A 57,028-nucleotide genomic window follows, 5' to 3' on the forward strand; every position below is an offset into this window, starting at 1 on the left:
CACCACACCCGCACCCGACCCGGCCGGAGCCGGACCCGGTGGCGCAGACGGAGAAACCACCGGAACAGACGACGACGGCGCCGCTGGAGTATTCGCCCCCGACGGTACTCCCGGGAGCGACGGCGTCACGGCCTTGTCGGGCTTCGACCGTTGTTCCATGGGGCGCAGCGTCCACGGCGTGGTCCCGTCGGACGACTGCTCCTCGTTCGGCTCACCGGTGACTCCGGGCTGCACTTCGGCGGGTGATGTCATGCCCCGGCCCCCAATACCCGTTTGACCTGTACGCCCCGGCTCATCGGAATCGTCTGCTGCACAAGGCTTCCCGTCGTTGCATCGGCGGTGATCATGGTCCCGTCGCCGAGTGCCACACCGGCGCGAGCCGGCCCGCGCGAACCGTAGTCCCAGAACACCACATCGCCCGCCGATGCGGCGGAAAGCTGCACGCGCTGACCGCAGATCGCCTGGCCCGCGAGGGTCGTCGGAAGGATCACCGCGCCCGAATTGCTGCCGCGAATGGCGTCCGTCGAAGTCTGGCAACCGTTTCCGGTGGGCGCGGGTGTTCCGTCGAGCGACGTCTTCTCACATCGCTGTGTGGTCGCGGCCACCGACGCCTGGTAGATCACTCCTCGCACCAGTTCGGCCATATCGGCCGCCTGGGAGCGGTACCCCGCGGCGAGCGCAGCCGCGCAACTGCCGGCGAAGCCGGTATTGCCGTAGGCCAACTCCGGCATTTGATAGGGCGCCGACTGCATCGGTCCACTCAGACACGACCGGATCCAATCGGAGACGTCGTTGTCGCTCGGGTCGACGGTTACGCTCGCGTACGGATTGGTCGACGGGATGTCCGATGCCGCGACCGTGCCGCCGCCTCCGCACTTCGAGACGGTGGTGGCCGTGGGTGTCTCGCTGGGGTCGTCCCCGATCGCACTCGCGCATTGGCACTGCAGGTCCGAGGCCGACGAACCCGACTGTGCCGCAGTAGGAAACACCGCTCCCATGAGTACTACACCGCACAGCGCGACAACGACCACGAGACCCCAAGCCCACCACGGTACGAATGCCAATGCTGTCCGCAGTCCATCCGGCCGATTGCTCATCGACAGCCTCCTCACAAGCCTCTCGGTTTATCCGCTGCCTAGCGAATGCGGCGACCGACGCGTCCCATTTCGCGTCGCCAGTTCGGGTTGGGAGGGTTGGTGCCGGGCGGTTGAGGAGCGTTCCACGGTGTCCGGTGAACCCGCGACGCCCAGAGATCCGTGTCGGCCGCATGGGAGATGACCCGGCGGACCTCTCGGATATGGCGCGGGTTCCCCGGATCGTCGACCAACCGGTCGACGGCGGTGGAGACAACCCGCGCGTGCTCGTTACCGATCCACATGAGCATCCGGTCGGCACTATTTTCGTCGATTCCTGCCAGAGACGCCATCCTTGAGCGACCACCACTTGCCACCAGTTGCAGTTGCTCGATCTGTTCCTGGCTCGGGGCCGCCATGTATTGCTCGACGAATCGTCGCTCTCGGCCATGGCGAGCCCCGCCGTCCAAGGTGACGCCACCCGGATTCGCGCGCCGAAAGCGGAAGGTCGCCGCTTGCAGCGTCGCCAGATCGGCTGCCGCCTCCTCCGCCGTGCCCTCCCCCCGGAGCACACGATTTGCCGAATGTTGGGCGCGCGAAATGGCCGAGACCACATGGCCGAGGTGCTTGTCGGTGAGCGTCTCGTCCTCGGCGTTCTGTGCGACGATGCCCCACGAGCGGATGGCGTTCGACATGATTTGCTCATCGGTGAAGCCGGCGCCGAGCATTGCGCCCCAGGCACTGTCGAGGCCCCCGCCGTAGTCGAATACACCTTGGATCGCCGCGGAGGCACCCATAACCGTGTCGACGCCGCCGGCGGCCTCGGCCGCTTGCCGCGCCGCGAAGGCGAACTGATGCCGATTCATATAGGACTGGGTGTACAGGCCGTCCGCACCACCGAAGTTTTCCCGGCCCCACACCCCCCACTGCGCGAGCTGCGCCTCACGCTCGGTACGCGAGAACGGCCGCAGCGGGCTGCGGGTCCGCCCCCACATCCATTCGGTGAGCGGCGAATTGCTCACGGTGCTGACCCCGGCCAGGGTCGCCAGCATCGCGGCGCCGCCCAGCTTGTGCTTTGCTCCGGCCTGTCCCATACCCAATGCCGTACCGGAACCTCCGCCGCCGCCGCTTCCGCGAGATACGCCCTGCATCGCCAGTGCGAAGCGGTTGGCGACCCATTCGTTCCCGCTGGTCAGCCCCGCGCTCAAACGCTGCAACTGGAAGATCGCGATGATTTCCACGATGGCGCCGATGACGAAGATCGCCATGACGTCGTTCTCCGCTTCCTTGAACAAGTTGCCCAGGAAAAGCACATAGACGCCCAGGAAGATCGTGTAGCAGGCCATCCGCGCGCCCGCGATGAAACCGTCGACGATATTGCGCACCAGAAAGGTTTGGGTGGGCCCGTAGACGAAACCGCCCGCCGCGAATCCGAAGATCGACATGAACCCGTGATAGATCGTGTCCAGCGCGGCTTTGATGATCTTGAGGGACAGATAGACCGCGAACAGCAGTAAGATCGTGCCGGCGACCAACAGGATCAATCCCGCCCCGATCTGGGGGACGGTCGGATTCTGGGTCGCTTTGTAGGCAGTCCTGTCGCAGTTCTTCATACCCTCCTTGACGGCATTCTCACTGCCGTTCATCACCGCCGAGGTCCACGCCGCCTTGCACGCCGAATCGGTGTCGACGACGCGGCCGAAATTCCATACCTGTAGCGGGCGACGGGCGAAGTTGTCGGCGAGATCGGCCTGCATCTGTGGCACCAGTGCCGATGCGTTCGGGTTGCTGTTGCCGTTCAAGCCGGCAGCCACCGACACCCCGATATTGCGGCCTTGGGCCAGTAAGCCGTCCGACGACAGCACATCCGCGAGCGGCTCCGCGAGGAATATCGGCCCTGCCACCGCGATCAACAACATGGAGACCACCTGCATGGTGGCCTTGGCGTGGAAACCGCGGACCACGAACCACGCTACGAAGAACGCTCCGATCGTGACCGCAGCCGCCAACATCATCGGCGTGGCGATCTGGCCGCTGAGACTGTGCGCGACACCTTCCAGAGCACGACTGAACAAATTGAGCCATGCGAAGCTGAGAGCGTATCCGATCAACCAGATGGCCGTGGTCACGATCACCATCCAGCCCGCGAATTCGAGGCTGAGCACCAGCGACAGCGCGGTATTCGCCGGGTGAAGCAGTCCGCCGTGGTTGGTCGCGAAGATGTAGCTCGACAACTCCGCGCCGGACGAATCGCGCACATGCATCCAGCTCAGTCCACTGTTGACCGAGGACCCCTCCGCATCCCCCTCCCCCGTCTGTGCCGTGGCCACCGCACCGAGCACCACCGGCAGCACGACCATCACGACGAACACGGCCAGCGCCGAGACACTCCAACGCCGCCGCCGAGTGGCCGACATCAAATTCCAGCATCGGCGGGCCACCGCGCGCGGCTGCCACCGAGCCGGGTCGAAGAATTCGAATTCCCAGTCCGGACCGAACCGGCCGTGCACGGTGCCCGTATCGCCGATCATGGCACCGCCTGTCTCTCCAGTATCGCGCGCTTGGGTGCGGCATTCGGCGTACTGCTGATGGCCTCGGCGCGATCGGGGCGGGCGGGCCCGAGCACCTTGCCGCGACCGATGCGGTTCAACGCGTCTCGCATGAACATCTCGCCGCGCCGCTCCTCGGGCACCTGCCGTCCGGGGCCGATCGGCGGGGAGGTCTCCTCGCGCAGAATCTGGAGCAGGAAGGGCGCCTCGTCGAGGTCCACGCCCAGCCATTCCAGGCTGTTGCGGGCCAGCGTCTCGTCGCGCTGCCGGAAGACGAACCGGTTCGGGATCAGATTGTGCGCCGCGCCCTGGAAGTCGGTGGCCGGATCGTGTGAGGCCAAACCGATCGCGGCCAGATGCTTTCGGCCGTCGCGACTGAAGTCGCTGGTCACCGCGGATCCCACCTGAGTCTGGGTGAAGTGGTGCGCCTCGTCGCCGACGAGCAGCCCGAACCGGCCGTTGTCGGAGAGGAACGCCTCTCGCGCGGTGACGCCCACCAGTTCGTACAGCGCGGTGCCCAGGCGCTTGGTCAGCGGCAACCGGTTGTACAGGTGGGGGGTGACCAGTTCTTCCGCCGTCGGCAGCGCCAGGTTGTGGCTTCGGATGACCGTGGCCGCGGCGTCGAGTCGCAGCGGTCGCAGGCCGGGATCGAACAGGACCGGCACCCGCTCCACGATGGCTCCCAGCCGGGCGGCGAGATCGGCGTACTCCTCGGCACTGCCGTGCTCGTCGCGCAACCGGCACACCACGCGATAGAGATCGAGCAGACTCCGAATGCCGTGCTCGGCAATACCTTTCGGAGTGAGCATGCTGCCGATGAGCGCACCGGCACCGCTGGTGGGCGACAGGTCCAGCAGAGGCAGGATCGAGTCCAGCGCACGCTCACCGGCGACACGCGGATCGAACAATCGCAGCGGATCCAGCGACACGGTCGGATTGCTGAGGTCGATGACGACCGCGTTGTCGATCGAGGAGGCGAAATGTTCCCACTCCCCGACCTGACTGCGGTCGATGGCGAGGAACTGCCCGCCCATATCGTGGACCAGCACCGCCATAAGTTTCAGGAAATACGATTTACCCGAACCCAGTTCGCCGGTCACCGCGAACGAGGCCGACAGGTCGTGCAGCGCCGCTTCCATGATGCCGAAGTGAATCGGCTCGAATTGGCCGGAGAGCAAATTGACGCCGATCACCGGACCGCTGTCGTCACCGATCTGACTGGTCGTGAAGGGAACGAAACCCGACCACATATCCGACGGCACGATATGGGCGAAGTCGTCGTAGGCGCGCCGGGGCGGACTGCCCGGAATCATCATGGACCACAGGTCGACCTGAGCGCCGACAGGTGCCGTCATCTCCACCTGAAAGCGTTTGTATCGGCGTTTGAGGGTATTGACCGCATCCATGGTGGTGTCGTGCGAGGAGCTGCCGACCGCGATCACGGTCGTGAACGACACCTCCGATTCGCCACCGTTGACCTCGAAGTGATTGTTGTATTCACCGAGCATCTGCACCTTCGACATCAACGTGTTCTGCGCGAACGACACCTCCTGATCGCGCTGATCCATCTGCTCACCGAGACGGCGCAGATTCTGCTCGTTGTTCTTCAGCACCGCGTCCGCGGGGCGCGTCGAAATTCGCATCGCCCAGTCGATGGTGACGTTCTCCATACCGTCGAGGACGCTGAGGAATTCGCTGCCGCCGGGAAAATTCATCCCGGAGTACGGGAACGAATGGGGGGTCAGGATCGCCTGATAGGACGGCCGGAATTCGAAGTCGGGCTGAACCACCTTGATCACCGGCACGAACGACGGACGCAGGCGGCGGTTGCTGTCGGCCTGGGCGCCTTCGTCCAGGGCCGCGGACCGGAAGACGGCGGCGGTGGCATCGTCGAGAACGCCCGCGCGGGTCGGCGCGACCGGATCGCCGACCGCACCCCGGGACAGATAGTGCTCCCACAGCCACTGGAACAACGCCGCCGGCACCGGCACCGGTTCGAAATCGCCACCGATTCGCGAGAGGATCTCGTTCGCGGTGTCGTCGTAGGCCTCCAGATCGGCGCGTGACAGCGCTGTGGCATCGATCGTGGTGGTGCTGCCGCGCCAGATCCGCGACAGTCCCGACAGTGCCGGGCCGCTGGATCCGACGGGTATGGACAGCAGGAAGATCCGGGTCTGCGGCACGATGGCACGCACCCGTTCGTAGGCGGCGACCACCTCGAGCGCGTAATCCTCGCATTCGTCGAGATCGACGCCCTCGACCATCTTGCCCAGCACGTCGATGGTGTTGAGCCGCGCCTGAATTCCCAGCAGGAGCGAGCCGTTGGGCAGGTTGTTGATCAGCGCGTGGTGGGCCGCCTTCACGTCGAACTTGTCACCGGCCTTGCGCAATCCGTAACCGAGCGGATTGATGAAATAGGTCGCGGTGACCAATCCGGCGTGCGTGAATTGCAGGTTGCCCCGAATGGCCGCGGTGGGCTGGATATCTCGCTCGAACGCCATTCAGTGCACTCCTCCTGCCACTGCGCGGCTACCCTCGGCACGAAGCGAAGTGGACTGGGTAGCAAGCAACTCGGCGACATTTCCCGATCCCGGCCGGCCGACCGGCGCGGCCTCGGGCGCCGACCCGTCCGGGAAGATGATGACCACGGATTCCTCGATGAACAGGGTGTGCCGGGCGGATTCGGCGGTGACCGGAAAACCCGAGGCCGACACAGGTTTACGGACGAAGACCAAACGGCCGAACCACATGGCCCGCGAGATCATCCGTACCCCGGTATAGGGCAGCAACCCCAGGCCGAACACCGCCACAATCGTCAGGATCAGCCCCACCACGAAAGTGATCGCCGGATTCACCGGCAGGATCATGGCGAGGACCGAGGTAACGAGAATGACCGCGATACCGCCGGCCACCTGTGGAAGTGTGTACGGCCCGAATGGCAGTTTCTGCCCGTTCTGCGCTTTGCCGATCATGGTGGGCACCCGTTTGATCGGCGTGTACACCTTGATCAGCTGAGTCATCGGTATCGCCCGACCGGTTGATCGGGCACGACGCTGGTGGCATCGGATCGTGCGTAGTTGACCAGTGTCGGCAGCATCCAGAACAGCACCGCCGCGAGGATCGCCGAGCCGACCACGCCGAGCACCTTCGTCGGCGACAACTTCGACTTGGCCGCCTCGGAGATGAGGATGCCCATGGCGAGGATCGTGATGACGATGATGCCGAGCGCGCGGACCACCAGCAGGATGTAATAAAGCAGCGCGTTGAGATTGTGCATGAGCGTCCCTTCTCGGATCAGTTCTGCGTCGCCGGCGGGATCTGCACGGTCGTCGTCGGTGCGGCGGGTTGGCTACTGCTCGGCGCCGGTGCGCCGGCGCCGCCGGGACCTGTGCCGTTCACGACCGTGAGCGGATTCGTCAGCGCCGGAACACGATCGATGGCTTGTATCTGCCACTGTCCGGAGGGGCGCACCATGGTGAGCGGATAGGACAGCGAGACCGAGGCGCCACCACTTCCCTTCGGCGCCACCGTGGCGAGCACTTTCGCGGCGTTTCCGCTACTGCCGCAACTGGATTCGTCCGCCGTGACCGAGACGCTCTCGAGGCCGGTGAACGGAGCCGGGCGCAATGCCGTGATCCCGGCGCCGACGGCCGTATAGCGGGCGACATCCCCCGATCCGGTCAGATAGGCAGTCAGAAAGCCGGTGGCGACATCGGCCAGCGGCGTATCCGAGGGGCAGGGCGTGCCGTAGGCGAGGGTGATATCCGGGCCACGCCCCGGCGGCTCCACCGCGGCCGGCAGCGACAGCGCGCGCCTGTGGCCGTCCGGTGTCACCGATACCGCGACCTGGTAGTACTGGCGGGCGTCGGTCACGCTGCCGGTCCGACCCGGGTGCACCGATATCGTGACCGCCCAGATCTCGACGCTCGCAGTCGATTCGGTGCGGCTGACGTGGACGACCATCGGGTCGCTCACCGGATGCGCGGTGGCCGGCAAGCGCATCTGCTGGCCCGGATCGACATAGTCGGCGATCCGATCCTGCTGCCCCGCGCTCGAACCGAGGTAGCTCACCACGAAGTCCTCGGCGAACGATGCCGCCAGCTGAGCATGGCCGATCAGGGTCGTCGTGTTCGCGTCGGACGGCCCCTGCGGCGGCTCCGAGAACCAGGACAGGACGGCATGTCCACCGCCGACGACGGCTAGTACGGCCAGTACCGCGACGAGGATGTTGTCGCGGCGGCGTCGCGCGGCCATCCGGCGAAGCAGTGCTTCGCCCGAATCCGCCGATCTACCAGCAATTGCCCGCACTCTCGGAATGGTAGAGAGGACAAGGGCATTCACCCTTCGGACTGTTCCCTGCCGTGGGAAGGCGATCAGTACACGGGGCTGCGCTTCATCCGGCCGGCCAGACGATGCCGCAGCTGGTCGTCGTAGCCGATCGGGGTGTGCAGATGCGGAAGCCCCGAGGACTGCCGTTGCGGCTCCATCACCGGGAGATCGTCGGCGACGCGAACCATCTGGGCGATCGCCAATTGCCGCGCCGAATATCCCGGGTAGGGGTACAGCAGCAGGGAGGTCGGGGTGTACCCGCCACCGTAATTCAAAGCCCGGACGGTCACCCCGGCGGTGTCGCCCGCGCGCAACCGCTCGTCGAGGGCGAGCAGGCGATGGCGATCGTCGGGATGGAAGACGTCGATCGGCCGGAACAGATAGTCCCACCTGATCCAGGGCGCCGGATCGGTCAGCCAGTGCGAAATGCTCGTGTATTCGAGTTGCACCACAGCCAGATGAGTGCCGGCACGGCGATGCGCTTCCCGCAGACCGACCTGCTCCAGCGTCGACCACGACATCGACGCCCGCTCGGCGCCGATCTCCTCGATCAACAGCCATGCGCCCCTGGATCGTTCGTCGTTCCGTGCGCGCATCGTGATGCGCCAGCGGCCGGGACGTTCACCGTCGGCGCGGACGGTCACGTCGAACTGCATCTTGGCGCCGGCCGTCGGCTCGTACAGCAGATCGAGCACCTCGGTGTGCCGGTCGAATCCCGACATTCGGTGGAACAGTTCGGCGATCGATATCCGCGGCACGTACTCCTCGGCGGACATTCCCGACAATCGCGCGATACCGCCCGGCAGCTGGATGGTCTGTGTCGACAGATCCCAGATCGCTCCGACCGCCGGACGCAGCGCCGGCACCTCCGCGGTCGCCGGACCCAGCCACAGCCGGATGGCATGGACGTCACCGGCGGGACCGAAGACGGGTTTGATCAGCAGCCGATGCGGACCCGAGCGGGTCGCGATCCGCAGATCGACCTCCTGCGCGTGATCGCGGGCCGAGATCATGGCCTCGGCGATCCGCGCGGTCGTCAGGCCGTCGTAGATCGCGGGCATCTTCGCCAGCTGCCGTTGCAGCACACGCTGCCACGCCGCGAACTCGCGGGGCGTTTCCCCGACCGAGGCGACCGACATCGTCTCCGGCGTCAATGTTTCGATCGTCGTCCATCCGATCACCGCGTCACTCATCGCACTTGCCCTGCACCAGCCGTTCCTCCGCACTCATGACCGACGGGTTCAGACGATCATCGTGACCTAGACAATGTACCGTTATCCAGCGGTGCGATCAATAGGAGAAGAACAACTGCACTGGTCAGCAGTCCGACCACTGCAAGTGAACCATGTTGAACGAACGCCCATTTCGTAAACAGACGTTGAACATGCGAAATCACGGCCGACGCCCGCATCCTGCGCGCCTTCGGCCGTGATCGACGACGGTGCCGCTAGTCCTGGGCCGCGATCAGGGCGAGAACCCCCGCCCCGGCCAGGACGCCGAGATCCTCCAATTCCGAAGGGACCACTCGCAGTGCGGCCAGGAAGCCGGCCCGGGCATGGGTGGCCACGGCCGTGTTCAGCGGCTTCCACAGCGCTGGGCCGGCCGTGGCCATCGAACCGCCCACGACGACGAGACCGACATCGAGCAGCGGCGCGATCGAAGCGATGGCCCGTCCCAACGCGGTACCCACCCGTTCGAACGCCGCGACCGCAACCTCATCGCCGGACTGCGCCGCCGAAACCAGTTCCGCCACCGTGGCTCCCGGCCAGCCCCGGCCCCGAGCCCACTGCACCGCGGAGAGGCCACCCGCGACGGCTTCGAGACAGCCTCGACCACCGCATTCACACGGTTCGTCGTAACCGGGAACGAGCAGATGGCCCAGATGACCGGCATTGCCGGTACGCCCCACGACCACCAGGCCGCCGACCATCACCCCGGCACTGATCCGATCCGATACGGCGATCGACACCGCGTCCATCACCTGACCCGTCGCGCCGAAATTCTGTTCGGCCAGCGCGAGGCACACACCGTCCAGCCCCAGTTGCACACTGGCGCCCGGGAACGCCTTCTTCACGGAATCGACCAGCTCGAAACCGGTCTGCCACTCCTTGACCGCGGTCGGCGCGACGACGCCGGCGGTCATGTCGATCGGCCCTGACGATCCGATCCCGATCGCCGCCACATCCTCGCCGCCGGCGGTCTCGTGCAGCAGTGTCCGGCAGGCTTCCCAGGCGCCGGCGGCGGGGATCGGAGCCCGGCGAATATCGTCCGTACCGACATCGTCTGCCACGCGAGTCGCCGCGAAGCCCGCCGGGCCGATTTCCAACGCCAGCACAGTCATGAATTACCCACCGTCACAGTAGTTTTCGCCTGTCGATGGTGACGGCTCTCAGCAGCCACCGGTCGCTGCCGGTCGCAACCGGCGCCCCAGCACGATACGACGACGCGGCGTCGCGGGCGCGGGTTCCACACAGACCGGCCGGGCGCCGGTCCGGATGATCCGCAGCGGCCGTTTGTGATCCAGCGGGGCCGTCCGATGCCGATCGAGGTTCTCCACGATCTTGCCGGCGCTGTCGTAGGCGACTCCGGCCCAGATCATGGCCCGGGGACCGTCGCCACGAGCGATCAAAGCCTCTGCGAGCTGGGAACATTCGGTCAGCAGCGGGCAGCTCGCGCAGATCCGGACCGCGGCGCGCCAGGAGTCGGGGGTGCCGACGTCGAGGTCCCAGTCGTCGGGTCCGTCGGCGCACGGCGGGCGGTGCGCGGCCGCGACGGTCGCGACGGCGGGCGTGGGAACAGTCGAAAGCGGCGGCGCCACAGGGGATCCGAGGGGTAGCCGACGCGAGTGAATTGTGCTCATTTCCGTCTCCGGGGATGCCGAGGACACACGTGTGCAGTCACCGTGTGGTTCGCAGACGTGGCCCATGGGTCGGGCGGGCATCGGGGCTGCTCAACAGTCCCCGGCAACCAGCAGCGAACTGCTGTACTCGGCACGTTAACCCACGATTTGGCTGTCAGCAACCACTTTCGCCGCTATTTAACGGCACATTGACCAAGTCGTTGCACGGATGTATCGTCACTTAACGGGACGTTTTTGTACGGTCCGTTTTTCTACGGGGTAAGTTGTGATTTCCTAAGAGGTATGGCTGTGCACTCGGAGTACACGATCGACGAGCTGGCGCGGGCAGCAGACACCACCGTGCGCAGTGTCCGCGTGTACCACGAACGAGGGCTGTTGCCGTCACCGGAAGTCCGGGGGCGCATCGGCTACTACGGATCCGATCATCTGGAGCGGCTGCACACGATCAGCCGGCTGCTCAGCCGAGGTATGAAGCTCAACGGGATCCGCGAACTGCTCGAGGCATGGGATCGTGGCGACGGGCTCGCCGACGTCCTCGGGGTCAGCGACAGTCCGGGCGAGCGCGAACCCGTTGCGGCACAGGAGAAACCGGTCGGCGACGATCCGCTCGCCGATCTGCCCGACTACGTCAAACAGGCGCTGGCCGGCAGTTCCGACCCGCTGGAGGCCTACCGGGTCGCCAATCCGCGCTGCGGCGATCTCGCCGCGCGCCTCATCGACAGCGGGGTGCCGGACGCCACCGCCTTCCAGCTCGTGGAGCGGCTGCGCGCGGACTGCAATCAGATCGCCGATCGCTACGCCACCGAATTGTTCTACTGCTTGGCCGGGCAGGCCTACGAGCGCTCGCAGCGCGACAGCAAGGACCGCGCACGGCTGGAAACCGAGGTGGCCATCGCCCGCCTGATCGTCACCCGGGCGGCCTCCGAGCTCATCGACCAGGCCTTCGCCCGGCATGCCGAACTGCCCGCTCCCAACGAGGCTGCCCGATAAGTCCGGTTGTTCGATGTGCCCGGCGCGCCGTGCCGGTACGCTCGGGTGAATGCGCAGGCCTCTCGTCCCGCGGCGGGTTCGCGGAATCAATACTCTGGATCGGCGACTGGTCGACCGGAGCGCACGGTTGCGCCCGAGTACCGCCGACACCGTGCTGCGTTCGCTGAGCCACGCCGCCAACGCCAATCGGCTGTGGATCGCGGCCGGTGTCGGTGCGATCGCCGTCGGGACCACGACTCACCGCCGTGCCGCGGCGCGCGGACTCGTCGCCGTCGGCATCGCGAGCGGGCTGGCCAACGGTGTCGGCAAACCACTGTTCCCGCGGCGCCGGCCACCCGCCGAGGCGGTGCCGCAGATGCGGCGCCTGATCTCGCCGCCGATCTCGTCGTCGTTTCCCTCCGGCCACGCCGCCTCGGCGGCGGCCTTCGTCACCGGCGTGGCGCTGGAATCACCGGCACTGGCGGTTGCGGTGGCGCCCGTGGCAGCCGCGGTCGCGTACTCGCGGGTTCACGTGGGCGTGCACTGGCCCACCGACGTGCTCGCCGGCGCGGCACTCGGCGGCGCCGTCGCGGTCGGCACCAGGCGGTGGTGGGCGGTGCGTCGCGACGAACCCGCGACGGTCGGCCCGGCACAGCGGATCGAACCCCTGATCGGCGGCGACGGCCTGCTGTTGGTCGCCAATCCGAACTCCGGCAGCGGCGACGGCGGCGGACTGCTGGCCGATCTGATCCGCAAGCTTCCGGCCGCGACGCTGCTCGAACTCGGCGACGACATCGACCTGGACGCCGAGATAGACACCCGGGTGAGATCCGGATCGATCCGCGCGCTCGGCGTCCTGGGCGGGGACGGCACGGTTTCGGCGGTCGCGGAAGCGGCGGTGCGGCACGGACTTCCGCTGGCCGTCTTCCCGGGCGGCACCCTGAACCACTTCGCCCGGGACATAGGTGTCGAGGATATCGCGGCCACCCTCGCCGCACTGTCCTCCGGACAGGTCGCGCTAGCCGACACCGCGCGGGTGCGCCTGGACGACGGCAGCGAACGCACCCTGGTGAACACCGCGAGCCTCGGCGGTTATCCCGATTTCGTCCGGTTGCGTGAACGCTGGGAACATCGCATCGGCAAATGGCCGGCCGCGGCGGTGGCGATGGTGTGCGTGCTCGTGCGCGCCCAGCCGCTGCGCACCACCATCGACGGCGTTCCGGCCTCGGTGTGGATGTTGTTCGTGGGCAACGGAGCCTACCGCCCCCGCGATCAGGTGCCCACTGCCCGAACCGATCTGCACGGCGCCGGTCTGGACATCCGGTATCTGCGCGCGGACCGGCGGTTCTCCCGATTGCGGCTGATCTGGGCGTCGCTCACCGGCACCCTCGGCGATTCGCCCACCTACGTCCACCGGCATGCGGACAAGTTGCGGGTACGCGTGGACGGGCCGCCGATCTCACTGGCCACCGACGGCGAAGTCGACACGCGCGGTGCGGAATTCGAGTTCATCGGCGATCCTTCGACACTGCCGGTGTTCCTGGTTGCCGACGGTGATGCGGAGCCCCGCCGCTAGCCGGCACCGGAGACTGCGCCGAGAAGAAGTACACACCTCATGGTATGAAATTCCTAGTTTTCACATGACGGAGGTGTCGGATCGTGACGCAGGCCAACCCCATGACGGTCGAATCGGCCGAGGCCGCTTTGGCGCGGCTGACCGCCCACGATCGCGGCGTGCTCACCGATCTGGTGTGCCGAGTCGACAAAGCGGCCTCCGGCTCGGCCTGGTCGCGGAAGGCGCCGCTCGTCGACGAGGTGGTGCGCTTCCTGGTCGATAGGCATCTGCTGCTGACCCACTTCAATTGGGGCGCTTGGGAAGAGGGACAGCAGGCGATCCAGCGCCGTGACCGCGCGGCGCTGGCGACCTGCACCGCACAGCAGTGCCTGCAATACCTGACCCTGCTGGTGCGCGCGGACCGCTTCACCGAGGGGACACTGGCGTCGGCCTTCGAGTCGGGGCTGATGCAGGCGCTCCTGCACCGCCTGCATCAGCACACCTACCCGCACGCGGCGCGTTAACCCTCGGCCAGCGCCCGCACTCGGGCCAGGACGTCGGGATAGCGCTTCAGATGTGCGCCGCCGTTGAGATCGATGGCCGCACCCGTCATCCACGCCGCCCGGTCGGAGGCCAGGAAGGCCGCCATCTCGGCGATTTCCTCGGGTCGGCCGCTGCGTCCGAGCGGGGTGTTCTCGAGGTACTCCTCGGTCAGCCCCGGAACGAAGGCGATACCGGCGACCAGCGGAGTGTCGACCAGGCCCGGACTGATCGCGTTCACCCGGATGCCGCGCTCGGCCAACTCCAGCGCCGCGACCTCCACCAGCATCAGCACACCCGCCTTGGCCGAACAGTAACCGGCCATCCCGGTTCCGGGCTGGCGGCCGTTGAGGGAGGCGATGCAGGTGATGGATCCGCCGTCGGCCAGGTGGCGGCCCGCGTATTTGATCGCCAGGAACGATCCGGTGAGGCAGACGTCGACCGTCGTTTTCCAGTGTGCCAGTTCGAGTTCGGTGATCGGGCCGGGTAGCGACAGCCCCGCGCAGTTCACCACCGCGTGGAGGTCGCCGCTCGCTTCGAAGCCGGCTGCCACCGACGCCTCGTCGGTGACGTCGAGCGCCACCGCGCTCGCCGAATCGCCGATCTCCGCCGCCACCGTCCGCGCCGCCTCGAGATTCACATCGGCGACCACGACGCGAAAACCGTCGCGCGCCAGCGCATGTCCGGTGGCGCGGCCGATGCCCGAGCCACCGCCGATCACCATCGCGCCCCGCGTTGTCGGCGCTGCCTCCGGGGCGTTCGCCGCTTCACCGGCTGTACTCATCGCTGTGCCCCCTCGGCGATCGCGCGGTCGGCGGCGAGATGGCGGGTCAGGAAGTGCACCTGATGGTCGACGGCGGGCTCGAACCAGTCGTTGCCGGCGAAGATGTCGAAGTGGTCGCACGGGTAGTGGCGAACCTCGGCACGTGCGGCGAACGCGGCCTTGGCCGCGGCGTGAGCGGGCGCGGCGCGGTCGAAGTCGGCGATCTGCATCAGCACCGGCGCGGTGATGCGCGCAGCCCGCCGGTCGGCGCGATAGCTGCCCAGTTCCAGACCGATCGCCGCGTCCACCTCGTTGCGCCAGGTGGGGCCCGCGAGTGCGGTATAGCTCTCGTAGTAGCCGTCGGCGGTCAGGGCGGCATGTTCGCCGGGCTTGCCGACCAGCGGCATCATCACCCGATTACCGCCGAACCGTCCGGCCAGGGCGCTGCGCACACTCGACATCGTGGATTTCGCGATCGCCGCGGCGCCGACCTGCCCGAAAGCGACTCGGCCCGCGGCCAATCCGTTCACCAGCGGCACGAGCGCGACGACCGCGCAGATGTCGGTCCGGTCCGCGGCGACGGTGAGGGCGTGGCCGCCGGACAGTGAGATGCCCCAGGCGACCAGTCGATTCGGATCCACGCCGGGCTGCCGTGCGGCCGCGGACAGCGCGGCACGGTAGTCCTCGGCCTGTGCGGCCATCGAGACCCGCTGCCGGGGTTCACCGGCGGAGGCGCCGAAACCCCGGTAGTCGAAGGCGAATACGGCCAGTCCGGCCGCGGCGAGGCGCTGTGCGAACGGTTCCAGCCCGGAATCCTTCGTCCCGCCGAATCCGTGCGCCATCACCACGACCGGACGGCCGCCGGGGCCGTCGAACGGCCCGTCCGGCGTGCCCTCGAAAAACCATGCGTCACAGGTGGTTCCGGACGAGGTGAACTCGACCTGCCGATACGTCGTCACTGTGCCACTCCCACCGGTCGATCCGTCTCCGCCACGCGCGCCCACGGGGGCGGCCCCGACAGCCGCGCCCGCTCGGCGCCGGCCGGAATCTCACGCACCCGCATATCGTGTTCGTAGAGGAAGTAGTCCACCTGCTGGGTGTGCCGGGCGCTGGGCACCATATGCCCGGTGTAGTGCTGCTGTTCGGCGACGATCACCCGCCGCATCTCGTCCGCCGACGGCAGCCGGTAGCGGCCCACCGCATAGGCCCCGATCAGTCGCGCCTGGCATTCGACGAACGGGAACAAGGTCGGGGTGGACTGGGCGAATCCGGCGAAGGCCAGATCCTCGAAACCGGGCAGGAACATCCGCTTGTACAGATCGATCTTGTTGTCCGGAGCGCTGATGAAGTCCGGATCGAAGAACGGGAAGGTGATGTTGTAGCCGGTGGCGTAGATGATGATGTCGAAATCGTCGGCGGTGCCGTCGGCGAAATGCACGGTGGCGCCGTCGAATCGGTCGATATTCGGTTTCGGGATCACATCGCCGGAACCCAGCCGCAGCGGCAGTTCCACCGATTGGGTCGGGTGCGCTTCGAAGAATTTGTGATTCGGCGTGGGCAGGCCGTAATTCTCCGGACGGCCCGCGGTCAGCGGTTGTCCCCACTGCGCGATCTTGCGCTGCCAGGAGAACGGGATGTAGGGGCTCGTGCGGTAGTACTTGTCGGCCGGCTTACCGGCGATGTACTTCGGCACGATCCAGGCGCCGGAGCGAGTGGACAGCGTCAGCTTGTTGCCCAGCGCCTTCGACGACAGCTCGACCGCGATATCGGCGGCGCTGTTGCCCAGTCCGACCACCAGAATGCGCTGATCGGAGAAGTCCATCGGGGTGCGCGGGTCGATGTAGTGGTGGGCGTGCATGGTGCGGCCGGTGAATTCGCCCGGGAATTCCGGATAGCGCGGGTCCCAGTGGTGCCCGTTGGCGACGACCAGGAAATCGAAGTGGCGCACCTCGTTTCGCTGCGTGCGCAGTTCCCAGCCGCCGCCCGGCAGACGCCGCGCGTGTTCGACACCGTTGCCGAATTCGATGGAACGGTAGAGGTCGAAGGCGGCACAGTAATCGTCGAGATACTGCTTGATCTGGGTGTGGTGCGGGAAGTCGGGGAATTCCTCCGGCATCGGGAAGTCGCGGAACGACAGCTGATGTTTGGAGGTGTCGATGTGCAGGGAGCGATACGCGCTGCTGTGCCCGTTCGGGTTGCCGAAGGCCCAGTTGCCGCCGACACGGTCCGAGGATTCGAAGCACACATACGGCACCCCGTAGTCGCCGAGCATCTTGCCGGCGGTCAGACCGCTGATTCCGGCGCCGATGACCGCGGTACGCGGTTGATACATCACCACTCCTTTCACGCCATGGGCGTGTAGACAGATTCTCGATAGTGTCTACTAGTAGACACATTCTCAGATCTGTCCACACATTGCTAGGGTTTTCCCGAAACCGGTCGACAGCGAACCGGTGCGGGTGTGCGGCGAAAGGGGCGGCGGATGAGCGACACGACGACCACGACGGTGGTCGACCGGCTGTTGGAAGCGACACAGAAATTGCTGGCCGCCAAGGGAATTCGCGCCACCACGATGATGGAGGTGGCAGAGGAGGCGGGGGTTTCGCGCGCCTGGCTGTACCGGCACTTCCCGGACAAGCCCGCGCTGATCGGCGCCGCGATCGTGCGGCTCACCGACACCTGGTGGAACGACGCCCGCGCCGAACTCGACCGCATCGACACCTTCGCCGAACAGCTCACCATCGGCGTGCGCATCGGTCGCGGCGCCTACGACGATCCGGGCGCGCTGCTCATGCGCCTGCGCTCGTCCGAACCCGAGGAGTTCGCGGCCTGCGCCGGCGCCGGCGTCACCGCCCTGGTCCCCGCGCTCGCGGCGTTCTGGCGGCCCTATATCGACCGCGCCGCCGAACGCGGAGAAGTGCACCCCGGCCACGATCTGGCCGAGGTCGCCGAGTGGGTGGCCCGGGTCCTCATCAGCCTCGGCACCGTCCCCGGCGACACCTTCGACCCGGACGATCCCGCCGCGGTGTCCCATCATCTGCGCACCTACCTCCTGCCCGCGCTGACGCACGCGCCCGCCGGCGCTTCCGAACGGAGCCGCCGTTCCAGCTGATTACGAGCTCACCCACTTCACACCACTCGGCTCGCCCGCCGAATGGAAAATGGAAATCATTTCCGTTAATGTCTGATGCCGCTCCATCGAGCGCTGCGCAGAACACAGAACGGAACAGAGATCAGATGAACAAGATCACCCGCATGACCGTCATGGCGATCACGGTGGTGAGCGCGTTGGGCGCCGGTTCGGCTGTCGCATCCGCCGCGCCCACGACGGCGGCAGATCACGTCCTGAGCACCGAGATCATGCCGGGCGTGCAGTACACGAGCTCCACCGCGGATCAGTCCGTGGTGATCGAGACCGCGACGGCCACGCTGGTCGCGGCGGGCGGGCAATTCCAGGTGCGCGACGCCTCCGGCGCCACGGTCGCCGGTGTCCCGGCCTTCCCGACCGAGCCGAAGGCCCTGACCGCCGTCCACGCCGCACCCGAGGTGCGGGCAGCGGCACGCGCGGCGACGCCGGAACTGCACCTGGAGAATATCGACGGCGACCCGCAGACCGAGCGATTCGATGCGGCGATCCAGGCCGCCATCAACGAATTCGGCCTGGCTACCAGCGTCGGAACAATGACCGGTGGTCTCATCGGCCTCGCCGTCGGCTGCGGAGTCGGCGCCGTAGCGGGCGCGGTGTTCGGCGCGCCCGTCCTCGACGCCGCCGGACTCACCCTCATCGCCGGCTGCCTGGCCGGAGCGGGCGTCCTGGGCGGTATGGGCGCCATCCTCGGCGCCGCGCTCCTCGGCATCCCCGTCGGCATCGCCTCCGCAATCAAGTTCCAGCACACCATGAACCAGCCCTACGAACAGCACATCCACGACAGCGAGAGCGACTGAGGACGGAACTCGGGCGTGGGCGGACCACCGCCCACGCCCCTGCCCGCTGGACGACCGCCCTCCGAATCCGCACGTCGAGCCACTGAACAGCACGGTTCGGCCCGCTACGATGGGCATCATGTCCTGCCCGGATGTCGCGCGACCGGACCTTCCCGAGTACATGACCTGGGAAGAGCTGGAGCAGTTGCCCGAAGACATCGCAGCTCGCATCGAGCTGTGGGAGGGCCGGGTGGTGTGGCTTCGTCGCGGCCCCGGTGAACACCAGGAGTTCACCAACCTGTTGTGGAGCGGCCTTCGACGCTGCGCTCGGAAACAGATGTCCGACGATCCCGAACAGTGCTGGAGTGTGCGCACGGAAACCAACGTGTTCTTCGGCAAGTCCGGCAAGTCCGACTTCGTAACACCGGATTTCATGGTTCACCGCTGTCTCGAACAGCCGTACCAGCATGTCCGCTCCCCCGACGTCGTGTTGGTGGGCGAGGTGCTGTCGCCATCGAATTCGGATGCGGATATGGAACTGAAGAAGGCACGCTATGCCAAGGCGGGGATTCCCTGGTATTGGGAGGTCACCCTCGCCACGCAACGCAGCGCCATCGCGCACGTGCACGCGTACGTCCTCGCCCCGCAGGTGGGGCCGCTGCCGCCCGGAGTATCGGTGCTGCACCAGGCGAACTACGTCCTGGCGGGCGCCTGGTCACCCACCGCCTCGGAATCGGTTCGCATCGACCATCCGTTTCCGATCGACATTCCCTGGTCGGAACTCGAATTCGGATGAGCTGTGCCGGTCTTTCGTAGCAGCCGCTACTCCGTGGACTCCCGCACGCGAATCGGGGCCCTGCCATCTATCGCCGGGCCCCGATTCGGTTGTCAGTCGATGGGTCGAGTCAGGTCGTAGACCGTCGTTCCGCCCACTGTAATTGCGGTGTAGTGGGATTCGACCCAGCTGGTGATCTCGCTCGCGCTGCCGGAGCCACCGCCCGACCCACCGCGGCCGCCGGGGCCGGCGCCCGCGAAGAAGTAGTGGATGTCGCCGTTCTTCACGTAGTCCTGGAATTGGGCGAGGGTGGGCGAGTTGTCGCTGCCGGTGAAGCCGCCGATCGCCATGATCGCTGTGCCGGTGGACAATTCGAGGCTGCCCGCGGATTGCGAGCCGACCGTGGCCGCCGCCCAGCGGTTGTTCGCACTCTTCAGCAGTTCCCGCAGGGCGGTGTTGCCGGAGTTGCCTCCGCCGGGACCGCCGTCGCGGGTGCCGGTCGAGTCGGCACTCGCCGATGGTTGCGCGTTCGTCGCGCCGCCGGATGTCGAATCCGTTGTGCCCGAATCAGTCCCATCAGGTGCGGTGCCGCCGGACGCGGATACCGAAGCACCCGGGGCATTTCCGTCCGGAGACATACCTCCGGGCCCGCCACCGAATCCGCCCATGCCGCGGCCAGTGTCGGGGCCGGAGGTCGGAATCGACCCGCTGTGCGCGGTCGCCGCTGTCTCCAGGGCGTAGGCGCTCGTGCCGGCGAAGCCGAACAGCAGTGCGGCGGCCGCGACGATCACGGTCATCCGGCCGAGGGCGTGCGCGCCGACGACGAGGACCGCCGCGACCACGATCGAGCCGATCAGGACGATCCAGCGCAGCGCCGGGTACCAGTCGGGCGTGCGGTCCAGCAGGACGAAGTTCCACACCCCGGTCGCCGCCAGCATGAGACCCAAGGCCGCACGCGCAGAGGCGAATTCACGTCCGCGCCACAGTTCCACCACCGCGATGCCGACCAGCGCGGCGATCGCCGGCGCCAAGGCCACGGTGTAGTAGGGGTGAATCGTGCCCTGCATGAAGCTGAAGACCACGCCGGTGACCAGAAGCCACCCGCCCCACAGGATCAGGCTCGCGCGGATGCGTCCGGCGCGGGGTGTGCGCCGGGTGAACCACAGGCCGGCCACCAGCCCGATCAGCGCCGCCGGGAGCAGCCACGAGATTTCGGTGCCCATCGAGTCGCCGAACAGGCGGGTGACTCCGGTGCTGCCGCCGAAGCCGGTGTTGCCGCCCCCACCGGGACCACCGCCGCCACCGCCGTTGCCTTCGCCGCCCATCACGCGGCCGAGACCGTTGTAGCCCAGGGCGAGTTCGAGCAGGCTGTTGTCCGTGGAGCCGCCGATGTAGGGCCGCGAATCGGCGGGCCACAGGCTCACCAGCGCGACGAACCAGCCACCGGAAATCACCAGCGCGACAACGGCTCCCAGGAGTTTCAGGATCTGGGCCCGCAGTACGATCGGCGCGGCGACGAGAAACACCAGGCCGAGTGCCGGCAGCACCAGGAACGCCTGCATCATCTTGGTGAGGAAGCCGAAGCCGACCGCCACCCCGGCCGCCGCCAGCCAGCGGCCACTCCCCTTCTCGGTGGCCCGGACCGTGCAATACGCCGACGCGACCAGCAACAGCACCAGCAGGGCGTCCGGGTTGTCGAACCGGAACATCAGCGCCGCGACCGGAGTCGACGCCAGCGCCGCACCCGCGATCAGCCCGGCCGCCGGACCGCTCCAGCGCCGCACCGCCCCGTACAGCAGCCCGACCGACGCCACACCCATCAATGCCTGCGGCAACAGCAGCGAGAACGAACCGAATCCGAGCAGCCGCCCGGACAGCCCCATCACCCACAGCGCGGCGGGCGGCTTGTCGACGGTGATGGCGTTACCGGAGTCGAGCGATCCGAACAGCAGCGCCTTCCAACTCTGCGTGCCCGCCTGTACCGCGGCGGCATAGAAGTCGTTGGCCCACCCGGAGGCGCTCAGTCCCCACAGATACAGGAACGCGGTCGCGACCAGCAGCACCAGCAGCCCGGGCCGCGCCCATCGCGGCTGGTCGGGCGGTCCCGAGAGGAACGCGCCCCACCGCGCCGGCTGCGGCGGCGATCCGGTCGGCCCGGCCTGCCGACGCGGCGCCTCTGTGATCGTCATACGGTTCTCCTCCGCCTCGGTCGCCGGGCTGTCTGCCGCGGCCGTTGCATCGAGGATCGCGCCCGGAGGTGGGTCGGCTCTTTGCCGAACCTATGCGCCGACTGTGAGGAGACTTCTTGACCTCAACCATGGTTGGGGTACCAGAGTTGCCGCATGACCACTTCGATCGACACCGTGACGCCATGGGTCGAGCAGCACGCTCATCCGCTCTCCGCCTCGGCCCCGGAGCATCCACTCACCGATCTGGCGCCACTGCGCCGGTCGGCCGGCGCCGCACGCGTCGTCGCGCTGGGCGCCGCGACCCGCGACACCCAAGAGTTGTCGGTGACCGCCCATCGGATCCTGCGTTTTCTCGTGGAACACTCGGGATTTCGCAGCCTCGTCCTGGAGGGCGACGATGCGACCAGCGCCGCGCTCGACGAGTACGTGCGCACCGGGGCCGGCGACCCGCGCGCGCTGCTGGCCGGGGCCCGATCGTTCTGGCGAACCGAGGAGATACTCGAGGTCGTCGGATGGATACGCCGATACAACCGGCAGCACCCCGACGATCCGGTTCGTATCGCCCATCCGGAGCCCGAGCGCCGGGTCACAGCGGAATCCGGCGACCTCGGCGATATCGAAAAGATGCTGGCAGACACTGTGATCCGCTGGCACGAGCGCACCGGGCACAAGGTCGTCTATTGGGGCGGCACGACGCATACGGTCGCCGCCGCGGCACGAAATGTGCTCCTCGGCGAGAAGCGGGTCACTCATCGCAGCGCGGGCGGCCATCTTCGAGAGCATTTCGGTTCCGGCTATCTGTCCGTCGGCCTGACGTTCGACCACGGCTCGACCGCGCACACCTTCCCTTCCCCGCCGGCCGACTTCGCCGAAGCCGTACTCGGCCGCGTCGATCTGGATGCCTATCTGCTGGACCTACGCACCCCGGGTCCGGACTCGGTGCGCACGTGGCTCACCGAGCCGGCGAAGACTCGCTTGATCGGGCCCGTGTACGACCCGCAGAACGATGATGCGTTCCACCTCTCCGGCGGATCCCTCGGCGAATGGTTCGACCTCGTCGTCCACCACCGGACGGTGACGTCCGTTCGGCCGCTCGGGTCGCATCACGGATGAGCCGGTCGTGGCGGTGTCCTGATCCGAGGGATTCGCGACCTGCACCGAGGGGCGCACGTTGCCTTCCGAGCGCACCAGCGGCCGTTACACTCGACGGTGGACGAGAAGCGCTGCGACGGAACGGTTTCCGCCGTGCTCGTCCACCGATACGACCAATGGCGCCATCGACACGGAGGCCGATGGTGGACACCGCAGCGACTACGTGGATTGGCCACCATCACCCCCAACACCTACCGTAATCTCCCTATCGTGTTCGGACAGAACACAATTGCCCTTGTTTGGCATGATTGCGCCGCAGCGGTGTGTCGCATGATCTTCGCGTTGGGCGTGTCGATTATTCGCCGGTACTTTGCCGAATATGACTGCGAAGCAGGATAATCCGCACGACTCGTTGTTTCGCAAGATCATGTCCAACCCCGCTGCGGCTGCCGGAGAATTCCGGGCCGTCCTGCCGGAGTGGCTCGTCGCGCTGATCGACTGGGACGGCATGGAATTGGCACCCAGCCGATATGTACTTCCGAACCTCCGAAACCGCGACAGCGACATCCTGTTCAAAACGACGGTCGCCGGTCGCGATGGATATATCCACCTCTTACTCGAACACCAGAGCACTCCCGACAAACATATGCCGCTGCGGGTCCTCGAGTACATGATCGGCACCTGGACTCAGCACCTGAACGACGACCCCGGATCCGGCCACTACCCCCTGGTGATACCGGTCGTGGTCAACTCCGGCCCGAACACCTGGCGGTGGAACTACACCACCGAACTGTGGGACCGCATCGGCGACGATCCCAGCATCCGCGCACATCTCGGCGATCTGGTGCCCCGGTTCCGGATCATCGTCGACGATCTCGCCGGGCTGGAGTTCAGCGATCTCTACGCCCGCGGCCTGGCACCAGCGGTACTGATGATGCTGATCCTGCACCGCCTGGCATTCAGGAACGAGCACCTGGACCGGGATCTGCAGCCGCATATCGAGGTGCTGCGCGCGGTGGAGGAATCACCGAACGCGACGAATGACCTGTTCAGCCTGTTCACGTACATTAGTAAGGTGTCCGAGACCAACGCGCGCAATCTGGGGCGCGTGGTCGACCAACTGGGCCCGCTGGCGAAGGAAGTCGCGATGACCACAGCCGAACAACTCCGCGCAGAAGGTGAAGCCAAAACCCTCCTACGGCAGCTGACCGTCAAGTTCGGCCACCTGCCCGATGAGGTCGTCGACCGGGTGCAAACCGGTGACGCGGCCGAACTGGAAACATGGGCCGAACGAGTACTGACTGCCGACACCCTCGACGAATTCTTCGCCTGACCGGACGCCAAATCCGACTCGCTCCCGCGGCGACATCGTCGCAACGTTCGGCCCACGCGGGCGTCCGTCCGTGGACGGCCGCATCCGCCGCGGACTGCGGCCATCCACGCGGAAATTACTTGGTCAGGTCGTAGACCGTCACTCCGTCGATGGTTCGGGCGGTGAAGTTCGCGGCTACCCACTGGGCGATGTCGGAGGCCTCGTGGCTGCCGCCGCTGGGGGCGCCGGGCATTCCCGCCATACCTTCACCGCCGATGAAGTAGTGGATCTTGTGCTGGGCCACGTACTCCTGGAACTGGGACAGGGTCGGTGACGGGTCGGTGCCGTTGAAACCGCCGACGGCCATGACCGGGTCGCCGGTGGCGAGCTGGTAGGCGGCGGCGCTGGTGGAGCCGACCGCGGCCGCTACCCAGGTGTAGGCGGCGGCGTTGTCGCGCAGTGCCGTAGACAGATTCGAGCCGACGGAAATACCGCCGAGGAGGCCGCCCATCGGACCACCGGCATGCGCGCCGGGACCGCCGCCGGGCGGCATCCCGCCTGGGAAGCGCCCGCTGGACGGGCCGGCGGACGGAATCGCTCCGGTGTGCGGAGTCGACGCGGTCGCCAACGCGTAGGCGGTCGGCCCCGCCAGGCCGGCGGCCAGCGCCACGGCCACCACCGCCGCACCCAGTGCCCGCGGCAATCGGGAGACCACCAGCAGCAGTGCCGCGGCACCCACACCCACCACCGCGACGACGGGCCGCAGCCACGGATTCCAATCGCTGGTGCGCGCGAGCAGGAGGCAGGCGAGAACGGTGGTCACCACCAGCGTGCCCGACAGCACCGCCGCGGCTCGAAGGTCGTTGCGCCGCAACCACAATTGCCAGGCGCCGATCGCCAGACTGCCCGCAGTGGCCGGAGCCAGCGCCACCGTGTAGTAGGGGTGCAGGATGCCGCTCGCGAAGCTGAAGATTCCGCCGGTGAGTATCAGCCAGCCCAGCCACAGCACCAGCGCTGCCCGCGTCGGATCGGTGCGGGGCGCGCGACGAGTGAGCCAGAGACCGGCGACGCCGATGATCAGCGCCGCCGGGATCAGCCAGGAGATCTGACCACCCATCTCGGAGCCGAACAGTCGCGCCCAGCCGACGTCGTAGTTCATATTGCCCAGACCGCCCACCTCGTCACCGGTGAGCCGCCCGAAACCGTTATAGCCCAAAGCCAATTCGAGCACGCTGTTGTGCTGTGAGCCGCCGATGAAGGGCCGCGAGGAGGCGGGCCAGAGCGCGACCACGGCCAGATACCAGCCCGCGGACACCACCATCGCGAGCACAGCCGCCACCGCGCGGATAATCCTCGTTTTCCAAGTAACTTGGGCCGCAAGCAGATACACCACCGCGAAAACCGGCAGCACGATGAACGCCTGCATCATCTTCGCCAGGAATCCGAATCCGACGGCCACCCCGGCCAGCGGCAACCACCACGCGGCGCTGTCCTTTTCGACGGATCGCAGCACGCAGTAGGCGGCGGCGGTCAGCAACAGCACGAGCAGGGCATCCGGATTGTCGAAGCGGAACATCAGCGCCGCGGCCGGTGTGAGCGCCAGAACGGCACCGGCGAGAACTCCCGGCCAGTGCCCGGCGACCCGGCGCACCGCGGCGTACAGCACGGCGACGGCGGCGACGCCCTCGAGCGCCTGCGGCACCAGCAGACTCCACGAGTTGAGGCCGAAGATCCGCGCGGAGATATCCATGACCCACAGCGCGCCGGGCGTCTTGTCCACGGTGATCGCGTCGGCGGCGTCGCTGGATCCGAACAGCATCGCCTTCCAGCTCTGCGATCCGGCCTGTACGGCGGCGGCGTAGAACTCGTTGGCCCAGCCGGCGGCACCCAGGTCCCACACGTACAGCAGCGCGGTGGCCGCCAGCAGCGCCACCAGCGACAGCTGCCGCCACCGCGGGCTCGCGGTCCGCGGCGGCGGCGGTTCGGTCACCGCGACCGGGGGCGTTTCCAGCACAGTCGTCGTCATATGTCGATCGTCATCGACCGAGGTGGTTGCTGCCTTGGGCTTCGCTGTGTGCCCGCTGTGAGGTCTCCTCCGGCAGCCGGACGGTGAAAACGGTATGTCCTGGTGCACTGTCGAGGCTGATCGCGCCGCCGTGTGATTTCACCACCGCCGCGACGATCGCCAGCCCCAGACCGCTGCTTCCGGCCCGCCGCGAGCGCGAGGAATCGCCGCGCGCGAAGCGTTCGAACACTTCCGGCTGCAGTGCGGCGGGAATACCGGGACCGTTGTCGGCGACCTGCCAGGTCGCGCGGCCGGCGCCGTCGCGTTCCAGCGAGACCGTGACCGTGGTGCCGGGGCCCGTATGCACCCGCGCGTTGGCGAGCAGGTTGGCCAGCACCTGGTGCAGTCGCGCCGCATCACCGGTGACGACGACCGGTTCGCCGGGCAGATCCAGATTCCACCGGTGGTCCGGGCCCGCGATGTGGGCGTCGCTGACGGCGTCGACGGTCAACCGGGTCAGATCCACCGGCTCGTGTTCGAGGCCGCGCCCGGAATCGAGCCGGGCCAGCAGCAGCATGTCCTCGACCAGCGCCGTCATCCGCCGCGATTCCGAATCCACTCGGTTCATCGCGTTGGCGACGTCGCCGGGCACCTCGGCCCGTTTCCGTTGGGCCAGTTCGGCATAGCCGCGAATCGCGGCCAGCGGGGTGCGCAGTTCGTGACTGGCGTCGGCGAGGAACTGCCGCACCCGCGTCTCACTGGCATGGCGGGCCGACAGCGCGCTGTCGATGTGATCGAGCATGCGGTTGACCGCGGAACCGAGCTGTCCGACCTCGGTACGCGGATCGGCGTCGTCGGCCGGAACCCGCACCGGTAACGCCACTTCGCCGCGATCGAGCTGCAGATCGGCCACCCGGGAGGCCGTGGCGGCCACTCGGTCCAGCGGTGCCAGCGCGCGGCGGATCACCCAGATGCCCACGGTGATCGCGACGACGAGCACCACTGCGGTGACCACCACCAGGATCAGCAGGACCCGCATCAGCGTGGCGTGAACCGCGGTCAACGGCATACCGGTCACCACCGTGGCGCCCGACCAGGTCGAATTCGCGACCACGCGATAGGAGCCCTGCCCGTCGAGGTCGACGGTCACCGGATCGCCGTCCGACGCCACCCGGGCCAACTGCTGCCGGGCGGCCGCGGACAAACTGGTCTGGGTCCCGTCGGCATCGATCTTGGCGGCGGTGACGTCGGCGCCGTCGATACTGGCGCCGACGGTATCGGCTTGAATGCCGCGCCGGTCCAGGAAATCCGGCCCGGGACCGCCGTGGTTCGGCGGCGGCCGATAGCCGTGGTCCGGATCGCCGGGTGGCGGCCCGAGACTCGGCCCACCGCCGGCCTCGCCGAGGGAACGCTTCTGCACATCGACCAACTCGGTGTCGAGCTGATGCACGAGAAACTGCTGCAGCGCGAATTCCGTTGCGGCGCCGATACCCACGACCACGACCACCAGCAACAGCAACTGTCCGACCAGCAGTCGCGCGCGCAACGACCAACCACGCGCCGACCACCGACGGCGAGACCGCGGCTCGCTCGCCGGGGCCTCACCCGGCGGGTTTGAGGACATATCCGGCGCCGCGCAGGGTGTGGATCATCGGTTCGCGACCGCTGTCGATCTTCTTGCGCAGATAGGAGACATAGAGCTCGACGATGTTGGAGCGGCCGCCGAAGTCGTAGCTCCAGACCCGATCCAGAATCTGCGCCTTGCTCAGCACGCGACGGGGATTGCGCATGAAATAGCGCAGCAGTTCGAACTCCGTGGACGTCAGCGTGATCGGCTCGCCCGCGCGCGTCACCTCGTGGCTGTCCTCGTCGAGCATCAGATCGCCCACCACGATCTGAGCGTCGTTGTCGACGGTGGTGATGCCGGTGCGGCGCAGCAGTGCGCGCAGGCGCAGGACCACCTCCTCGATGCTGAACGGTTTGGTGACGTAGTCGTCGCCGCCGGCGGTGAGCCCGGCGATGCGATCCTCGACCGAATCCTTCGCGGTCAGCAGCAGCACCGGCAGATACGGCAGATCGCGGCGCAGCTTCGCGAGCACCTCGAGCCCGGTCATATCCGGCAGCATCACGTCGAGAACCACCACGTCGGGGCGGTTCTCGCGGGCCGCGGTGACCGCGGTGCGGCCGTCGGCGGCGGTGACGACCTGCCACCCTTCGTAGCGCAACGCCATCGACACCATTTCCGCGAGCACCGGTTCGTCGTCGACGACGAGGACGGTCACGGGGCTGCCGTCCGCGCGGCGCATCACGACGCGCTCGGCCGGAGTGTTCGTGGTGGTCATGACCCCAGTCTGGGAACGGCGGCTAGGTGTCCGCTGTGCCGTGTCTGGGGGTCGGCTGTGAGTGCGGCGGTCGCGGCGCGTTCACCACAGCGGGTACCGAACGAGTCCACAGCGCAGACCCAGCTTCGCACCGCAGGGTTGACCGAGCAACGCGATCGCGGCATCGACGGCCCGCGATCGCATTCGACGACAAGGAGTACGCGATGACCGAGCCCACCCCACAGCCTCCGGCCGAGCCGGAACACACCTGGGGCGCGGCGCAGACCCGGCCGGCCGCCACCTGGTCGACGAAGAAGTCGCTGGCCGCGGTCGGTATCGCCGCGGTGATCGCGGCGGCCGGGGGCGGCGTCGTCTACGCGGCCACACATTCCGATGGCAGTGCGCACGGTGGTCCGGGCGGGGCCGGGACCAGCTGGGGCGGCGGGCACAACACCGCGGGCCCGGGCGGTATGGGCATGACCGGCCAGAGCCTGCACGGCCAGTTCGTGATCAGCGACGGCAACGGCGGCTACACCACCGAGATCACTCAGACGGGCACGGTGACCGCGGTATCGGACACCTCGATCACCGCCGAGAGCGCCGACAACTTCACCCAGACCTACACGATTTCCGGCAGCACCCAGCATTCGGCGGTGAAAGTCGGTGACACCGTGCGCATTCAGGGCACGGAGGCGAACGGGGCCGCCACCGCGACCGCGATCACGAGCGGCACCGAATCCGGGCAGATGGGTGGTCGCACCGGACGGTCGGGCCGCTTCGGCGGAATGGCGCAGGGCGGCGATCCGGGGCAGAACGGTCCCGGACCGGGAGGCGCGGCGCCCGGACAGGGCGGCGGACCCGGGATGGCACCGCCGATGGACGGTGCTCCGAATCAGCCCAACGGCTGATCGCAGGAACGTCGGCGGGTCCATGCCCGCCGACTCGCGGCGCGTCACGCATGCGCGGCGCGACGCGCCCCACCGGCGGAATCCACAACGCCCGACGGTCGGCACACCTCTGGCAAACTGGGCGGATGGATGGCGATGCGGTGATCGTGCCCATGGGTCTGGGGCATTTGCGGCAGGTGCTGGATCTGGGTCACGAAGTGTTCGACACCAGCGTCAAGCCCTACACCTCGTGGTCGTTGACGTCGGTGGCCGAACATTTGGATTCGGCGGACAACGCGTGCTGGGTGGCATTGGATTCGGATCGGGTGGTGGGATTCGTGCTCGGGTCCATGGAATTCGAATTGCGGGACGACTGGGGATATCTGGAGTGGGTCGCGGTGGCGCCGGATATGCAGGGGCGCGGGCTGGCGCGGCGACTGGTGGATATCTGTTCGGAAGCGTTGTTCGCGCGGGGAGCGCGCCGCATCGTGACCGACGTGGAGCAGAGCAATACCGCCTCGGCCACCCTGATGACCCGCAGCGGATTCAGTCCGGCCGCCTCGGTCACCCTGTTCGTCCGGCCCAATCCCGCTGAGCCGGAACGGGATTCGGAAGCACCGCTGCCGCCGATCGCGCCGGGCGCCAAACGGGCGTTGATCAGGCGAGGCCGTCTCGCGGGCGACAATCGCAGCACGCACTGAGCCGCGCGAGCCGCCGCACGCTATCCGATCCGTCCCTGCCGCAGCGCGGGCGCTGTGCCGAGGATGCCGACGCCGGATGCACTGCCGTCGCGGGGCGCACGGTCGACGCACACCGCCCGCACCAGGAAGTAGTTCAGGACCGGAATCAGCAGTTCCACCGGCGTCATGAGCACGTAGAACCAATTGGGTTCCCCGCTCACCACCCATGCCAGCAGCCGGGCGATTCCGCCGGCGAAGAAAACGGCGCCGAGCGCGTTGATCGCCGGCCCTCGGTGCTCCACATCGCGCGCACACCACGCCACGGCCAGTCCGTATGCGCCGAACACGACCGCGTAGAAGCGCATATCGGAATCGACGGTGGCGTTCACCGGTCCCGCGCCGATGACGCTGGCGGTACCGAAGAACAAGTGCGCCAACGCAATTCCCGCACACACCAGCCCGAACACCAGTAGCCAGATCTGCAGCACTCGTCGCATGCCGACCCCTATTAGACGGTTGTTGAATAAGCTCCACGGTAGGCCGCTGCCGCCGCTCACGTCAACCACCGCACGCCTACGATGAGCAGATGCCGAGCCGACGCCGCCTCACCCCCGAGCAGCGCCGCGACGAATTGATGGATGTGGGCGCGCGATTGTTCGGCGAACGCTCGTTCGACGAGGTCGCGATGGAGGACATCGCCGCCCACGCCGGCGCCTCCCGCGCCCTGATGTACCACTACTTCCCCACCAAGGGCGAGTTCTTCGCGGCCATCTGGAAGCGCGCTCACGATCGACTGCTCGCCGAACTGCGCATCGACCCCGAGGAGCCGGTTCGCACCGCCGTCTATCGGAGCCTGGTGGCGCATCTGGATTTCTATCGCGCCCACGTTCCGCTGGTTCTCATCGCCAACCGCACCGCGCCGGCCACCGATCCGGCGGTGCGTGGACCGGTGGTCGAGGACCTGAATGCCCTGTGCGAGCGCGTCCTCGACGCGTGTGGCGCCACGGGGCACACCCGAGAGGTGGCGGCCGCGGCGCTGAGCGGATGGATCGCCTTCATTCGCGAGGTCGCCATCGAATGGCTTGCCCATCAGCGCATTTCGCGTGACGAAGTGTTACGGATGTGCATGGCGACCCTGGACGCCACCGCGGGTGCCCAGCTCGATCTGACCGCGCCGCCGCGGCGGTGAGACGTCGTGGTCCGCTATCGCCGGGAGAGCCGATCGAACACCGCGCTCGCCGCGCCGAAACCGAGCACCCCGAGCCCCGCACACCAGACCAGGGCCAGTGCCGCGCTTGCGCCGGTTCCGCTCGAATTCAGCAGACCGCGCACGGTATCCACCACGGGCGTGGCGGGCTGGTAGGCGGCGAAGCCGCGCAGCCAGGCGGGCATGGTGGAGGTCTGCACGAACGCGCTGCTGATGTAGGGAATGAACATGATCGCGTAGGTCATCCCGCCGGCCGCCTCGGGATTCTTCGCCACCAGCCCGAGCGCGACCGCGATCCAGCAGATCGCCACCACGAACAGCACGATCATGGCCAGCGCCCCCAGCCAGCCGAGTACGTCCGCCCGCGGGCGATAGCCGAGTAGGACGGCCACGGTCACCGCGATCGCGATGGCTGCGAGATTGCGCGCCACCCCCTCCCCGACGTGTCCGGCCAGGATCGCCTGCCGGAACATCGGCAGCGTCCGGAATCGGTCGATACTGCCCCGGGTCATATCCGCCGAGACCGCGGTCGCGGTGATCGACGCACCGAAACCCGTACACAACAGCATGATTCCGGGCACGACGTAGTCGAGGTAGGAACCACCGACGTCGATCGCGCCGCCGAAGACGTAGGTGAACAGCAGCATCACCAGGATCGGCATGAGCAGCGAGATGATCAGCGTGTCCGGACTGCGCAGGGTGTGCCGGGCGCACCGGCGGAACATCACCGCCGAATCCGCGGCGATCATCCTCACCGGGCTGCCGCCTCGACGATATCGGCGGCATGGGCGGCGGCGCCCTCGGTGCGCAGGGTAGCCGCGAATTGCCGTGCACGGGCGCGACGTTCGGGTTCCAGCAGCGTGGTCACGCCGCGAACGAGTCGTTCGGTGGTGAGCTCGGTGAAACGCAGGTGTGCGCCGAGCCCGAGCCGATCCACCTGCCCGCCCCACATCGGCTGTTCGAACGACACCGAACACACCAGTGTCGGCAGACCGGCCCGCAGACTTTCGAACAACGTGCCTATCCCGCCGTGATGCACCGCGGCCGCGCAGTGCGGGAACACGAGGTCGTAGGCGAATGGGCCGACCACTTTCACCCTCGAATCACCCTGGGTACGAGCGGTTCCCATACCACTCCAGCCCGCGCTCACCAATGCTCGCACCCCGAGTCGCCGCGACACCTCACCGACCATGGCCAGGACGGCGGCGGGATCGCTGATCGGCATACTGCCGAATCCGAAGAACACCGGCGCCTCCCCCGCCCGCACCCAGGACAGGATGTCGGTGTGGTCGTCGCCGAGTTCGCCCACCGCGTGCCGGGTCTGCTGATCCAGCGTCAGGAAGCCGGTGAACGGGCGCCGGCCGTCCCACTGCGCCGGCAGCCCGGGCACCAGTGCCGGATCGTAGATCTGCACCTCGGGGACCCGCCGCCGGGCCAGCACCGCCGCGATACTCGCCCGCGATTTCGGCAACCCGAGCATGCCGCGCAGATCGTTCAGATAGCGCATGAACACGATCCGCCGCAGGTTCTCCGCCACCGCCCACGTCGCACGATTCACCGGAGCGGGCGGCGCCCAGGTCGCCGGCAGCGCGCCCGGAAACGGATAGGCCCCGTTCGCCCGGGCCGGGTAGTAGTGCAGGCTAACCAGCGGCACATCCATCGCCTCGGCGACCGAGCACGCGCGGTCCTCGGTGACGGTGCTGGCCACGATCAGGTCGGCGCCCGCGCACACCTCGACCACCTCGCGGTTCATCCGATCGGCATAGTCGGCCATCTGCCGGGCGACCAGCTGCATCAGCCGCAGCGTATTGCCCGCGGCGAGGGCGCGCTGCCCTGCCTCCGAGCTGTAGAGCTGCTGCACATCGGGCCCGCAGGCGCGCGCGGCGAGCCCGGCCGCGGAGGCGAAATCGACCAGATTCGGCGGCGCGCCCAGCACCACGTCGTGGCCGCGGCGCCGCAATTCCAGCCCCAGGGCCAGCACCGGTTGCACGTCGCCGCGGGTGCCGGTCAGCGGAATGGCGATTCTCATGTCGAGTTATCTCCCCTTTTCCCGAGAGCGCAACACTTTCGGCCGAGAAACCCGATGGGGACACTATGGGATATCGAACCAACGGGCGCGTGGGTAACGTGCCGGGCGTGCACATCGCCATGTTCATGGACTATCACCCGGCGACGCTGGGCGGGGTGCAGACCGCGGTGGCGGCACTGCGCCGCGGCCTCGAACGCGCCGGGCACCGGGTGACACTGTTCGTGGCGCCACTGTCGGGCACTCCGTCCCCCGCTACGGAAGCCGACGACGGGGTGATCGAACTGGCTCCGCTGGCCGGCGCGGTGGTGAACGGCTTCCCGATGGTGCTGCCCACCGCACGCAACGCCGCACTGATCGATGCCGCCTTCGCCGCCCGCGGCCCGGTCGATCTGGTCCACACCCACACCACCTACGGGGTCGCCATCTCGGGAATGAAAGCCGCACGGCGGCACCGGATTCCGCTCGTACACACCGCACAGAGCCGCGACGACGCCTTCATCGAGCACACCGCACCGGCGCCCTACCTCTCCGCGCTGGCGCTGCGAATCCTGCACGGCCGCTTCGTCAACCACCCCGCACGGATGCCGCGTGGCGCGCAGAGCCGGGCCGCCCGCCATGCGTGGCACACCATCGTGGGTCAGGGGCAGGCCGCCGACCGGGTCATCGCACCGACCCGCCATTTCGCCGATCTGCTGCTCGGCCACGGCCTCACCCGGCCGATCCGGGTCGTGTCCAACGGCGTCGACGACACACTCGTCGACAACCGGCGCCCGGTCGAGCGCGACGCCGACGGCCCGCTGCGGTTGATCTGGTGCGGCCGGCTCTCCGCGGAGAAGCGACTGCTCGAATCGATCGACGCGGTGCGCCGCGTCCCCGACTGCACCCTCGACGTGTACGGCGAGGGTGAACTGTTCGATCGCGCCGCCGCGGTGGTCGCCGAATACGGCCTCGCGGACCGAATCACTCTGCACGGCAGGGTTTCTCAGGAGCAATGCCTCGACGCCATGGCCGCAGCGGACGCCCTGCTGTTTCCGTCGTGGGGTTTCGACACCCAAGGCATGGTGCTGCTGGAGGCGATCGCCACCGGGCTGCCCGTGCTGTACTGCGATCCGGACCTGGCCGAATCCATCCCGGCGGGCGGCGGTCTGCGCGCCGACGACACCTCCCCCGCAGCACTGGCGGATGTGATCGCCCGGCTGGCGACAGATCGCGCCGAGTTGCTCGCGATGCGCGCCGAGATGGCCGGGCATCGGGATTCGGTGCGACAATCCGGCCGCATCGGCGCGATCGTCGAGGTCTACCGGCAGGCACGGGCCGATACCGAGCCCGCCGCGCAGCCGCCGGTGCCGCGACGACTCTCCGATGTCCCCACCGCGCCCGGCGCCCTGCCGTTGATCGGCCACAGCCTGCGCGCGCTGCGCGACGCACCGGGTTTCGTGACCTCGCTCGCCGACCTCGGCCCGATCGTGCGCATCCGGTTCGGCCGCAAAACCGGCTATGTGCTCACCACTCCTGAGCTGGTACGCGAGGTCGGCCTCGGCGACGCGGAACTGAATCGCGACGACCTGCGGGAAGCGATCGCCGATGTGGCGGGCGGTTCGGTGAACGTGCTGCGCGGCGCCGAACACAAACTGCGCCGGCGCATGATCGCGCCCGCGCTGCGGCAGAGCCGGCTCGCCGAATATGCCGTCACCGCGGCCGGATTGGCCGATACCTGGTCGGCCGCACTGCCCGCCGGTGGCCGGGTCGACCTGATGGACGAGGCGCACGGACTGATCCTCGACACGGTGTCCTCTACGTTGTTCACCGCCGAATTCAGCGAGACGGCCCGCCGCCGGATTCGCGACAACGTGCCGTGGCTGCTGAGCCAGGTCATTCTGCGCACCGCGCTGCCGCCGCAGATCCGCCGCCTCCGGGTGATCGCGAATCGACGCTGGCAACGCAAGGCACACCATCTGCGTGCCGCGATCGGCGCCGCGATCGCCGAGTACCGCCGCCGCGACGAGGATTTCAACGACGTGGTGTCGGCGTTGATTCGCCATACCGATCCCGAGACCGGCGCGCGACTGTCGGACGAGCACATCATCGACGAGGCCATCCTGATGCTGGCCGGTGGGGTGGGGTCGATGGCCTCGCTCACCGGCTGGCTGTGGCACGAGGTGATGCGGCGCCCCGATATCGCCGAGCGGATACGTGCCGAACTCGACGAGGTGGTGGGCGCCGGCCCGGTGCGCGCGGAGCATATCGCCGAGCTCACCTACCTGAAACAGGTTGTCTCGGAGACTCTTCGGTTCTGGGGGCCGTGGATCAGCGCCGGTAACGCGTCGGGGCCGGTGACCGTCGGTGGACTCACCATTCCCGACGGCACCGCCATCATGTTCAGCCCGTATCTGGTCCAGCACGACCCGCGCCACTTCCCGAATCCCGAGGCCTTCGATCCCGACCGCTGGTCGCCGGACCGCACCGGCGAGATCGACAAGCAGGCGAACCTGTCCTTCGGCGTCGGTCGCCGGCGCTGCCTGGGCGATCATTTCGCGCTGCTGGAGATCACGCTGGCCTCGGCGGCACTGCTGGCCCGGTGGCGACCCGAGCCGGATCCGGCCTACGTCGTGCGAGCCTCGAACCGCGACTTCGTCCTCTCACCCTCCGCGATTCCGGTGACCCTGCACCGGCGTTAGCGACGGCGCAGCAGCACCCCGCGGATGAACGCCGCCTGCCCGGAATGCTGGATGTCGTCGTCGACCACGCTGAGCAGCCGCACGCCGAGGGTCACCGGCGGATCCCAGCGGGTGTCGACGATCCGCGGCAGGTCGGCGTCGGTGAGGGTGCGGACGTACTCGACGGTGCGGTCGTGGACGGCGTCGTGATAGCCCAGCAGCGACTCGGCCGGAACACCGTCGAGGGCCGCCACCGCGTCCGGACCATCGCCGTATCCGGTCGCTGATTCCTCGAAGGGCAGATCGAAGCGGCGAGCCCAGCCGGCCGCCGTCCACACCTGTTCGGTGCCGGCCACGTCGGCGACATGGTCGTCCTGCACGCGGGTCAGATGCCAGATCAGCCAGGCGATGGAATTGGCCCCCGGATCCAGCCGCGCGGCCAGTTCCTCCTGGGTGAGCCCGGCGACCGCGCCGTGCACGTTCTCCTTGATCCGTCCGAAGGCGTCTACCAGCAGATCGGTGCTCGTCATGCTGGTATGCAAGCACATCACACCGACAGTTCGGTGGAACCGGTGTGAATATGCCCGCTCACAAGGTGTTTCACCGTGGTTCACCGGCCCGGTCCGCCCCGGCGAACCGAGAGTGGAAGACGGACAGAGAGTTCGGCACGTTCCTGCTACCCTGGTCGACAGTCCGGTTACGGATGTCCGGCCGGGCGGCTAACCAAGCCTCTTGTCCTACAACAGATGTGGGGTGACGCTGTAGGACCATACCGACAGGTAGGACCATACCGACAGCGGAATTCTTCGTCGCGCTCGACAGTTCATTCTCTGGAGTCACATCTTTTGACCACACCACGTTCTGCACTGTCCGCACTGCCCGGCGCGGGCGGTCCCGCCACCTGCCCGGTCCAGCACATGGGTTCCCCGGTCGACACCGACGGCCCCCGGATCCTGCTGGACACACCGGAATTCGCCGCCGATCCGCACGCCAAGTATCGGGAGATGCGCCGGCGCTACGGTTCGCTGGTCCCGATCGAGTTGTCCCCCGGCGTCCCGGCCACGCTGGTGATCGGCTACCACACCGCGTTGCGGATCCTCAACGATCCCGAGCACTTCCCCGCCGACCCGCGGGCGTGGCAGGACACGATTCCCGAGGACTGCCCGGTGCGGCCGATGATGCAGTGGTATCCGAACGCGCTGCGCAACGCGGGCAACGTCCACCTGCGCTACCGGCAGGCCTATACGGCGGCCGTCGACGGTATCGACCTGCACGCGCTGCACAGCACGGTGGAGAAGATCGCGATCCCGCTGATCAACAGCTTCTGTGAGGCCGGATCGGCGGATCTGGTGTCGCAGTATGCCTTCCCGCTGGTCTTCGAATCGCTGAATCGCATGGTGGGATGTTCGGCCGAGCTGGGTCAGCGCGTGGCCACCGGTATGGCGGCGCTGTTCGACACCGTGAACGCGGCCTGGGGTATGGAACATCTGAGCCAGGCGCTGATGGAGCTGATCCACCTGCGCCGCGCCGAACCCGGCGACGACGTCACCTCGCGGCTGGCCCACCACCCGGCCAACCTCAGCGACGAGGAGATGCTCTACAACCTGATCAGCTTCTACGGCGCCGGCATCGAGCCCCAGCAGAACCTGATCGCCAACACCCTGCTGCTGATGATCACCGACGACCGGTTCGGCGGCGGCATGCTCGGCGGCAGCCTCTCCACCCGCGACGCGCTGGACGAGGTGTTGTTCAAGGATCCGCCGATGGCGAACTTCTCGATCAGCTATCCGCGCCAGCCCATCCTTATCGACAACGCCTGGCTGCCCGCGCATCAGCCGGTGGTCATCAGCCTGTCCGCGTGCAACAACGATCCGGTCATCGCCGGCGGCGACCGCACCGGCAACCGCTCGCATCTGGCCTGGAGCGCCGGACCGCACGCCTGCCCGGCCCGTTCGGTGGCCTACCTGGTGGTGCAGGACGCGATCGACCAGCTGCTCGACGCGCTGCCGGAGATGCGCCTGGCCATCGAGCCGAGCGAAATCACCTGGCGCCCCGGCCCGTTCCACCGTGCGATGGCAGCGCTACCGGTCACCTTCCCCGCATCTCCTCCGTTGAATTTGCTGTAAGGAGCTTCCGATGAAGCAGGAACCACTGGTGCTCGATCTGACCGGCGCCGATATCCACGCCGAGAACGAGCGCATCCGGGAACGCGGTCCCGTGGCGCTGGTGGAGTTGCCGGGCGGGGTGCCGGCCTGGTCGGTGACCGATGCGGTCGTGTTGAAGAATCTGCTGTCGGATCCGCGCGTGTCCAAGGATCCGCGCCGGCACTGGTCGGCCTATATCAACGGTGACATCAACGAGTCGTGGCCGCTGCAACCGTGGGTGGCGGCGCAGAACATGTTCACCGCCTATGGCACCGAGCATCGGCGACTGCGCAAACTGGTCGCGCCGGCGTTCACGCACCGGCGCACCACCGCGATGCGCCCGCGGATCGAGGCGATCGTGGCGGATCTGCTCGAGCGGTTGAGCGCGACCGCGCCCGGGGAGATCGTGGACCTGCGCCCGAACTACGCCTACCCGGTGCCGATCCGGGTGATCAGCGAACTGCTGGGGGTGCCCGATCATCTGGACTCGGCCATCCACGCCTGTGTCGACGGCTTCTTCGACACCTCGTTCACACCGGAGCAGGCGCAGGCGAACTTCATCGAAATGGGCCGGCTGATCGGTGAATTGGTGGCGTTCCGCCGGGAGAACCCGGGCGACGACATCACCAGTGTGCTGATCGCGACCCGCAACGAGGACGGCGCCCAGCTCTCGGAGACCGAACTCGTCGACACCCTGATGCTGGTGATCAACGCCGGCCACGAGACCACGCTCAACCTGATCGATCAGGCCATCGTGGCACTGCTCACCCACCCGGAGCAGCGCGCCGATGTGATCGAGGGCCGGGTGCCGTGGGCGGAGCTGGTGGAGGAGACGCTGCGCTACCAGGCGCCGGTCGCGCATCTGCCGTTGCGCTATGCCGTCGAGGACATCGAGGTCGGCGAGATCCGGATTCCGAAGGGTGAGGCGATTCTCGCCTCCTACGGTGCGGCGTGCCGCGATCCGAAGGTGCACGGCGAGACCACCGCCGAGTTCGACGTCCATCGGGCGAACAAGGAGCACCTCGCCTTCGGCCACGGTGCGCACCACTGCCTGGGCGCTCCCCTGGCACGGATGGAGGCCGCGATCGCGCTGCCGGCGCTCTTCGAACGCTTCCCGGATCTGCGGCTCGCGGTCGATCCGTCCGAGCTGAAGCCGCTGGGCAGTTTCATCTCCAACGGGCACATCTCGGTTCCGGTATACCTGCGATAGTTCGGCCGGTTCCGCGCCGGCGCTCGTCGGCGCGGAACCGCCTACTGTGGGATCTCGTGCGGGCGGCGTAGGACCGGGCAGTGCCACACCGGGAGGCGAACCGATGGCGTATTCGGACGTGCGGAACCTGTCGCATCCACTGTCCGCCGAGGTCGTATCGGTGTTCCCCGGCGATCCCGCGCCGCGGATCGACACCATCGCCACACTCGACGACCACGGCTTCCACCTGCAGGCGGTCACCGTCGGCGAACACACCGGAACCCATTGGGGCGCACCGGCCCACTTCACCGCCGGTGCGGCGACGGCCGATCGGCTCGATCCCGAGGATTTCGTCCTGCCCGGCGTCCGGATCGATATCAGCGCGCGGGCCGAACACGATCGCGATTACGCGGTGACGGTCGACGATCTGCTCGAATGGCAGCAACGGCACGGCCCCTTCCCCGCCGAGGCCGCTGTCCTCCTGCGCACCGGCTGGGAAAGATACTGGGGCACCGACGCTTTCGCGTCGGTCGATGCGCAGGGCCGCATGCATCACCCCGGGTTCTCGGTGGCGGCGGTGCACTGGCTGCTCGACCACGGCGTACTCGGCCGGCGCGGCGCCCTCGGCACCGACGCCTTCAGCCCCGATATCGGCACCGACGACAGCTATCGGGTATCGAAGCTGTTGTACCGCGAACACCGCCTCAGCCTCGAAATCCTCGCCCACCTGGCGGATCTGCCGGCTCGGGACTTCACCGTCGTCGTGGGCGGATTCGTCACCGAGGGCGGGTCGGGATCACCGGCGTCGATATACGCGTTGATCGGATCCTGAACAGCCGATGGTGGTCACGGCCCCGAGTCGCCCGGCTTCTCGGGGGATGTCCGGTACTCACCGCAACGGTTCGAGAACCCGCTCCACCAATGCGGTGTCACAGTATTCGGTCACCTCGAGCAACTGCCCGGCGTCGACCCGGAATACGAAGCAGTAGTACTGGTCGTAGGTCTCGCCGCGGATCGTCGTCGCCGCACTGTGGGCCTGCACGACCACCCGATCACCGTCGGCGTGAACGGCGTCCGCGCTGATTCGGTAATCGGTGAACTGCGCCATCAGGGGACGTAGAAGACCCTGTACCGCAGTCGTTTTCGGCTCCCAACTGCCCGACCACGACCAGTGCCCGGGAAAGGTCCAGCGAAACTCCGGGGCCATCGCATCGCTCAGCGCCCGGGTCTCGCCGGCGGCCATCCGCTCGAAGATGTTCTGCAGCAGCGCTCTGTTCTCGTTCACACTCACTCAGCCGACGCTAAACACGGCCGACCTATGCGACAAGCGACGATCTCGCATCTCTGGTATCAGTATTTCGCATGGGTGAGTTCACCGTTCTCGGCTTGCGTGTCGTCCGCGAAGCCGCCCGCTGCGGCTCGTTCTCGGGCGCGGCGGACCGGCTGGGCTACACCCAATCCGCGGTCTCCCGGCAGATTTCGCTGATGGAGCAGGCGGCGGGGCATCCCCTGTTCGAGCGGCACGCTCGCGGCGCCGCGCCGACCGCGGCCGGGCAGATCGTGGTCCGGCACGCGGAAGCGGTCTTGGCCGAATTCGACAGCATCCGCGAGCAATTGGATCGCCTGACCGCGGGCCCGCCCGCGACCGTGCGTGTCGGCGCGTTCTCGACCGCGATGGCGGCGCTGGTGCCGAGAGCGGTGGCGGCGACGTCGGCGCGGGTGCCGCTGCGAGAGGGCACCAGTCCTCGGCTGCTCACCGCGGTGGCGCGCGGCCGGCTGGACCTGGCCGTCGTCACCGAAACCGGCACGCTCGCCGACGATGTGGAGGTGGAATTGCTGCTCGACGATCCGCTGCTGGTCGCGGTCGCGCCGAGCCACCGGCTGGCCGGGCGGATCAGTGCGGCGCCGGCGGAATTTCGCGGCGAGCGCTGGATCGCGGGCAGCACCGAGCACGGCAGCACCCTGCTCGGCGCGTGGCGCGATTCGCGGCACGAACCCGATATCGCCTTCGTCGCGCGGGATTGGGTCGCGAAATGGGGTCTGGTCGCGGCGGGTTCGGGCATCACCGTCGTGCCCGGTATCGCGGTGCCGGCGGTACCCGCGAATATCGCGTTGCTCCGGATCGATCACCCGGAGGCGGTGCGCCCCACCCGCGTCGTCCACAACTCGGCGCGCAACGCCGCGACCTCGGCGGCGACGCGGGCGTTCATCGAGGCGTTGCGCGATGCCGCGGCAGTCCTCACGAATGAGATGCGGGGACGGCTGCGCCCGATCGCCTCGGGGTCGCGAACGAGCTCGCAGTCATAGCGCTCGCGGGTCCGTCGCGGCGAGAATATCTGCGGATCAGCGGAATTGGTCGCGGTGACGCTCGCACCATTCGGCGAAGGTGCGCGGTGCGCGGCCGAGCAGCCGCCGCACCGCATCGGTCCGCAGGCCGACGGTGTCGGCGCGCATCACCGTGAATCCCTCCAGAATCGCTGCCGCGAGCGCCGGGGGCGCGCCCTGGGGATAGCGGGACCGGACGGCCTCCTCGGCCGTCGTGGCGGTATGGACCGGGATCGGCCGGCCGATCGCGCGGGCCAGCACCTCGACCTGCTCGCCGATGGTGAAGGTCTGCTCGCCGGTAAGACAGTAGGTGGTGTCGTGCCCCGGCTCGGTGAGTGCGATCGCCGCCACCGCCGCGATATCGGCGGGGTCGATCGGCGCATAGCGGCCGGGGCCGGTCGGATCGAACACGGGCCGGCCGGCGCGGATATCCGGCGCCCACTCAAGGGCATTGGTCATGAATCCGCCGGGACGCAGGATCGTCGCGGAAATGCCCGAGGCACCGACGATTTCCTCGCGTTCGTGGTGCCAGCGCCCCATGGCCGGCATCGGATCGCCCAGCACGTTGTACGACGACACCAGGACCAGATGTCGCACCCCCGCTCGCCGCGCCGCCGCCACCGCATGCCGCGCGGGCTCCACCGCCAGCCCCGGAACGAGCAGGAACAGCGAGTCGATCCCCTCGCACGCCGCTCGCAACGCCGCCGGATCCGCCAGGTCGCCGGCCACACGTTCGGCGGAGGCCGGGAGATCGGCGGCGCGAGCCGGATCGCGCACGAACAGGCGCATCGCCGCACCCGCGCTGTCGAGTCGCGCCACGAGCTCTCGGCCGATATGTCCGGTCGCGCCGGTCACCAGTATCATTTCTACCCCTAATCGTTAGCCGCCTATCGACAAACATTAGGCGGCTAACGACACTCGGTCAATCCGGGGCCTCGGCGAACGAACGCGGGCCGCGACACCCACCCGGTTGGCGGGCGGAATCGGTCCGTCGGCGACGGCCGGGTCGTAGCGTGAGCGCATGCGCGCGCTCGTGTTCTCGATGTGGGCCTCGGTGGTGTTCGTGGTGGTCTCGCTGGCGTGGGGGCTGGCCGCGGGATCGCAGATGATCGTGTTCGACGGACTGTATTCGCTTGTGGGCATCGCGCTTTCGGCGGTGTCGGTGGCGGCGCAGCGGACCGTCGCCAAGGGGGCCGACGCGTCGTATCCGTGGGGGCGCGAGACCTGGGAGCCGGTCGTCATCGTGGTGCGCTCGACCGCGCTGGGCGGGCTGTGTGTCTACGGATCTGTGAACGCGGTGCGCGAGATCCTGCACGGCGGCCGGGCCGTGTCGGCGGTCTCCGCGCTGGCGTACGCGATCACCGCGTCACTGCTCAGTGTGCTGGTGGCGCTGGTGCTGTGGCGGGCCGCACGCTCCGGTTCGGGACTGGTGCGGGCCGAGGCCGCCGAATGGGGCGGCGATGCGGCCTTCAGCCTGGTCACCCTGGCCGGATTCGGCGCGGCGGTGGCATTGGAGTCCGCCGGTCGCGGCGACATCGCCCGCTACGTCGACCCCACGCTCGTGATCATCGTGTCCCTGGCTTATCTCTGGATCCCGATCCGGTTGTTCCGCTCCGCTTTTCGCGAAATTCTCACCATGGCCGCCCCGCGCTCGGTGGTCACCGACGTCGAGCGACTGTGCGACTGCGTCCGCACCACCCACGGCTTCGCCGAATCCTTCGTTCGCGCCTCCACCGTGGGCAGCCGCCTCGATCTGGAACTCGCCTTCGTCCTCGGTCCCCGGACGCCGGAACGCACCGTCGAATCCTTCGACGCCATCCGCGCCGATATCGACGCCCAGCTCAACGCCCGGAACTACCACCACTCGACATCGGTGGTCTTCACCGCGGATCGCCACTGGGTGGAGTGGGCAGTGACGTGAACGACGTTGCCGAGCCGACGGTTTCGGCATAACGCCGAAACGGGACCAGCGCCTCCTCCCCCACGCCGAACAGCAGCTAGTGTCCAAGACACTGTCCCCATCAGTGCCATTGGTGCGACCTATAGTTGGTCGATGGAGCTGCGCCACATCCGGTATCTGCTGGCCGTCGCCGACCACGGCCACTCCCTATAGCCACTGGTCATGCAGGCTGGTCTCAGTCCCCCAGCCACTCCGAACGGAGCGCTCCATGCATGACCTCACCACCGGCGTCACGCACTTCCGCGACGCCGTCTTCCCCGCCAAGGCGCAGTTGTTCGCTTGGCTCACGACGACTCACACGCCCGCCACGCTGTTCATCGGCTGCTCGGACGCACGCGTCGTCCCCGAACTGATCACCAGCAGTGAACCCGGTGAGCTGTTCGTGATTCGCACCGCGGGCAATCTCGTTCCCGCCTACGGGCCGGGCGCCGACGGCGTGGCGGCCAGTATCGACCGCCCGGGCTCGGAAGCGACCGCGGCCCTGATTCGCGCGAATGTCGTTGCCCAGCAGGCGAATCTGGCCACCCACCCGGCGGTGGCGCGAGCGTTGCCGACCGGCGCCGTCACCGTCGAGGGCTGGGTCTTCGATATCGGCACCGGCGCCGTCACGGTGATCGAGCCAGCCGGTGACGACCGAACCATCGCCGCCTGAAACCCCCCTGTGCCGCCGGCAGATCCGGCGGTCGAAAGAAAGGAGATCACTATGGTGCACGCACAATTCGATCCGGCCGTCCGCCAGGCGCTGGCCGTCACGGCGGTCGAGGCGAAGATCGCCAAAGATCTCACCTGGCAGCAGATCGCCGACACCGCCGGCTATTCGACGGCCTTCGTGACCGCGGCGATCCTCGGCCAGCATCCGCTGCCGAAACAGTCCGCGGAAGCCGTGGCCGAGCTGCTCGGCCTGGGCGACGACGCGGCGGCGCTGCTGCAGACCATCCCCACCCGCGGGTCGATTCCGGGTGGTGTGCCGACGGATCCGACGATCTACCGCTTCTACGAAATGCTGCAGGTATACGGCACCACGCTCAAGGCGCTGGTCCACGAGCAGTTCGGCGACGGCATCATCAGCGCCATCAACTTCAAGCTCGACGTGCGCAAGGTGCCCGATCCGGAGGGCGGCGAACGCGCCGTGATCACGCTGGACGGCAAGTACCTGCCCACCGAACCCTTCTGAGCAACCACCGCTCCGAAATCGACTCATCGAGGAGTGCAATGGATTTCGCACAACACACCATCGATCTGGCCCGCCGCAACGTCGAGGAGGGCGGCCGGCCGTTCGCGACGGTCGTCGTGAAGGACGGGGAAATTCTCGCCGAAAGCCCCAACCTGGTCGCCCAGACCGCCGACCCGACCGCCCACGCGGAAATCCTCGCGATCCGCCGGGCCTGCACCACCCTCGGCACCGAACATCTGACCGGTGCCACGATCTACATCCTCGCCCTGCCCTGTCCGATGTGCCTGGGCGCGCTGTACTACTGCTCCCCCGACGAGGTCGTCTTTCTCACCACCCGCGAGGCCTACGCTCCGCACTACGTCGACGACCGGAAGTACTTCGAGCTCGGCACCTTCTACGACGAGTTCGCCAAGCCGTGGGATCAACGCCGCCTGCCGATGCGCCACGAATCCCGCGCCGACGCGGTCGACGTCTACCGCCGGTGGCAGGAACGCAACAACGGCGAGCGCCGGGTGGCGGGAGCACCGACGGGCCGCTGATCCCGCCGCGGCACGATGCGCGTCGATAGCGGAGTCGACGTTCACCCGAACGCCGATCAACCGGCGGCGGGGATGGCGCGCTCCACGATCGTGCGGACCAGTTCGGCGGCCCGCTTCTCGTCGAAAATTCCGGGGAGCGTGAGCCTTTCGAGAATGAGCCAGTTCAGCGCGAGGTACAACAGCACCACGGCGTCCTCGTCGCCGGGCAGCTGCGACTCCCGGAAGTTGCTGATGTTGAAGTCCAGATCCGCGCGCACTCGCTCGGTCAGCAGCGCCTGCAGTTCGGGACGACGGGTTGCCTCCAACCGCAGTTCGAGGATCGCGAGATAGCCGGTGCGGAAATGGAAGACTCGCTCGACCACCTCGGTCATGAGTTCGGTCATGGTCTCGCGGGTCTGCGGCCCACGCGATTTCGCCATCGCTTCCTCGCTCGGGATCAGCCGCTCGTAATAGCGATGGCCGACCTGAACGAGCAGCGCATCCCGGTTGGGGAAGTAGTTGGACGCCGTTCCCGCGGGCACTCCCGCCTCCTGATCCACCGCCCGAAAGGTCAGCCCGCGCGCCCCCTCCCGGGCCAGGACCTCGATGGACGCGTCCAGTAGAGCCTGCCGGCGTTCCGGATTCGTGCGCACCACTTGACACCACTCCATTCGTAGTACTACGGTTCAAAACACTTCGTTCAGAGTACTACATCTGAGGCGGTAACGATATGCGAAAGCACCACACCACCTTCCCTGCCCAGGCCGACCAACGGCGCTTCGTCACACGTCCCGTGCCTCCGCGCACAGTCACCAATTCCAAGGGCGGGTGGCCCCGGCACGGCAGGCACGGGGCCCGGTAACGGCCGACAGTGCCGGATGTCCGAATCGTTCGACCGGCCGGAAACGGCCGGAACAGGAGTGGAATGCATACCGACGTGATCATCGTGGGCGCGGGCCCGACCGGTCTGATGCTGGCCGCCGAACTGCAGGCGGCCGGAGTCCGGCCGCTGGTGCTGGAACGGCAACCGCGACCCCGCGACACTCCGAAGGCCGGTGGGCTCGGCGGGCAGATTCTCGAGTTGTTGCGCTACCGGGGCCTGCTGGACCGGTTCGAAGCGGCCTGCACCGACCCGATACCGGCTCCGCGGTTCCCGTTCGGCGGTGTCCATGTGGACCTCACCGGGCTCGCCGAGTCGCCGATGCACGCCTTGCCGCTGCCGCAACAGCAGCTCGAGCGGGTGCTCGGCGAACGCGCCGATGAACTCGGCGTCGACATCCGGCGCGGACATCAGGTGCTGGACGTGACGCAGGGCACCGACGCGGTCACCGCCCACGTGCGGGGCCCGGACGGCACCTATCGGGTCACCGCCCGCTACCTCGTGGGCTGCGACGGCGCCCGCAGCCGGATTCGCGAGCTGGCCGCAATTCCGTTCCCCGGCATCGTCTATCCGGAGGTCAACCGGCTGGCCCAGATCACGGTGCCCGATTCGGTGACCCGGCACGACAACGGCGACCTCGACGTCGACGGTTTCGGAACCATCAGGGCGGGGTTCACGCGGACCGACCGCGGGCTGTTCGGGATGGGCGTCTCGCCCACGTCGGAGGTGTTGTCGGTCTACACGATCGAGGACGAGTCCGTCGAATACGACGACGACGTACCGCTGACCGTCACCGAACTGCAGGACAGCATCCGCCGCGTGCTCGGCGCGGAACTCCCTGTGGCACAGACGCATCGGCTGTCACGTTTCACCTTCAAGGCCCGGCAGGCCGAACGCTGTCGCGAGGGCCGGATCCTGCTGGCCGGCGATGCGGCCCATCTGTTCCCGGCCACGGGCGTGGCCCTCAACGCCGGCATGCTGGACGCGGTCAACCTGGCGTGGAAGCTGGCCGCCGAAGTCCAGGGCTGGGCGCCGGACGGACTGCTGGACAGCTACCACGACGAACGGTATTTCGCGGCGGCGCGCACCATGCTGCACACCCGTGCGCAGGTGGCGCTGCGGCGTGGGCACGACCCGGCGGCCGAGGCGCTGCGGGCGGTCTTTCAGGAGCTCCTCACCGACGATCAGCCCCTGCGGCGCATGGGCGCCCTCATCGCCGGCGCCGATATCCGCTATGAACTGCCGAACCCGAACGGCCACGCCGCGACCGGCACCTTCGCACCCAACCTGGCCCTGCGCACCGGCGAGGGCAGCACCGACGTCGCGACGCTGCTGCACGACGCACGGCCCGTCCTGCTCGATCTCGCCGGACGGCCGGAGCTGCGCGCGGCGGCACGAGAATGGGGACACCGCATCGAGATTCGCACCGCCGAGACCGCCGATCGGACCGCCGACGCCCTCCTCATCCGCCCGGATGCGCACATAGCCTGGGCCGCGACCGTCGGCGAACCCGCGGACACCGCGGAGTCCGGCCTGCGCGCCGCACTGCAGCTCTGGTTCGGCGCACCCGTGACGCCCGGTGTTCCGTCGGAAACTCCGATCGGCGGCTAGTGCGGCCGGCGGCCGCAACGCTCGAAATGTGGCGCCGGATCAACACGACGTCGGGATGGCCGAATTCGATCTCATGACACGGGGAGTATCTTTCGAGCCTGCGCAAGGCCGGATTGCTAGTTGTAGGCGTAATCGTCGAGGGGGAAGGTGCGGCTGGTCCACCAGGCTTGCAGTCCGGTAGTGGGGCGCAAGGAGCTGAAGTCGCCGTGATGGTCGAAGTAGTAGCTGTTGGCTGATGCGCAGTTGCTGATCGCGAGCAGCGAATTGTCGGCCCGCGCGCGAACGAACGCCAGGAAGCGGGCGTTGGCCTCGGGCCGCACGGCTACCCGATCGGCGCCGCGGCGCTCGGCTTCGCGCAGGACCCGGATGATGTGATTGGCCTGCGTCTCGACCATGACGTGATACGAGCCGCCCGACCAGGAATAGGGACCGAACAGCGAGAAGGCATTGGGCAGTTGGGGGAGACTGACGCCTTCGTAGGACTGCAGGGCTTCGGTTTCGAAGAAGTCCGCGAGGTCGAATCCATCGCTGGTCTGCACCGGGGAGATCCGGTAGTTGATCGGTTCGTGAGCGAAATGGAAGCCCGTAGCCAGGACGAGGACGTCGACAGGGTGCTCGGCGCCGTCGACGGTGCGGACGCCGGTCGGGGTGATGCGATCGATGGGCTCGGTGACGAGACTGACGTTGTCACGAGTGAACGTGCGGTACCAGGCGTTGGACACACTGGGGCGTTTGCAGCCGAAATCGTAGTCGGGCGTGAGCTTTTCCCGCAGTCCGGGATCGCGGACCTGAGCGAACAGCAGCGCCCGGCTCGCGGCGGAGAGCCCCCGCGCCAACGGTGCGACCGATTTACCGTAGGCCGCGACCGCGACGAGCAGCACCTCGACCTGGGCCGTGAAGGCGAGTCGCAGTGCGTCCTGGCTACCGGGGACGGCGGCGATCACGCGCTGCAGCGGGCCGGGGACGGGGATGTCGAGTTTGGGCAATACGTGGATGGGGCGACGCTGGAAGACGGTGAGATGTGCCGCGGTTTCGGCGACTTTCGGGACCAGTTGTACCGCGCTGGCGCCGGTGCCGATGACCGCGACTCGTCGAGCCGTCAGGTCCTGGCGGTGATCCCACTGCTGAGATCGCATGACGATGCCGGTGAAATCCTCGAGCCCCGGAATGGAGGGAGTGCGAGGATTGACGAAGGGACCGAGAGCACTGATGACATAGCGGCTGGTGAACTCGCCGTGGTTGGTATGCACATACCAGACGCGCTCGTCTTCGGACCAACGACGTTCGAGCACTTCTGTGCCGAGTTCGATGTGCCGCGCGATGTCGTATTTCTCGACGCAGCGGTCGAGGTAGCGCTTGATCTCCTCGCCCTTCGGAAACAGTCGCGACCAGCCGGGGTTCTTCTCGAACGAGAACTGGTAGCTGAAGGACGGCACATCGGCACCGACTCCGGGATAGACGTTGTCACGCCAGACACCGCCGATATCACCGGCCCGCTCGAGCACGGTGAAGTTGTCGATTCCATTGCGGCGCAGGGTGATCGCCATTCCGATGCCGGCTATTCCGGCACCGACGATCACGATATGCCGGTCCGGCGGAGTGCGCTTGTCGCGGTGCTGCGGTGCAATGAGGTCGACGGTCATGGTCGAGGAGTCCTTCCGGGAAGCAGTAAGCGGTAACGCGCGCTTCATCTTGAAACGCATGTTTCAACTTACGGCCGCGCATTGTCAAGCCCCATCGCCTCAGTCGTGTTGCCGCACCGCCTCGAGCTGGGCGAATACTGTTGCCACCGCAGCGGTGGCGAGTCGTTCCCGACTGACCGACAGCCGCCCGTCGACCCATTCGAGATACAACGACACGAGGCTGCCACTCAGGGCCGTGGCCGCGATCGCGAGAGCTTCCTCGTCGGCAGGGACGATCGCACCGGCTTCGGCGCCGAGAACCGGAATGAGCATTCGCAGAAATGTCGGAGCGCGGTCGGCACTGTGCCGGCGCAAGGTGTCGTCGGCGAGCGGTTCGCGCAGCAGGATGCGCGCACGGCCGGGATCCTCCTCGAAGTATTGCGCGCAGATCTCGAAGATCTCGCGGATCGCCGCGCGTAGCCCGTCGGCGGTGCGGACGCCGCGCATCCGTTCGAACAGCCGGGATTCGACCCTGTCGTACACCGCGATGATGAGATCCTCACGGCTGTCGAAGGTTTCGTAGAAGTAGCGCGGACTGAGATTGGTCTGCCGCATCACCGCGCGGGTCGTCACCGCCGATACCCCGCCGGTGCCGAGCAATTCTTCGCCCACGTCCAGCATCTGTTCGCGGCGGTCCAGCGAGCGATCCTTCAGGGTCTGCCCGCGCCACAGCTTCGGAGAGCTCATCAGCCGATCCTCTCACCGCGCCGAGACACGGACGGCCGAGCACGTATTGACATCAGGCGTTTCAACATGAAACGCTCGCTTCATCTTCCTCGTCCGGCCGCCCCGCCGCTGCTCGGAACCGCCTTCTCAGAGAGGTGCTGCCATGCCACTCATGCGACGTCACCATTTCGGTGCCCACTCCCGTCACCCCAGCGTGCGCTCGCAGCTGGCGACGGCCGCAGTGCGCGAGCTGGTACGACCGGCACTGCGCCGGGTACCGATCTCTCCGCTCGCGATACGCGTCGGAGGGCTTGTCGACCTCGGATCCCGAGCACTGTGTGTCCGCACCCCTGTGCGGGTCGAAGCGGTGACAACGAGGACGGTGCGCTGTGAGATCGTGCGCGCAGCCGAGGCGCCGGACGGGTTCGGCGCAGGCGCGGTGCTGTATTTCCACGGCGGCGGTTTCGTCGCCGGAGGCTTGCACACACACCGTCGCCTGGTCGCTGAATTGTCGCGAGCCACGGGGTTGCCGGTCGTGCAGGTGCGCTACCGCTATCTGCCCGAGGCCACGGTTCCGGAGTCGGTGCGCGACTGCCTGGCCGCCTACCGGTGGCTCCTCGACCACGGCGTCGGTAGCGAATCGGTCGTCTTCGCCGGGGATTCGGCAGGCGGATTCCTCGCGCTGAGCACCGCGCTCGGGGTCGCCGGCGAGCAATTGCCGGCCCCGGCGGCGGTGGTCGCGCTGAGCCCGTGGCTCGACCTCGACCTCACCGCCAAACTCGCACACCACAATGCGATGACCGAGGCATATCTGCCCACCGCGGCATTCACGCGCATCGCCGAACTCGGCTGTGCCCGCGACGGCCGCATCGATACAGCGCTGTCGCCGGTCAACGGCGACCTCCGCGTCCTACCCCCGACCCTGCTGGCCGCCTGCGACGACGAGTTCCTGCGCCTGGATTCCGAAGTCATGGCCGCCGGCCTCGACGCGGCAGGTGTGCCGTGCGAACTGCACATCTGGTACGGCCAGATCCACGCCTTCCCGGTGGTGTTCCCGTACCTGCCCGAAAGCAGGCAACTCACCGCGGAAATCGCCCGCTTCATCCGCGAGCACGTCCGGACCGCAGCCTCCTCGGCAGCGGCCTGACACTTCAGAAAGGAATCTCGATGACTACTGGAACCTCATCCCGCCGCAGCTCCGGCGCTGCCCGCAGACAACCGACATCGCTGCTCGGGGAGCTGCGTGAACTGGCCGGTTCGGCACCGGCACGCGCCGCCGCGGCGTGCTGGGACTATCTGCGAGGGGCGGCCGACACCGACGACCGTGAGCTGTTGGCAGCTCTGTTCGCCCAAGGCACGGCCCCACAGTTGGACGGCGACTACGAGGGGATGATCGCGGGCAAGTTGTTCGGGATTCCGGAAGCGGCTCTGCTCAATCCGGTAGTCGCCGTCGAACCCGGGTGGGTGGGCAAGAGTTTCGACGCCGCCACCGCGACCGGGTACAACCGCCTCAACCGCATCGCCTACCTCGCGTTACGGGCCGCGGTGCCGCGGTACAGCGGCTGGGTCCGGACGAGTGCGGTCTACCAGGGTTTCCGCTTCGGCTATCGCGTAGAACGTGCTTCGCTCGCACCGTTCGTTCAGGTCGCGGCGGTCACCTACACCGACCCAGCGCTCGGCAACCCCCGTTCGAGGATCGTGCCCATCGAACGAGTTCGCGATGAACTCGTCGAACTGGTGCCCGGGGTGTATCTGGGCCGCGCACTGATGGGTTCGCGAACCGGCGAGATCCGGGTCATCGGCTACTTCGCGCTGCGCGCACCGCTGCGGGAGACGAACCGATGATGCGACTGGACGGGACGGTCGCCTGCGTCACCGGCGGGGCACGCGGAATCGGCCGCGCCACCGCCATCGCGCTCGCCGCGCGCGGCGCCCAGGTCTGGATCGGCGATATCGACCTTCCCGTGGCCGAGGCGACCGCCGCCGAGATCGGCGGACACGCCGCCCAACTCGACGTCACCGATTCGGGCAGCTTCGCCGAATTCTTGAACGCCGCCACCGAAACCGGTCCCGTCGACGTACTGGTCAACAACGCGGGCATCATGCGCCTGGCACCCTTCCTCGAGCTGGACCTGGCCGGGCACCACCGCGAGATCGCCATCAATGTCGGCGGGGTGATCAATGGCATGAGTCTGGCTTTGCCGGGAATGGTCGCGCGCGGACGCGGCCACATCGTCAATGTCGCGTCCATGGCCGCCAAGGTCACTACCCCGGGCGCGGCGGTCTACTGCGCCTCGAAATTCGCCGTCGGCGCGCTGTCCCGCGCGGTCCGCGCCGAACTCGACGGCACCGGCGTCACCGTCACCACCGTGATGCCCGCCGCCGTGCACACCGAACTGACATCGGGGGTGAACCTGAAACTGCAACCCACCTTGCACCCCGCGGAAGTGGGCGAGGCGATCGCCGATACCGTTCGCCACCGGCGTGCCGAAGTGACGATCCCACGATGGCTCGCTCCGATGGGCACCGTCGAACAAGGTATTCCCGAGACGGCTCTGCGCGCGGTCAAGCGCCAATTCGTCGGTCGCGAACCCGGCCGGTACGACCAGCAGCGGCGCCGCGCCTACCTGAACCGCATCGACAGTTGATTTCCGCGGTCGGTGCGGACCCCCGATGCCGCACCGACCACCTGCAATCGCCTTCGTACCCACCACCGAAACTCTTACCGGAGAATCATGTCCGAGCCTTACCGCGGCCGCGTCGCCGTCGTCACCGGCGCCGCATCAGGAATGGGTCGCAGCCTCGCAATCGAACTCGCCCGCCGCGGCGCACACCTGGCATTGTGCGACCTCGACGCCGAAGAGCTCGCCGAAACCGCTGCCCGATGCTTCGCCTACAACGCCCGAGTGGAGACAGCCGTCCTCGACGTCGCCGAATACGAACAGATGCTGCGGTTTGCCGAGACCGTCCTCGCGCGGTTCGGGGCCGTGCACGACGTATTCAACAACGCCGGAATCGGTTTCGTCGGTACCGTCGAGAACAGCGACATCAAAGATCTGTCCCGCGTCCTCGATGTCGACTACTGGGGTGTCGTGCACGGCACCAAGGCGTTCCTGCCACACCTGATCGCCTCCGGCGACGGCCGCATCGCCAACACCTCGAGCGTCTTCGGCCTGTTCGCCGTTCCCACTCAAAGTGCCTACAACGCGGCCAAATTCGCTGTTCGAGGTTTCACCGAATCGCTACGCCAGGAAACGCTCACCGCCGGACATCCGGTCACCGTGTCCAGCGTGCACCCCGGCGGCGTTCGCACCGCCATCGCGACGAAGGCCACCGGCACCAACCCCGAGGAGCTGCAGCACCTCGTCCAGCTGTTCGACCGCCTCGCTCGCACCACCCCCGAGAAGGCGGCCCGCGTCATCCTGGACGGAACGGCCAAGGGCAAGGCCAAGATCCTCGTCGGCGCCGACGCCCACGTGAGCGACCTCCTCGTCCGCATCCTCGGCTCGTCCTACCAGCGAATTCTTGCCACCCTAGCCACCCGCTACATCGAGCCCACCCGGCCCACATCGCTGAGCTGATCGGAAGCCCGGACAGACCTCGAGTTCGTGGCTGTGCCACGCCCGGCGCCGGCTCATGCCACGTTCATCGTGGTTCCGCGTGATGTCGAATTCGATGCCGACAACCCCGGCAAGAGTCGAGGGCGGCCCTGAACCTCTGGTCAGGACCGCCCTCTGTAGTAGCGGGGACAGGATTTGAACCTGCGACCTCTGGGTTATGAGCCAACGAGGGACGATCCCGACCGTGTCTTCATGTGCCATACCGTCCTGTCTGTGTGGTCCACAGGGGCACCACCGTCCGCCCTCTGTCTCCGATCCCGACCCGCCCCAACTGTTTCATCCCGTCGTGATGCCAAATTTGATGCCAAATCCCCGCAAACGACCGGCGATTTCGGCAACACAGTGAACACATCGGCGACCACCACAACCACGACATCAGCCGTCTCGAGGACCCGCCGACGCTGCTGCTGCAAATGCGGCCGGGTGGTTGATACCGCGCTGCCAACAGTGTCGACGCCGTGCGGCCGATTCGGCCGGCCGTATTACACCGCGTCACCCGCCTGCTCCCGGCGCACAGTTTCACCAGACCAAGCAGACCCAGTTATGGGCCGAGATACGGCGACAACAGGGGATGCGGCCTCCAGCGTGCGGGTTGGTGACGCGGTCGAAGGCAGCGAACTGGCACGGCTGGACATCATGAGCGCCGATGGGAAGTGCGAGAGGCGATGTTGGGAATGCGAGCCAGCAGCCGCGCTCGCGTGCGGGATCCTCTTCGTGGAATCGCAGCCGCTCCGGTCGTCGCGATGTTCGTGCACACAGCTAACCGGATGAAGTATCGGTATCCAAGCTGCCGATGTGCGCGGATGACGGCTGTTTGGCCGCTCTTCGGCCCGGCGGGTCACTTGACCACGATTCTCTGCAGATCGGTTCCGACGATCACTTCACCGTTGTAGCCCTGCTGAGCCCAGGCATGCCATTGTTGGGCATCGAGCGGGCCTGGGCGGGAATCGGCGATGTGGGTCAGCACGAGTTTTTTCGCCCCTGCTCGCTGCGCGATCGGACCGACCTTCTGTACTTCGACATGCGATTCGAGCGAGTGATTACGCAGGTCAGAGGACAATTTCGCGCCCTCCATGTTGATCGCCTCGTGTACGAGCACATCTGTGTTCTTCGCCAGCGTCGGAATGTTGTCGGTGTAGGTGGTGTCGCCGGAGAAGGTGACCGAGCCGTACTCGGTATCGAAGCGAAACGCGAATGCGGGGAAGACCGGGCCGTGAGGGACCAATATAGCCGATACCGTCACCGTGCCATCACTCATGACCGGGAATGGCTGCATAACGGGTGCTCGATTGGTGAAATCTGCTCCGACCGGTGGGATCTGGATCTCGTGGACGTCTATCGGCGTGGTCGGATTCGCCCCGCCATCCACCATTAAAATGTTGCTCGAGTAGGCGAATGCGGCATTGAGATTGCCGGTCATCGCCTTGGTACCGGGAGTGGGATCGGCGACTGCGACGGTCGGCGCGGTACCGCCGCCGGCTCTCGGCGGCAGTCCTCGCGCCGGACCCGGTCCGTATACGACGACCGGTCCGGAGGCACCCAGAGGATCGGTGAAATTGGCACCACCCAGCACGAAATAGTTGTAGTAGTCGGCGAGGTGGTCTATGTGCAGATGGGTGAGAAAGATCGAACGAATCGAGCCGAATTTCAGTCCCGCCTTGGAGAATTGGCTGACCGACGCACGTCCGCAATCGATCAGGTATGTGTGGCCGTCGACCACCAGGGCGGTGGAGATGCCGGCCCGGTCGGGGACCGGGGGTGGGCCGGCCCGGGTTCCCAGCAGGATCAGTTCGAGTTTCGAGGTACCGGCCGCACGAGTGGTGGTCGGCGCGGGCGTCACGGCGCTCTGCCCGCATGCCGCCATTCCGAGCGCCAGCCCGATACCGCCCAATCCCGCGAGCAGGATTCGGCGGCCCGCCGCCGGTGCGGCCAGCATCGGATCCTCTGAATTGCACTGTATTCCGCACATCGCTTTTCCTTTCCGCGAACGAATGCGAATCAGGGTTGTTGCTGTTTCGGTGTCCGCCGGATTTGCGCAAATCTGTGCGGCTGTTCGATCAGGTGATCACCGGCGCGGAACTCGATTATTCGCCCTTTCGAGCACTTCGATGACGGCAACGCGGACCTCTTTCTTCAGTATCTTGCCCAGGCCGGTGAGGGGGAGCTGGTCGAGCACGACGATGTGTTTGGGTGTTTTGATCGGGCCCAGCTCGCCGCGGAGGTCGGCGATCAGGTCGGCCGGATCGATTTCTGCGCCGTTCGTGAGTTGGACTGCTGCGACGAGGGCTTCGCCCCAGTAGTCGTCCGGTATGCCGACCACAGCGCAGTCGGCGATTTCCGGTCTCCGCCGCAGTAGTGGCTCGATCTCGGCAGGATAGACGTTGAAGCCTCCCGTGATGACCATGTCCTTTTTGCGGTCGACGATGTGCAGGCAGCCGTCCGCGTCGAGGTAGCCGATGTCGCCGGTGTGGACGAAGCCGTTCCGCAGCGTCTTGGCAGTCTCCTCGGGTGCGTTGTAGTAGCCCGACATGTTGAGATCGCTGGAGACACAGATTTCGCCGAGTTCTCCCGTCAGCAGCGCTTGTCCGTCGTCGTCGCGGATCTCGACGATCGTCCCGAGGCTGGGCCACCCGCACCCGGACAGTCGCGCATCGTCGGCGACCTGTCCATGGATGTCTCCGTCGACGAAGTGGTCTTCGGGTTTCATCACCGAAATCATTGTGTGGCATTCGGTCTGGCCGTACATCTGCGTGAGTACGGGGCCGAATACATCGATCGCCTCGCGGAGCCGCGGAAGAGACATCGGTGCGGCGGCGTAGATCAAATGCTGCAGTGCGCGGTAATCGTGTTCGCGTACGGATTCGTCATCGAGGAGTTTGTAGATTCCGGTCGGTGGAAGAAACGCCTCGGTGATTTCGTACTGTTCGAGCATCGACAGGTAGTGCGAGGCAACCACTCCTTTGGCGACCACGACAGTGCCGCCGCGAGCGAAGGTCCCCATCGCCAGCATTCCGGCGCCGTGGGTCAACGGTGTGGCCACCAGCGTCCTCGGGTTGCGGGTGGGGAACTCACCGACGAACTTCTGCACGAACGCGTTCATTGCCGCCCAGCTGACCTGCACTCCCTTCGGACTGCCGGTGGTGCCGCCGGTCAGCCCGAGCCAAGCTATATCGGTCAGTGCCGGCGTGCGCGGGATCGCATCCACCGCTGCGTTCTGGATGTCGTCGAGGAGGCGGTCGCCAGCGCACGGGGATGCAATGAGGTCGCGGTCGGCTCCACACATTCGCATCGGCGTGATGGTGTCGGGAAGGTCATCGTGGAACTGTTCGATGGCCGCGACCATGGAGTCGTGGTAGATCAGCGCACAGCAATCGAATCGCAGCAGTGCCGACTGCACGTCGCGCCAGCCGTTGGTGGCACTGACCGGTACGTAGGTGGCGCCCGAGGCCATCACTCCGTAGGACGCGATCAAAGCCGCGGGATCATTGGGCGACAGCACCGCGATCCGATCTCCGGTACCGAAACCATGCTGGTTCAGCGCGC

52 protein-coding genes and 1 pseudogene (1 of these 53 cut by a window edge) are annotated in these 57,028 nt (G+C 67.4%); 25 read left to right on the top strand and 28 right to left on the bottom strand.

The window, feature by feature from the left end:
* From A5780_RS42380 to A5780_RS37730, 10 genes and pseudogenes are all read right to left on the bottom strand, one after another.
* Positions 1–252: pseudogene (locus A5780_RS42380) on the bottom strand (hypothetical protein); the annotation flags it as partial.
* Positions 249–1,097 (bottom strand): NlpC/P60 family protein, encoded by an 849-nt coding sequence (locus A5780_RS37690; protein ID WP_146098821.1) that lies wholly within the window; start codon positions 1,095–1,097, stop codon positions 249–251. The gene A5780_RS37690 and the pseudogene A5780_RS42380, both read right to left, overlap by 4 nt.
* A 38-nt stretch (positions 1,098–1,135) precedes the next feature.
* The gene (locus A5780_RS37695) at positions 1,136–3,238 is read right to left on the bottom strand and encodes a hypothetical protein (RefSeq protein ID WP_155525683.1); all 2,103 of its coding nucleotides are present in this window, start codon (positions 3,236–3,238) and stop codon (positions 1,136–1,138) included.
* A gap of 362 nt (positions 3,239–3,600) precedes the next feature.
* Complete coding sequence (locus tag A5780_RS37700) at positions 3,601–6,123, bottom strand: ATP-binding protein (RefSeq protein WP_063010447.1); 2,523 nt, start codon at positions 6,121–6,123, stop codon at positions 3,601–3,603.
* Positions 6,124–6,642, bottom strand: a complete 519-nt coding sequence (locus tag A5780_RS37705; protein ID WP_063010445.1) for a hypothetical protein — start codon at positions 6,640–6,642, stop codon at positions 6,124–6,126.
* Positions 6,639–6,899: a hypothetical protein gene (locus A5780_RS37710; protein ID WP_030517937.1), complete on the bottom strand. Its 261-nt coding sequence runs from the start codon at positions 6,897–6,899 to the stop codon at positions 6,639–6,641. The genes A5780_RS37705 and A5780_RS37710 overlap by 4 nt, the downstream gene beginning before the upstream one ends.
* Positions 6,900–6,916: 17 nt before the next feature.
* Complete coding sequence (locus A5780_RS37715; protein ID WP_064911418.1) at positions 6,917–7,876, bottom strand: conjugal transfer protein; 960 nt, start codon at positions 7,874–7,876, stop codon at positions 6,917–6,919.
* A 119-nt stretch (positions 7,877–7,995) separates the two neighbouring features.
* Positions 7,996–9,144 (bottom strand): GAF domain-containing protein, encoded by a 1,149-nt coding sequence (locus tag A5780_RS37720; protein ID WP_082856699.1) that lies wholly within the window; start codon positions 9,142–9,144, stop codon positions 7,996–7,998.
* Positions 9,145–9,398: 254 nt separating this feature from the next.
* Complete coding sequence (locus A5780_RS37725; protein ID WP_064902260.1) at positions 9,399–10,292, bottom strand: ROK family protein; 894 nt, start codon at positions 10,290–10,292, stop codon at positions 9,399–9,401.
* A 48-nt stretch (positions 10,293–10,340) separates the two neighbouring features.
* Complete coding sequence (locus A5780_RS37730) at positions 10,341–10,811, bottom strand: hypothetical protein (protein ID WP_146098819.1); 471 nt, start codon at positions 10,809–10,811, stop codon at positions 10,341–10,343.
* 282 nt (positions 10,812–11,093) lie between these two features.
* Here A5780_RS37730 and A5780_RS37735 point away from each other — a divergent pair, with 282 nt between their 5' ends.
* The 3 genes from A5780_RS37735 (at position 11,094) to A5780_RS37745 (ending at position 13,859) form a co-directional block, all read left to right on the top strand.
* On the top strand, positions 11,094–11,801 hold the full coding sequence (locus A5780_RS37735; protein ID WP_030517942.1) for a MerR family transcriptional regulator: 708 nt from the start codon (positions 11,094–11,096) through the stop codon (positions 11,799–11,801).
* A gap of 49 nt (positions 11,802–11,850) precedes the next feature.
* Complete coding sequence (locus tag A5780_RS37740) at positions 11,851–13,356, top strand: phosphatase PAP2 family protein (RefSeq protein ID WP_063010437.1); 1,506 nt, start codon at positions 11,851–11,853, stop codon at positions 13,354–13,356.
* Positions 13,357–13,439: 83 nt separating this feature from the next.
* Positions 13,440–13,859, top strand: coding sequence for a DUF6508 domain-containing protein (locus A5780_RS37745; RefSeq protein ID WP_146100734.1), 420 nt, complete (start codon positions 13,440–13,442; stop codon positions 13,857–13,859).
* Here A5780_RS37745 and A5780_RS37750 read toward each other — a convergent pair.
* Genes A5780_RS37750 through A5780_RS37760 form a run of 3 tightly spaced genes read right to left on the bottom strand, consistent with a single transcriptional unit; the run spans position 13,856 to position 16,970 of the window.
* Positions 13,856–14,599, bottom strand: coding sequence for an SDR family NAD(P)-dependent oxidoreductase (locus tag A5780_RS37750; protein WP_063010433.1), 744 nt, complete (start codon positions 14,597–14,599; stop codon positions 13,856–13,858). The two genes, A5780_RS37745 and A5780_RS37750, sit on opposite strands and share 4 nt — an antisense overlap.
* A gap of 56 nt (positions 14,600–14,655) precedes the next feature.
* Positions 14,656–15,597, bottom strand: a complete 942-nt coding sequence (locus tag A5780_RS37755; RefSeq protein ID WP_063010431.1) for an alpha/beta hydrolase — start codon at positions 15,595–15,597, stop codon at positions 14,656–14,658.
* Positions 15,594–16,970, bottom strand: a complete 1,377-nt coding sequence (locus A5780_RS37760; RefSeq protein WP_063010494.1) for an NAD(P)/FAD-dependent oxidoreductase — start codon at positions 16,968–16,970, stop codon at positions 15,594–15,596. Before A5780_RS37760 ends, A5780_RS37755 begins: the two co-directional genes overlap by 4 nt.
* 150 nt (positions 16,971–17,120) lie before the next feature.
* On the opposite strand from A5780_RS37760, the gene A5780_RS37765 reads away from it, so the two are divergent.
* The 3 genes from A5780_RS37765 (at position 17,121) to A5780_RS37775 (ending at position 19,358) form a co-directional block, all read left to right on the top strand.
* Positions 17,121–17,750 carry a TetR/AcrR family transcriptional regulator gene (locus tag A5780_RS37765; RefSeq protein ID WP_063010429.1) on the top strand — a complete coding sequence of 210 codons (630 nt, stop codon included), beginning with the start codon at positions 17,121–17,123 and terminating at the stop codon, positions 17,748–17,750.
* A gap of 125 nt (positions 17,751–17,875) precedes the next feature.
* Complete coding sequence (locus A5780_RS37770; protein ID WP_064911420.1) at positions 17,876–18,583, top strand: hypothetical protein; 708 nt, start codon at positions 17,876–17,878, stop codon at positions 18,581–18,583.
* Between the two features lie 118 nt (positions 18,584–18,701).
* Entirely contained in the window at positions 18,702–19,358 is a 657-nt protein-coding gene (locus A5780_RS37775) for a Uma2 family endonuclease (RefSeq protein ID WP_064911478.1), read from the top strand.
* Between the two features lie 92 nt (positions 19,359–19,450).
* On the opposite strand, the gene A5780_RS37780 is transcribed toward A5780_RS37775, so the two are convergent.
* On the bottom strand, positions 19,451–21,526 hold the full coding sequence (locus tag A5780_RS37780) for a glycosyltransferase family 39 protein (protein WP_064911421.1): 2,076 nt from the start codon (positions 21,524–21,526) through the stop codon (positions 19,451–19,453).
* 153 nt (positions 21,527–21,679) lie between these two features.
* Between A5780_RS37780 and A5780_RS37785 the strand changes: the two genes are divergently transcribed.
* Together A5780_RS37785 and A5780_RS37790 are read left to right on the top strand one after the other, a co-directional pair.
* Positions 21,680–22,639, top strand: a complete 960-nt coding sequence (locus A5780_RS37785; RefSeq protein WP_082976950.1) for an erythromycin esterase family protein — start codon at positions 21,680–21,682, stop codon at positions 22,637–22,639.
* A gap of 358 nt (positions 22,640–22,997) precedes the next feature.
* Positions 22,998–23,951: an Rpn family recombination-promoting nuclease/putative transposase gene (locus A5780_RS37790; RefSeq protein WP_064911422.1), complete on the top strand. Its 954-nt coding sequence runs from the start codon at positions 22,998–23,000 to the stop codon at positions 23,949–23,951.
* 115 nt (positions 23,952–24,066) lie between these two features.
* On the opposite strand, the gene A5780_RS37795 is transcribed toward A5780_RS37790, so the two are convergent.
* From A5780_RS37795 to A5780_RS37805, 3 genes are read right to left on the bottom strand one after another with little or no spacing between them, the layout of a single operon-like run.
* Complete coding sequence (locus A5780_RS37795; RefSeq protein WP_064911423.1) at positions 24,067–25,956, bottom strand: glycosyltransferase family 39 protein; 1,890 nt, start codon at positions 25,954–25,956, stop codon at positions 24,067–24,069.
* Between the two features lie 10 nt (positions 25,957–25,966).
* Positions 25,967–27,559 (bottom strand): HAMP domain-containing sensor histidine kinase, encoded by a 1,593-nt coding sequence (locus tag A5780_RS37800; RefSeq protein WP_064911424.1) that lies wholly within the window; start codon positions 27,557–27,559, stop codon positions 25,967–25,969.
* The gene (locus A5780_RS37805) at positions 27,537–28,241 is read right to left on the bottom strand and encodes a response regulator transcription factor (RefSeq protein WP_062963626.1); all 705 of its coding nucleotides are present in this window, start codon (positions 28,239–28,241) and stop codon (positions 27,537–27,539) included. The genes A5780_RS37800 and A5780_RS37805 overlap by 23 nt, the downstream gene beginning before the upstream one ends.
* Positions 28,242–28,480: 239 nt before the next feature.
* Here A5780_RS37805 and A5780_RS37810 point away from each other — a divergent pair, with 239 nt between their 5' ends.
* Positions 28,481–29,164 carry a hypothetical protein gene (locus A5780_RS37810; protein WP_064911425.1) on the top strand — a complete coding sequence of 228 codons (684 nt, stop codon included), beginning with the start codon at positions 28,481–28,483 and terminating at the stop codon, positions 29,162–29,164.
* Between the two features lie 125 nt (positions 29,165–29,289).
* Entirely contained in the window at positions 29,290–29,844 is a 555-nt protein-coding gene (locus A5780_RS37815) for a GNAT family N-acetyltransferase (RefSeq protein WP_063010397.1), read from the top strand.
* A gap of 20 nt (positions 29,845–29,864) precedes the next feature.
* Here the strand turns inward: A5780_RS37815 and A5780_RS37820 are convergent, their stop codons facing one another.
* The gene (locus A5780_RS37820; protein ID WP_064911426.1) at positions 29,865–30,320 is read right to left on the bottom strand and encodes a DUF4345 domain-containing protein; all 456 of its coding nucleotides are present in this window, start codon (positions 30,318–30,320) and stop codon (positions 29,865–29,867) included.
* An 89-nt stretch (positions 30,321–30,409) separates the two neighbouring features.
* Between A5780_RS37820 and A5780_RS37825 the strand changes: the two genes are divergently transcribed.
* Positions 30,410–31,012, top strand: coding sequence for a TetR/AcrR family transcriptional regulator (locus A5780_RS37825; RefSeq protein ID WP_064902236.1), 603 nt, complete (start codon positions 30,410–30,412; stop codon positions 31,010–31,012).
* 14 nt (positions 31,013–31,026) lie between these two features.
* On the opposite strand, the gene A5780_RS37830 is transcribed toward A5780_RS37825, so the two are convergent.
* On the bottom strand, positions 31,027–31,779 hold the full coding sequence (locus A5780_RS37830; protein ID WP_030517969.1) for an ABC transporter permease: 753 nt from the start codon (positions 31,777–31,779) through the stop codon (positions 31,027–31,029).
* 2 nt (positions 31,780–31,781) lie between these two features.
* Positions 31,782–33,059, bottom strand: a complete 1,278-nt coding sequence (locus A5780_RS37835) for a glycosyltransferase (RefSeq protein WP_064911427.1) — start codon at positions 33,057–33,059, stop codon at positions 31,782–31,784.
* Positions 33,060–33,124: 65 nt separating this feature from the next.
* On the opposite strand from A5780_RS37835, the gene A5780_RS37840 reads away from it, so the two are divergent.
* Positions 33,125–35,737 carry a cytochrome P450 gene (locus A5780_RS37840; RefSeq protein WP_231983223.1) on the top strand — a complete coding sequence of 871 codons (2,613 nt, stop codon included), beginning with the start codon at positions 33,125–33,127 and terminating at the stop codon, positions 35,735–35,737.
* On the opposite strand, the gene A5780_RS37845 is transcribed toward A5780_RS37840, so the two are convergent.
* Positions 35,734–36,246 carry a DUF664 domain-containing protein gene (locus tag A5780_RS37845; protein ID WP_064911428.1) on the bottom strand — a complete coding sequence of 171 codons (513 nt, stop codon included), beginning with the start codon at positions 36,244–36,246 and terminating at the stop codon, positions 35,734–35,736. The two genes, A5780_RS37840 and A5780_RS37845, sit on opposite strands and share 4 nt — an antisense overlap.
* A 387-nt stretch (positions 36,247–36,633) precedes the next feature.
* On the opposite strand from A5780_RS37845, the gene A5780_RS37850 reads away from it, so the two are divergent.
* The 3 genes from A5780_RS37850 to A5780_RS37860 all read left to right on the top strand — a co-directional run bounded on the left by A5780_RS37850 (position 36,634) and on the right by A5780_RS37860 (position 39,881).
* Entirely contained in the window at positions 36,634–37,842 is a 1,209-nt protein-coding gene (locus A5780_RS37850; RefSeq protein ID WP_051757032.1) for a cytochrome P450, read from the top strand.
* 10 nt (positions 37,843–37,852) lie between these two features.
* Complete coding sequence (locus A5780_RS37855) at positions 37,853–39,070, top strand: cytochrome P450 (protein ID WP_063010390.1); 1,218 nt, start codon at positions 37,853–37,855, stop codon at positions 39,068–39,070.
* A 103-nt stretch (positions 39,071–39,173) separates the two neighbouring features.
* The gene (locus A5780_RS37860) at positions 39,174–39,881 is read left to right on the top strand and encodes a cyclase family protein (RefSeq protein WP_063010387.1); all 708 of its coding nucleotides are present in this window, start codon (positions 39,174–39,176) and stop codon (positions 39,879–39,881) included.
* Positions 39,882–39,938: 57 nt separating this feature from the next.
* On the opposite strand, the gene A5780_RS37865 is transcribed toward A5780_RS37860, so the two are convergent.
* Entirely contained in the window at positions 39,939–40,340 is a 402-nt protein-coding gene (locus tag A5780_RS37865; RefSeq protein WP_064911429.1) for a nuclear transport factor 2 family protein, read from the bottom strand.
* A 71-nt stretch (positions 40,341–40,411) separates the two neighbouring features.
* On the opposite strand from A5780_RS37865, the gene A5780_RS37870 reads away from it, so the two are divergent.
* The gene (locus tag A5780_RS37870; protein WP_064911430.1) at positions 40,412–41,356 is read left to right on the top strand and encodes a LysR family transcriptional regulator; all 945 of its coding nucleotides are present in this window, start codon (positions 40,412–40,414) and stop codon (positions 41,354–41,356) included.
* A 36-nt stretch (positions 41,357–41,392) separates the two neighbouring features.
* On the opposite strand, the gene A5780_RS37875 is transcribed toward A5780_RS37870, so the two are convergent.
* Positions 41,393–42,238 (bottom strand): SDR family oxidoreductase, encoded by an 846-nt coding sequence (locus tag A5780_RS37875; protein WP_064911431.1) that lies wholly within the window; start codon positions 42,236–42,238, stop codon positions 41,393–41,395.
* Positions 42,239–42,395: 157 nt separating this feature from the next.
* Here A5780_RS37875 and A5780_RS37880 point away from each other — a divergent pair, with 157 nt between their 5' ends.
* The 4 genes from A5780_RS37880 (at position 42,396) to A5780_RS37895 (ending at position 45,047) form a co-directional block, all read left to right on the top strand.
* On the top strand, positions 42,396–43,295 hold the full coding sequence (locus A5780_RS37880) for a cation diffusion facilitator family transporter (RefSeq protein WP_064911432.1): 900 nt from the start codon (positions 42,396–42,398) through the stop codon (positions 43,293–43,295).
* A 247-nt stretch (positions 43,296–43,542) separates the two neighbouring features.
* Positions 43,543–43,986: a carbonic anhydrase gene (locus A5780_RS37885; RefSeq protein WP_064911433.1), complete on the top strand. Its 444-nt coding sequence runs from the start codon at positions 43,543–43,545 to the stop codon at positions 43,984–43,986.
* 51 nt (positions 43,987–44,037) lie between these two features.
* A complete protein-coding gene (gene cynS, locus A5780_RS37890) occupies positions 44,038–44,508 on the top strand; it encodes a cyanase (protein WP_064911481.1) in 471 nt (156 codons plus the stop codon).
* Positions 44,509–44,546: 38 nt separating this feature from the next.
* Positions 44,547–45,047, top strand: a complete 501-nt coding sequence (locus A5780_RS37895) for a nucleoside deaminase (RefSeq protein WP_064911434.1) — start codon at positions 44,547–44,549, stop codon at positions 45,045–45,047.
* Positions 45,048–45,103: 56 nt separating this feature from the next.
* On the opposite strand, the gene A5780_RS37900 is transcribed toward A5780_RS37895, so the two are convergent.
* A complete protein-coding gene (locus tag A5780_RS37900) occupies positions 45,104–45,682 on the bottom strand; it encodes a TetR/AcrR family transcriptional regulator (RefSeq protein WP_063010370.1) in 579 nt (192 codons plus the stop codon).
* A gap of 269 nt (positions 45,683–45,951) precedes the next feature.
* Here A5780_RS37900 and A5780_RS37905 point away from each other — a divergent pair, with 269 nt between their 5' ends.
* Positions 45,952–47,517, top strand: coding sequence for an FAD-dependent monooxygenase (locus tag A5780_RS37905; protein WP_064911435.1), 1,566 nt, complete (start codon positions 45,952–45,954; stop codon positions 47,515–47,517).
* Positions 47,518–47,633: 116 nt separating this feature from the next.
* On the opposite strand, the gene A5780_RS37910 is transcribed toward A5780_RS37905, so the two are convergent.
* Both A5780_RS37910 and A5780_RS37915 read right to left on the bottom strand, forming a co-directional pair.
* Positions 47,634–49,160 (bottom strand): NAD(P)/FAD-dependent oxidoreductase, encoded by a 1,527-nt coding sequence (locus A5780_RS37910; protein ID WP_063010366.1) that lies wholly within the window; start codon positions 49,158–49,160, stop codon positions 47,634–47,636.
* Between the two features lie 99 nt (positions 49,161–49,259).
* Positions 49,260–49,886, bottom strand: coding sequence for a TetR/AcrR family transcriptional regulator (locus A5780_RS37915; protein ID WP_063010364.1), 627 nt, complete (start codon positions 49,884–49,886; stop codon positions 49,260–49,262).
* Between the two features lie 346 nt (positions 49,887–50,232).
* Here A5780_RS37915 and A5780_RS37920 point away from each other — a divergent pair, with 346 nt between their 5' ends.
* The 4 genes from A5780_RS37920 to A5780_RS37935 all read left to right on the top strand — a co-directional run bounded on the left by A5780_RS37920 (position 50,233) and on the right by A5780_RS37935 (position 53,446).
* Positions 50,233–51,012: an alpha/beta hydrolase gene (locus A5780_RS37920; RefSeq protein ID WP_227462821.1), complete on the top strand. Its 780-nt coding sequence runs from the start codon at positions 50,233–50,235 to the stop codon at positions 51,010–51,012.
* 20 nt (positions 51,013–51,032) lie between these two features.
* Positions 51,033–51,710 carry a hypothetical protein gene (locus A5780_RS37925; protein ID WP_063010360.1) on the top strand — a complete coding sequence of 226 codons (678 nt, stop codon included), beginning with the start codon at positions 51,033–51,035 and terminating at the stop codon, positions 51,708–51,710.
* On the top strand, positions 51,707–52,513 hold the full coding sequence (locus A5780_RS37930) for an SDR family oxidoreductase (RefSeq protein ID WP_064911436.1): 807 nt from the start codon (positions 51,707–51,709) through the stop codon (positions 52,511–52,513). The genes A5780_RS37925 and A5780_RS37930 overlap by 4 nt, the downstream gene beginning before the upstream one ends.
* 87 nt (positions 52,514–52,600) lie before the next feature.
* Positions 52,601–53,446 carry an SDR family oxidoreductase gene (locus tag A5780_RS37935; RefSeq protein WP_064911437.1) on the top strand — a complete coding sequence of 282 codons (846 nt, stop codon included), beginning with the start codon at positions 52,601–52,603 and terminating at the stop codon, positions 53,444–53,446.
* Positions 53,447–54,323: 877 nt separating this feature from the next.
* Here the strand turns inward: A5780_RS37935 and A5780_RS37940 are convergent.
* Both A5780_RS37940 and A5780_RS37945 read right to left on the bottom strand, forming a co-directional pair.
* Positions 54,324–55,205, bottom strand: a complete 882-nt coding sequence (locus A5780_RS37940) for an MBL fold metallo-hydrolase (RefSeq protein ID WP_231983224.1) — start codon at positions 55,203–55,205, stop codon at positions 54,324–54,326.
* Positions 55,206–55,550: 345 nt separating this feature from the next.
* A protein-coding gene (locus A5780_RS37945) for a class I adenylate-forming enzyme family protein (RefSeq protein WP_064911439.1) crosses the window boundary here: on the bottom strand, positions 55,551–57,028 show its 3' portion. It continues 121 nt past the right edge of the window; 1,478 of the gene's 1,599 nt are visible here — the last part of the coding sequence; its start codon lies off the right edge, out of view; the stop codon is at positions 55,551–55,553.

This window comes from Nocardia sp. 852002-20019_SCH5090214 (assembly GCF_001665865.1).
Classification (GTDB): domain Bacteria; phylum Actinomycetota; class Actinomycetes; order Mycobacteriales; family Mycobacteriaceae; genus Nocardia; species Nocardia nova.

Excerpts from the sequence above, each read along its gene's own strand:
- A5780_RS37870 (WP_064911430.1), top strand. The coding sequence starts at position 40,412 with ATGGGTGAGTTCACCGTTCTCGGCTTGCGTGTCGTCCGCGAAGCCGCC.
- A5780_RS37800 (WP_064911424.1), bottom strand. The coding sequence starts at position 27,559 with ATGTCCTCAAACCCGCCGGGTGAGGCCCCGGCGAGCGAGCCGCGGTCT.
- A5780_RS37805 (WP_062963626.1), bottom strand. The coding sequence starts at position 28,241 with ATGCGCCGCGCGGACGGCAGCCCCGTGACCGTCCTCGTCGTCGACGAC.
- A5780_RS37835 (WP_064911427.1), bottom strand. The coding sequence starts at position 33,059 with ATGAGAATCGCCATTCCGCTGACCGGCACCCGCGGCGACGTGCAACCG.
- A5780_RS37855 (WP_063010390.1), top strand. The coding sequence starts at position 37,853 with ATGAAGCAGGAACCACTGGTGCTCGATCTGACCGGCGCCGATATCCAC.
- A5780_RS37930 (WP_064911436.1), top strand. The coding sequence starts at position 51,707 with ATGATGCGACTGGACGGGACGGTCGCCTGCGTCACCGGCGGGGCACGC.
- A5780_RS37795 (WP_064911423.1), bottom strand. The coding sequence starts at position 25,956 with ATGACGACGACTGTGCTGGAAACGCCCCCGGTCGCGGTGACCGAACCG.
- A5780_RS37715 (WP_064911418.1), bottom strand. The coding sequence starts at position 7,876 with ATGGCCGCGCGACGCCGCCGCGACAACATCCTCGTCGCGGTACTGGCC.
- A5780_RS37820 (WP_064911426.1), bottom strand. The coding sequence starts at position 30,320 with ATGCGACGAGTGCTGCAGATCTGGCTACTGGTGTTCGGGCTGGTGTGT.
- A5780_RS37825 (WP_064902236.1), top strand. The coding sequence starts at position 30,410 with ATGCCGAGCCGACGCCGCCTCACCCCCGAGCAGCGCCGCGACGAATTG.
- A5780_RS37765 (WP_063010429.1), top strand. The coding sequence starts at position 17,121 with ATGAGCGACACGACGACCACGACGGTGGTCGACCGGCTGTTGGAAGCG.
- A5780_RS37850 (WP_051757032.1), top strand. The coding sequence starts at position 36,634 with ATGGGTTCCCCGGTCGACACCGACGGCCCCCGGATCCTGCTGGACACA.
- A5780_RS37770 (WP_064911420.1), top strand. The coding sequence starts at position 17,876 with ATGAACAAGATCACCCGCATGACCGTCATGGCGATCACGGTGGTGAGC.
- A5780_RS37735 (WP_030517942.1), top strand. The coding sequence starts at position 11,094 with ATGGCTGTGCACTCGGAGTACACGATCGACGAGCTGGCGCGGGCAGCA.
- A5780_RS37720 (WP_082856699.1), bottom strand. The coding sequence starts at position 9,144 with ATGAGTGACGCGGTGATCGGATGGACGACGATCGAAACATTGACGCCG.
- A5780_RS37775 (WP_064911478.1), top strand. The coding sequence starts at position 18,702 with ATGTCCTGCCCGGATGTCGCGCGACCGGACCTTCCCGAGTACATGACC.
- A5780_RS37905 (WP_064911435.1), top strand. The coding sequence starts at position 45,952 with ATGCATACCGACGTGATCATCGTGGGCGCGGGCCCGACCGGTCTGATG.
- cynS (WP_064911481.1), top strand. The coding sequence starts at position 44,038 with ATGGTGCACGCACAATTCGATCCGGCCGTCCGCCAGGCGCTGGCCGTC.
- A5780_RS37730 (WP_146098819.1), bottom strand. The coding sequence starts at position 10,811 with ATGAGCACAATTCACTCGCGTCGGCTACCCCTCGGATCCCCTGTGGCG.
- A5780_RS37705 (WP_063010445.1), bottom strand. The coding sequence starts at position 6,642 with ATGACTCAGCTGATCAAGGTGTACACGCCGATCAAACGGGTGCCCACC.
- A5780_RS37885 (WP_064911433.1), top strand. The coding sequence starts at position 43,543 with ATGCATGACCTCACCACCGGCGTCACGCACTTCCGCGACGCCGTCTTC.
- A5780_RS37880 (WP_064911432.1), top strand. The coding sequence starts at position 42,396 with ATGCGCGCGCTCGTGTTCTCGATGTGGGCCTCGGTGGTGTTCGTGGTG.
- A5780_RS37910 (WP_063010366.1), bottom strand. The coding sequence starts at position 49,160 with ATGACCGTCGACCTCATTGCACCGCAGCACCGCGACAAGCGCACTCCG.
- A5780_RS37815 (WP_063010397.1), top strand. The coding sequence starts at position 29,290 with ATGGATGGCGATGCGGTGATCGTGCCCATGGGTCTGGGGCATTTGCGG.
- A5780_RS37845 (WP_064911428.1), bottom strand. The coding sequence starts at position 36,246 with ATGACGAGCACCGATCTGCTGGTAGACGCCTTCGGACGGATCAAGGAG.
- A5780_RS37810 (WP_064911425.1), top strand. The coding sequence starts at position 28,481 with ATGACCGAGCCCACCCCACAGCCTCCGGCCGAGCCGGAACACACCTGG.
- A5780_RS37710 (WP_030517937.1), bottom strand. The coding sequence starts at position 6,899 with ATGCACAATCTCAACGCGCTGCTTTATTACATCCTGCTGGTGGTCCGC.
- A5780_RS37780 (WP_064911421.1), bottom strand. The coding sequence starts at position 21,526 with ATGACGATCACAGAGGCGCCGCGTCGGCAGGCCGGGCCGACCGGATCG.
- A5780_RS37760 (WP_063010494.1), bottom strand. The coding sequence starts at position 16,970 with ATGTATCAACCGCGTACCGCGGTCATCGGCGCCGGAATCAGCGGTCTG.
- A5780_RS37925 (WP_063010360.1), top strand. The coding sequence starts at position 51,033 with ATGACTACTGGAACCTCATCCCGCCGCAGCTCCGGCGCTGCCCGCAGA.
- A5780_RS37790 (WP_064911422.1), top strand. The coding sequence starts at position 22,998 with ATGACTGCGAAGCAGGATAATCCGCACGACTCGTTGTTTCGCAAGATC.
- A5780_RS37875 (WP_064911431.1), bottom strand. The coding sequence starts at position 42,238 with ATGATACTGGTGACCGGCGCGACCGGACATATCGGCCGAGAGCTCGTG.
- A5780_RS37840 (WP_231983223.1), top strand. The coding sequence starts at position 33,125 with ATGGGATATCGAACCAACGGGCGCGTGGGTAACGTGCCGGGCGTGCAC.
- A5780_RS37785 (WP_082976950.1), top strand. The coding sequence starts at position 21,680 with ATGACCACTTCGATCGACACCGTGACGCCATGGGTCGAGCAGCACGCT.
- A5780_RS37690 (WP_146098821.1), bottom strand. The coding sequence starts at position 1,097 with ATGAGCAATCGGCCGGATGGACTGCGGACAGCATTGGCATTCGTACCG.
- A5780_RS37725 (WP_064902260.1), bottom strand. The coding sequence starts at position 10,292 with ATGACTGTGCTGGCGTTGGAAATCGGCCCGGCGGGCTTCGCGGCGACT.
- A5780_RS37935 (WP_064911437.1), top strand. The coding sequence starts at position 52,601 with ATGTCCGAGCCTTACCGCGGCCGCGTCGCCGTCGTCACCGGCGCCGCA.
- A5780_RS37830 (WP_030517969.1), bottom strand. The coding sequence starts at position 31,779 with ATGATCGCCGCGGATTCGGCGGTGATGTTCCGCCGGTGCGCCCGGCAC.
- A5780_RS37895 (WP_064911434.1), top strand. The coding sequence starts at position 44,547 with ATGGATTTCGCACAACACACCATCGATCTGGCCCGCCGCAACGTCGAG.
- A5780_RS37860 (WP_063010387.1), top strand. The coding sequence starts at position 39,174 with ATGGCGTATTCGGACGTGCGGAACCTGTCGCATCCACTGTCCGCCGAG.
- A5780_RS37700 (WP_063010447.1), bottom strand. The coding sequence starts at position 6,123 with ATGGCGTTCGAGCGAGATATCCAGCCCACCGCGGCCATTCGGGGCAAC.
- A5780_RS37740 (WP_063010437.1), top strand. The coding sequence starts at position 11,851 with ATGCGCAGGCCTCTCGTCCCGCGGCGGGTTCGCGGAATCAATACTCTG.
- A5780_RS37750 (WP_063010433.1), bottom strand. The coding sequence starts at position 14,599 with ATGGTGATCGGCGGTGGCTCGGGCATCGGCCGCGCCACCGGACATGCG.
- A5780_RS37915 (WP_063010364.1), bottom strand. The coding sequence starts at position 49,886 with ATGAGCTCTCCGAAGCTGTGGCGCGGGCAGACCCTGAAGGATCGCTCG.